At 44.9% G+C, this 57,671-nt stretch carries 51 protein-coding genes (2 of these 51 cut by a window edge); 26 read left to right on the top strand and 25 right to left on the bottom strand.

Annotated elements, in window-relative coordinates:
• Positions 1–66, bottom strand: partial view of a citrate synthase gene (locus L5L91_RS07650; protein WP_263236031.1) — the 5' portion only. Its footprint begins 1,221 nt before the window's first position; 66 of the gene's 1,287 nt are visible here — the first part of the coding sequence; the start codon lies at positions 64–66; its stop codon lies beyond the left edge, outside the window.
• Positions 67–480: 414 nt separating this feature from the next.
• Between L5L91_RS07650 and sdhC the strand changes: the two genes are divergently transcribed.
• From sdhC to L5L91_RS07600, 10 genes are all read left to right on the top strand, one after another.
• Complete coding sequence (gene sdhC / locus L5L91_RS07645) at positions 481–876, top strand: succinate dehydrogenase, cytochrome b556 subunit (protein ID WP_012089416.1); 396 nt, start codon at positions 481–483, stop codon at positions 874–876.
• The gene (gene sdhD / locus L5L91_RS07640; protein ID WP_028759700.1) at positions 870–1,217 is read left to right on the top strand and encodes a succinate dehydrogenase, hydrophobic membrane anchor protein; all 348 of its coding nucleotides are present in this window, start codon (positions 870–872) and stop codon (positions 1,215–1,217) included. Before sdhC ends, sdhD begins: the two co-directional genes overlap by 7 nt.
• Positions 1,218–2,984, top strand: a complete 1,767-nt coding sequence (gene sdhA, locus L5L91_RS07635) for a succinate dehydrogenase flavoprotein subunit (RefSeq protein ID WP_105252695.1) — start codon at positions 1,218–1,220, stop codon at positions 2,982–2,984.
• Between the two features lie 11 nt (positions 2,985–2,995).
• A complete protein-coding gene (locus L5L91_RS07630; protein WP_028759701.1) occupies positions 2,996–3,703 on the top strand; it encodes a succinate dehydrogenase iron-sulfur subunit in 708 nt (235 codons plus the stop codon).
• 214 nt (positions 3,704–3,917) lie between these two features.
• Positions 3,918–6,749, top strand: a complete 2,832-nt coding sequence (sucA, locus tag L5L91_RS07625; protein ID WP_028759702.1) for a 2-oxoglutarate dehydrogenase E1 component — start codon at positions 3,918–3,920, stop codon at positions 6,747–6,749.
• 31 nt (positions 6,750–6,780) lie between these two features.
• Complete coding sequence (odhB, locus tag L5L91_RS07620) at positions 6,781–7,971, top strand: 2-oxoglutarate dehydrogenase complex dihydrolipoyllysine-residue succinyltransferase (protein WP_006081977.1); 1,191 nt, start codon at positions 6,781–6,783, stop codon at positions 7,969–7,971.
• Positions 7,972–8,076: 105 nt separating this feature from the next.
• Entirely contained in the window at positions 8,077–9,243 is a 1,167-nt protein-coding gene (gene sucC, locus L5L91_RS07615) for an ADP-forming succinate--CoA ligase subunit beta (RefSeq protein ID WP_006081976.1), read from the top strand.
• Positions 9,243–10,115 carry a succinate--CoA ligase subunit alpha gene (gene sucD, locus L5L91_RS07610; RefSeq protein ID WP_028759703.1) on the top strand — a complete coding sequence of 291 codons (873 nt, stop codon included), beginning with the start codon at positions 9,243–9,245 and terminating at the stop codon, positions 10,113–10,115. Before sucC ends, sucD begins: the two co-directional genes overlap by 1 nt.
• Positions 10,116–10,515: 400 nt before the next feature.
• Positions 10,516–10,923, top strand: a complete 408-nt coding sequence (gene rnk / locus L5L91_RS07605) for a nucleoside diphosphate kinase regulator (protein WP_028759704.1) — start codon at positions 10,516–10,518, stop codon at positions 10,921–10,923.
• A 95-nt stretch (positions 10,924–11,018) separates the two neighbouring features.
• Positions 11,019–11,516 (top strand): GNAT family N-acetyltransferase, encoded by a 498-nt coding sequence (locus L5L91_RS07600; RefSeq protein WP_263148927.1) that lies wholly within the window; start codon positions 11,019–11,021, stop codon positions 11,514–11,516.
• Between the two features lie 83 nt (positions 11,517–11,599).
• On the opposite strand, the gene fur is transcribed toward L5L91_RS07600, so the two are convergent.
• The gene (gene fur, locus L5L91_RS07595; RefSeq protein ID WP_028759706.1) at positions 11,600–12,031 is read right to left on the bottom strand and encodes a ferric iron uptake transcriptional regulator; all 432 of its coding nucleotides are present in this window, start codon (positions 12,029–12,031) and stop codon (positions 11,600–11,602) included.
• 257 nt (positions 12,032–12,288) lie between these two features.
• On the opposite strand from fur, the gene cobB reads away from it, so the two are divergent.
• From cobB to corA, 4 genes are all read left to right on the top strand, one after another.
• Positions 12,289–13,020 carry a Sir2 family NAD+-dependent deacetylase gene (cobB, locus tag L5L91_RS07590; RefSeq protein WP_028759707.1) on the top strand — a complete coding sequence of 244 codons (732 nt, stop codon included), beginning with the start codon at positions 12,289–12,291 and terminating at the stop codon, positions 13,018–13,020.
• Entirely contained in the window at positions 13,017–13,466 is a 450-nt protein-coding gene (locus L5L91_RS07585) for an ATP-binding protein (protein WP_263199631.1), read from the top strand. Before cobB ends, L5L91_RS07585 begins: the two co-directional genes overlap by 4 nt.
• Before the next feature lie 312 nt (positions 13,467–13,778).
• Entirely contained in the window at positions 13,779–14,150 is a 372-nt protein-coding gene (locus L5L91_RS07580; RefSeq protein WP_263236030.1) for a hypothetical protein, read from the top strand.
• 127 nt (positions 14,151–14,277) lie between these two features.
• Positions 14,278–15,225 carry a magnesium/cobalt transporter CorA gene (corA, locus tag L5L91_RS07575; protein WP_105252689.1) on the top strand — a complete coding sequence of 316 codons (948 nt, stop codon included), beginning with the start codon at positions 14,278–14,280 and terminating at the stop codon, positions 15,223–15,225.
• A gap of 190 nt (positions 15,226–15,415) precedes the next feature.
• Here corA and L5L91_RS07570 read toward each other — a convergent pair whose 3' ends face one another.
• Positions 15,416–16,678, bottom strand: a complete 1,263-nt coding sequence (locus tag L5L91_RS07570) for an HD-GYP domain-containing protein (RefSeq protein WP_028759711.1) — start codon at positions 16,676–16,678, stop codon at positions 15,416–15,418.
• Positions 16,679–16,796: 118 nt separating this feature from the next.
• On the opposite strand from L5L91_RS07570, the gene L5L91_RS07565 reads away from it, so the two are divergent.
• Positions 16,797–17,492 carry a 2OG-Fe(II) oxygenase gene (locus L5L91_RS07565; protein ID WP_168825391.1) on the top strand — a complete coding sequence of 232 codons (696 nt, stop codon included), beginning with the start codon at positions 16,797–16,799 and terminating at the stop codon, positions 17,490–17,492.
• 15 nt (positions 17,493–17,507) lie between these two features.
• Here the strand turns inward: L5L91_RS07565 and L5L91_RS07560 are convergent, their stop codons facing one another.
• From L5L91_RS07560 to L5L91_RS07545, 4 genes are all read right to left on the bottom strand, one after another.
• Positions 17,508–18,857 carry a sensor histidine kinase gene (locus tag L5L91_RS07560; protein ID WP_028759713.1) on the bottom strand — a complete coding sequence of 450 codons (1,350 nt, stop codon included), beginning with the start codon at positions 18,855–18,857 and terminating at the stop codon, positions 17,508–17,510.
• On the bottom strand, positions 18,848–19,522 hold the full coding sequence (locus L5L91_RS07555) for a response regulator (RefSeq protein ID WP_028759714.1): 675 nt from the start codon (positions 19,520–19,522) through the stop codon (positions 18,848–18,850). The genes L5L91_RS07560 and L5L91_RS07555 overlap by 10 nt, the downstream gene beginning before the upstream one ends.
• Positions 19,523–19,705: 183 nt before the next feature.
• Positions 19,706–20,065, bottom strand: coding sequence for a hypothetical protein (locus L5L91_RS07550; RefSeq protein WP_028759715.1), 360 nt, complete (start codon positions 20,063–20,065; stop codon positions 19,706–19,708).
• 171 nt (positions 20,066–20,236) lie between these two features.
• The gene (locus L5L91_RS07545) at positions 20,237–21,559 is read right to left on the bottom strand and encodes a dicarboxylate/amino acid:cation symporter (RefSeq protein WP_028759716.1); all 1,323 of its coding nucleotides are present in this window, start codon (positions 21,557–21,559) and stop codon (positions 20,237–20,239) included.
• Between the two features lie 222 nt (positions 21,560–21,781).
• Here L5L91_RS07545 and L5L91_RS07540 point away from each other — a divergent pair, with 222 nt between their 5' ends.
• Positions 21,782–24,223, top strand: a complete 2,442-nt coding sequence (locus L5L91_RS07540; protein ID WP_173244480.1) for a hypothetical protein — start codon at positions 21,782–21,784, stop codon at positions 24,221–24,223.
• 103 nt (positions 24,224–24,326) lie between these two features.
• Here L5L91_RS07540 and astB read toward each other — a convergent pair whose 3' ends face one another.
• The gene (astB, locus tag L5L91_RS07535) at positions 24,327–25,661 is read right to left on the bottom strand and encodes an N-succinylarginine dihydrolase (protein WP_173244483.1); all 1,335 of its coding nucleotides are present in this window, start codon (positions 25,659–25,661) and stop codon (positions 24,327–24,329) included.
• A 330-nt stretch (positions 25,662–25,991) separates the two neighbouring features.
• Here astB and topA point away from each other — a divergent pair, with 330 nt between their 5' ends.
• The gene (topA, locus tag L5L91_RS07530; protein WP_173244486.1) at positions 25,992–28,634 is read left to right on the top strand and encodes a type I DNA topoisomerase; all 2,643 of its coding nucleotides are present in this window, start codon (positions 25,992–25,994) and stop codon (positions 28,632–28,634) included.
• 242 nt (positions 28,635–28,876) lie between these two features.
• Here topA and zomB read toward each other — a convergent pair whose 3' ends face one another.
• The gene (zomB, locus tag L5L91_RS07525; protein WP_028759720.1) at positions 28,877–29,656 is read right to left on the bottom strand and encodes a flagellar motor control protein ZomB; all 780 of its coding nucleotides are present in this window, start codon (positions 29,654–29,656) and stop codon (positions 28,877–28,879) included.
• A 228-nt stretch (positions 29,657–29,884) separates the two neighbouring features.
• Here zomB and cysB point away from each other — a divergent pair, with 228 nt between their 5' ends.
• Positions 29,885–30,868 carry an HTH-type transcriptional regulator CysB gene (gene cysB / locus L5L91_RS07520; RefSeq protein ID WP_028759721.1) on the top strand — a complete coding sequence of 328 codons (984 nt, stop codon included), beginning with the start codon at positions 29,885–29,887 and terminating at the stop codon, positions 30,866–30,868.
• A gap of 64 nt (positions 30,869–30,932) precedes the next feature.
• Here cysB and L5L91_RS07515 read toward each other — a convergent pair whose 3' ends face one another.
• The 4 genes from L5L91_RS07515 to L5L91_RS07500 form a co-directional block, all read right to left on the bottom strand.
• A complete protein-coding gene (locus L5L91_RS07515; RefSeq protein WP_263195972.1) occupies positions 30,933–31,595 on the bottom strand; it encodes a response regulator transcription factor in 663 nt (220 codons plus the stop codon).
• A 220-nt stretch (positions 31,596–31,815) separates the two neighbouring features.
• Complete coding sequence (locus L5L91_RS07510; protein WP_173244489.1) at positions 31,816–32,280, bottom strand: acyl-CoA thioesterase; 465 nt, start codon at positions 32,278–32,280, stop codon at positions 31,816–31,818.
• A 179-nt stretch (positions 32,281–32,459) separates the two neighbouring features.
• Positions 32,460–33,524: a 3-deoxy-7-phosphoheptulonate synthase gene (locus tag L5L91_RS07505; protein ID WP_028759724.1), complete on the bottom strand. Its 1,065-nt coding sequence runs from the start codon at positions 33,522–33,524 to the stop codon at positions 32,460–32,462.
• A 182-nt stretch (positions 33,525–33,706) separates the two neighbouring features.
• A complete protein-coding gene (locus L5L91_RS07500; protein WP_028759725.1) occupies positions 33,707–34,519 on the bottom strand; it encodes a pyruvate, water dikinase regulatory protein in 813 nt (270 codons plus the stop codon).
• Between the two features lie 124 nt (positions 34,520–34,643).
• Between L5L91_RS07500 and ppsA the strand changes: the two genes are divergently transcribed.
• The 4 genes from ppsA to L5L91_RS07480 all read left to right on the top strand — a co-directional run bounded on the left by ppsA (position 34,644) and on the right by L5L91_RS07480 (position 41,313).
• Positions 34,644–37,013 (top strand): phosphoenolpyruvate synthase, encoded by a 2,370-nt coding sequence (gene ppsA, locus L5L91_RS07495; RefSeq protein WP_028759726.1) that lies wholly within the window; start codon positions 34,644–34,646, stop codon positions 37,011–37,013.
• 98 nt (positions 37,014–37,111) lie between these two features.
• The gene (locus L5L91_RS07490; protein WP_263236028.1) at positions 37,112–40,153 is read left to right on the top strand and encodes an FAD-binding and (Fe-S)-binding domain-containing protein; all 3,042 of its coding nucleotides are present in this window, start codon (positions 37,112–37,114) and stop codon (positions 40,151–40,153) included.
• Positions 40,154–40,278: 125 nt separating this feature from the next.
• Positions 40,279–40,752 carry a DUF1285 domain-containing protein gene (locus tag L5L91_RS07485; protein ID WP_168825406.1) on the top strand — a complete coding sequence of 158 codons (474 nt, stop codon included), beginning with the start codon at positions 40,279–40,281 and terminating at the stop codon, positions 40,750–40,752.
• A gap of 144 nt (positions 40,753–40,896) precedes the next feature.
• Positions 40,897–41,313, top strand: a complete 417-nt coding sequence (locus L5L91_RS07480) for a MarR family winged helix-turn-helix transcriptional regulator (RefSeq protein WP_219235232.1) — start codon at positions 40,897–40,899, stop codon at positions 41,311–41,313.
• A 137-nt stretch (positions 41,314–41,450) separates the two neighbouring features.
• On the opposite strand, the gene L5L91_RS07475 is transcribed toward L5L91_RS07480, so the two are convergent.
• Both L5L91_RS07475 and L5L91_RS07470 read right to left on the bottom strand, forming a co-directional pair.
• Positions 41,451–41,795 carry a hypothetical protein gene (locus L5L91_RS07475; protein WP_011789104.1) on the bottom strand — a complete coding sequence of 115 codons (345 nt, stop codon included), beginning with the start codon at positions 41,793–41,795 and terminating at the stop codon, positions 41,451–41,453.
• Positions 41,796–42,007: 212 nt separating this feature from the next.
• Positions 42,008–43,042 carry a Glu/Leu/Phe/Val dehydrogenase dimerization domain-containing protein gene (locus tag L5L91_RS07470; RefSeq protein ID WP_263236026.1) on the bottom strand — a complete coding sequence of 345 codons (1,035 nt, stop codon included), beginning with the start codon at positions 43,040–43,042 and terminating at the stop codon, positions 42,008–42,010.
• Between the two features lie 280 nt (positions 43,043–43,322).
• Between L5L91_RS07470 and L5L91_RS07465 the strand changes: the two genes are divergently transcribed.
• Complete coding sequence (locus tag L5L91_RS07465; RefSeq protein ID WP_011789106.1) at positions 43,323–43,772, top strand: DUF4826 family protein; 450 nt, start codon at positions 43,323–43,325, stop codon at positions 43,770–43,772.
• Between the two features lie 176 nt (positions 43,773–43,948).
• On the opposite strand, the gene L5L91_RS07460 is transcribed toward L5L91_RS07465, so the two are convergent.
• From L5L91_RS07460 to rluE, 6 genes are all read right to left on the bottom strand, one after another.
• Entirely contained in the window at positions 43,949–45,088 is a 1,140-nt protein-coding gene (locus tag L5L91_RS07460) for a cupin domain-containing protein (protein ID WP_263236025.1), read from the bottom strand.
• Positions 45,089–45,240: 152 nt separating this feature from the next.
• Positions 45,241–46,611, bottom strand: coding sequence for an adenylosuccinate lyase (gene purB, locus L5L91_RS07455; RefSeq protein ID WP_113940534.1), 1,371 nt, complete (start codon positions 46,609–46,611; stop codon positions 45,241–45,243).
• A gap of 29 nt (positions 46,612–46,640) precedes the next feature.
• Positions 46,641–47,258 carry a high frequency lysogenization protein HflD gene (hflD, locus tag L5L91_RS07450; protein WP_131523325.1) on the bottom strand — a complete coding sequence of 206 codons (618 nt, stop codon included), beginning with the start codon at positions 47,256–47,258 and terminating at the stop codon, positions 46,641–46,643.
• Between the two features lie 3 nt (positions 47,259–47,261).
• The gene (gene mnmA, locus L5L91_RS07445; protein ID WP_263138563.1) at positions 47,262–48,380 is read right to left on the bottom strand and encodes a tRNA 2-thiouridine(34) synthase MnmA; all 1,119 of its coding nucleotides are present in this window, start codon (positions 48,378–48,380) and stop codon (positions 47,262–47,264) included.
• 326 nt (positions 48,381–48,706) lie between these two features.
• Positions 48,707–49,201: an NUDIX hydrolase gene (locus L5L91_RS07440; RefSeq protein WP_212600198.1), complete on the bottom strand. Its 495-nt coding sequence runs from the start codon at positions 49,199–49,201 to the stop codon at positions 48,707–48,709.
• Positions 49,202–49,246: 45 nt separating this feature from the next.
• Positions 49,247–50,023, bottom strand: coding sequence for a 23S rRNA pseudouridine(2457) synthase RluE (gene rluE, locus L5L91_RS07435; RefSeq protein WP_263236024.1), 777 nt, complete (start codon positions 50,021–50,023; stop codon positions 49,247–49,249).
• Between the two features lie 343 nt (positions 50,024–50,366).
• On the opposite strand from rluE, the gene L5L91_RS07430 reads away from it, so the two are divergent.
• Complete coding sequence (locus L5L91_RS07430) at positions 50,367–52,592, top strand: NADP-dependent isocitrate dehydrogenase (RefSeq protein ID WP_263236023.1); 2,226 nt, start codon at positions 50,367–50,369, stop codon at positions 52,590–52,592.
• Positions 52,593–52,913: 321 nt separating this feature from the next.
• On the opposite strand, the gene cspD is transcribed toward L5L91_RS07430, so the two are convergent.
• On the bottom strand, positions 52,914–53,120 hold the full coding sequence (gene cspD / locus L5L91_RS07425; protein ID WP_006081937.1) for a cold shock domain-containing protein CspD: 207 nt from the start codon (positions 53,118–53,120) through the stop codon (positions 52,914–52,916).
• A 194-nt stretch (positions 53,121–53,314) separates the two neighbouring features.
• Here cspD and clpS point away from each other — a divergent pair, with 194 nt between their 5' ends.
• Together clpS and clpA are read left to right on the top strand one after the other, a co-directional pair.
• Positions 53,315–53,623 carry an ATP-dependent Clp protease adapter ClpS gene (gene clpS / locus L5L91_RS07420; protein WP_006081936.1) on the top strand — a complete coding sequence of 103 codons (309 nt, stop codon included), beginning with the start codon at positions 53,315–53,317 and terminating at the stop codon, positions 53,621–53,623.
• Positions 53,624–53,666: 43 nt separating this feature from the next.
• The gene (clpA, locus tag L5L91_RS07415) at positions 53,667–55,934 is read left to right on the top strand and encodes an ATP-dependent Clp protease ATP-binding subunit ClpA (protein WP_131523328.1); all 2,268 of its coding nucleotides are present in this window, start codon (positions 53,667–53,669) and stop codon (positions 55,932–55,934) included.
• Positions 55,935–56,050: 116 nt separating this feature from the next.
• Here the strand turns inward: clpA and infA are convergent, their stop codons facing one another.
• From infA to aat, 3 genes are all read right to left on the bottom strand, one after another.
• Entirely contained in the window at positions 56,051–56,269 is a 219-nt protein-coding gene (gene infA / locus L5L91_RS07410; RefSeq protein WP_006081934.1) for a translation initiation factor IF-1, read from the bottom strand.
• A gap of 82 nt (positions 56,270–56,351) precedes the next feature.
• Positions 56,352–57,062, bottom strand: a complete 711-nt coding sequence (locus L5L91_RS07405; protein ID WP_028759740.1) for an arginyltransferase — start codon at positions 57,060–57,062, stop codon at positions 56,352–56,354.
• On the bottom strand, positions 57,049–57,671 hold the 3' portion of the coding sequence (gene aat / locus L5L91_RS07400) for a leucyl/phenylalanyl-tRNA--protein transferase (RefSeq protein ID WP_113940541.1). 91 nt of this gene lie beyond the right edge of the window; 623 of the gene's 714 nt are visible here — the last part of the coding sequence; its start codon lies beyond the right edge, outside the window — the gene reads right to left on this strand; its stop codon occupies positions 57,049–57,051. The genes L5L91_RS07405 and aat overlap by 14 nt, the downstream gene beginning before the upstream one ends.

The raw sequence follows: 57,671 nt of genomic DNA, 5'->3' as shown, positions 1-57,671 counted from the left end.
CTGCTTTACTGGCAATTCTATCGAGTCGTTCCCTGGTAATTCTAATTTGGCTTTTAAATCAGCCATACCCCGTTCTCCTTACTTAGTTCTTATCTGTGAGTGCGGCATGTCAAACCGCCATTACTTTACAGCCATTCTAGATCACATTTCAATTTAAATAAGCGTTTAAATTTGTTAGACCATGGTATAAAAGCCTTTACTTTTCTATTTGTAACTGGCACTTACAGTAAAAAATAGTCAAAAAAACATAATTTGCATTCTGTGATGTTTGTATTTGACATTTGCCGCGAGTATACTTGCCTCGCCCAATAAGGGCCGCAAACAACGATTATAAAGCACCCTTTGTTTACATGTTAAATGAGTGCGTGCTCAGATAGTTAACTGTTTGTTTAAACTTTGCTTTTGTGTTTACTTTTGCAGTGATCAACCTCCTGTTTAAAGTTTGTACAAAAGCGGTTCACATAACAAAAAAAATGCTCAATGGAGCTGAGTGAGCAGAACGTGAAAAAGCAAAGACCTGTCCATTTAGATCTGCAGACCATTCGCTTTCCTGCAACAGCGATTGTGTCAATTCTTCACCGTGTTTCCGGTGTCATCATGCTGTTCGCAGTTGGCATTCTCATTTGGTTGCTAAATTCATCTTTAGCATCAGCTGAAAGTTTCGCTGGCGTACAGTCTCTATTCGATAACTTTGTGATGAAGTTTATCCTGTGGGGCATTATGACTGCACTGGCCTATCACTTGTTTGGTGGCCTGCGCCACTTAGTAATGGATACCGGTCGTTGGGAAGAATTGTCATCGGGTGCCGCATCAGCGAAAGCTGTATTTGCCTTAACGGTAGCCTTTTCAATCATAGCGGGGATCTGGGTATGGTAACCAATGCAGCAAGTTTTGGACGCAGTGGTGTTCATGACTATATTCTACTACGCGCTAGTGCAGTGATCCTCGCCTGTTACACCATTTTCTTGGTTGGCTTTATTGCATGTAGTTCCCCTCTCACCTACGACGTCTGGCATGGCCTATTTAGTGCTCTGCCAATGAAAGTGTTTACACTTCTGACGCTGGTAGCCTTATTAGTACATGCTTGGATTGGTGTATGGCAAGTGCTGACAGATTACGTTAAGTGCACGTCGTTACGTGGTGTTTTACAGTTCACCTTTGTCGTTACCGTATTTTGTTATTTAGCGGCCGGCATTGTTATTGTGTGGGGTGTCTAAGTGAGTATTCCAGTACGCGAATTTGATGCTGTAGTGATCGGTGCCGGTGGCGCTGGTATGCGTGCAGCGCTGCAGATTTCCAAAGAAGGTAAAAGCTGTGCGCTTTTATCAAAAGTATTCCCAACCCGTTCTCATACCGTATCTGCGCAGGGTGGTATCACTGTTGCGTTAGGTAACGCCCATGAAGATCATTGGGAACAACACATGTACGATACCGTGAAAGGTTCCGATTTTATCGGTGACCAAGAAGCGATCGAGTTCATGTGTAAAACCGGTCCTGAAGCCGTGATTGAACTTGAGCAAATGGGTTTGCCTTTCTCTCGTTTCGAAAATGGTACGATTTACCAACGTCCATTTGGTGGTCAATCTAAGAACTTTGGTGGCGAGCAGGCTGCGCGTACTGCGGCAGCTGCCGACCGTACTGGTCATGCTTTGCTTCACTGTTTATACCAACAAAACGTTAAGCATAAGACGCAAGTCTTCTCAGAATGGTATGCATTAGATCTCGTTAAAAACGATGATGGCGCCGTTGTGGGTTGTACTGCGATTGAAATTGAAACGGGCGATATCGTTTATTTCAAAGCTAAGGCAACGATTCTAGCGACCGGTGGTGCAGGGCGTATTTATGCTTCGACCACTAACGCACATATCAACACCGGTGACGGCGTCGGTATGGCAATGCGTGCTGGCGTGCAAATGCAAGACATGGAAATGTGGCAATTCCACCCAACTGGCATCGCCGGCGCGGGTGTACTTGTGACTGAAGGTTGTCGTGGTGAAGGCGGTTATCTGCTGAACAAAGACGGCGAGCGTTTCATGGAGCGTTATGCCCCTAACGCGAAAGATTTGGCATCACGCGACGTGGTAGCACGTTCTATGATGACTGAAATCCGCGAAGGTCGTGGTTTAGACGGTCCATTAGGCCCACACTGTTTGCTCAAGCTTGATCACTTAGGTAAAGAAACATTAGAGGCACGTTTACCAGGCGTGTGTGAATTGTCTCGTACTTTTGCCCATATCGATCCAGCCGATGGTCCAATTCCAGTGTTGCCAACCTGTCACTATATGATGGGTGGCCTACCAACTAAGGTCAGTGGTCAAGTTATTCGTAAGAATGAAGACGGCACTGAACAAGATGTTATTGGTCTGTTCGCTGTGGGTGAGATTGCCTGTGTATCTGTACATGGTGCAAACCGTTTAGGTGGTAACTCATTGCTTGATTTAGTGGTCTTTGGTCGCGCAGCGGGTCAGCATTTAGGTAAAGCTTTGGATGAGACTGACGATCCAAAAGATGCTAGCGATGCGGATATTGCTGCCTCTCTGGCGCGTCTGAATCGTTGGGAAAGCAACAAAGATGGCGAAGATCCAGCGCAAATCCGTAAGGATCTGCAACTGTGTATGCAATTAAACTTCTCTGTATTCCGTCGTGGCGATGCTATGGCTGAAGGGTTAGAGCAGTTGAAAGTGATTCGTGAACGTCTTGCAAATGCTAAATTGTCTGATAACTCTCGTGAATTCAATACTCAACGTATTGAATGTTTAGAGTTAGATAACTTGATGGCAACGGCAATCGCCACGGCTTATGCGGCTAACTTCCGTACTGAAAGCCGCGGTGCTCACTCACGTGAAGATTATTTAGAGCGTGATGATGAGAACTGGTTATGCCACAGCTTATTTGACCCAATCACTGAAACGATGGATCGTCGTGCAGTGAACATGGCACCTAAGTTACGTGAAGCATTCCCGCCGAAGAAACGTACCTACTAGGAGTTGCAAAGATGAAATTGACATTTGCAGTTTATCGCTACAATCCTGACGTAGATACTAAACCGTATATGCAGGATTACAGCTTAGAAGTGGCTGAAGGCTCTGACATGATGGTGCTCGATGCACTGATCAAGTTGAAAGAGCAAGATCCGACTTTGTCATTCCGTCGCTCATGCCGTGAAGGCGTGTGTGGTTCAGACGGCGTGAACATGAATGGTAAGAATGGTCTGGCGTGTATTACCCCAATTTCAACCTTTAAAGGTAAGAAATTAGAAATACGTCCATTACCAGGTATGCCAGTTGTTCGTGACTTAGTTGTTGATTTAACTCAGTTCTATAAGCAGTATGAGAAGATCAAGCCTTACCTCATCAATGATGAGAAACAACCTGCTCGTGAACACTTACAATCCCCTGAAGAGCGTGCTCATTTAGATGGTTTGTACGAATGTATCATGTGTGCCTGTTGTTCTACGGCTTGCCCATCATTCTGGTGGAATCCTGATAAGTTTATCGGTCCAAGCGGTCTGCTTCACGCATATCGTTTCTTGATCGACAGTCGCGATACAGCTACAGAAGAACGTTTATCTGAGCTGGACGACGCCTATAGCGTGTTCCGTTGCCATGGCATCATGAACTGCGTTGACGTTTGTCCAAAAGGTCTTAATCCGACTAAAGCAATTGGTCATATTAAGTCCATGCTGTTGAAGCGAGCAGTGTAATGCGAGAACCCGAGCTGAAACCAATAATAATATAGCTCTTGAAGAGTCACTTTCTGGTAGCAGAAGGTGACTCTTTTGCGTATGTAATGGAAGACAACGCGCCGTATATCTGGACATCTAGGGGCGGCAGAAATTATGCGTCGAAGGTAATCTCTACAGACTGCATATTTAATACTATGGCTAAGCACGTGTATAAAGTTTGAAAGGAATAGAAATGCACCAAGGCATCATGAAAGCCTGGCTCGAATCATCTCACTTAAGTGGTGCAAATTCGACCTACGTAGAAGAGATGTATGAAGCCTATCAAGAAGACCCACAGTCAGTCGCTGATGATTGGCGTGCGGTATTTGATAATCTCCCTCCTGTGAACGGTGCCTCTGTTGATGCGCCTGAAGCTGCTCACTCAAAAGTACGTGATTATTTTCGCAGTTTAGCGTTAGAAGGACGCCATAAGAGCTCTGCTCGTGTGACGGATCCTGAAATGGATGCTAAACAAGTTAAAGTCCTGCAATTAATTAACGCCCATCGTTTCCGTGGTCACCAAGGTGCTAATCTTGATCCCCTCGAATTGTGGAAACGTGAACCCGTAGCTGATTTAGATCCTGCCTTCCACGGCTTGACTAAAGAAGACATGGAACGTGAGTTTAATACAGGTTCTTTTGCTCATGGTGGCGAAACCATGAAGCTCGCGGATTTGGTAAAAGCGCTGAAAGCCACCTACTGTGGTTCTATCGGTGCTGAATATATGCACATTACCGATACCGATGAGAAACGCTGGATCCAACAACGTCTCGAACCTTCCTTAGGTAAAGCTAACTACGATAAAAGTGTTAAGACACGCATTCTTGAAGGCCTTAACGCCGCAGAAGGTATTGAAAAATACTTAGGTGCTAAATTCCCTGGTGCGAAACGTTTCTCGTTAGAAGGCGGTGATGCGTTAGTGCCTATGATGCGCGAAATTATTTATCGTGCAGGTGAAGCCGGTACTAAAGAAATCGTCGTCGGTATGGCTCACCGTGGTCGTCTGAACGTATTAGTGAACGTATTAGGTAAGCGTCCAGCTGAACTGTTTGACGAGTTCGCGGGTAAGCATGCTGATACCCACGGTTCTGGTGACGTTAAGTACCACCAAGGTTTCTCCTCTGATTTTGAAACGCCGGGCGGCAATGTGCATTTAGCACTGGCCTTTAACCCATCGCACCTTGAAATCGTTAACCCTGTGGTGATTGGCTCTGTACGTGCCCGTCAAGATCGTCGCGGTTGTAAGGATGGCCTACAAGTCATGCCTATTACTATCCACGGTGACTCTGCAATTGCAGGTCAAGGGATAGTACAAGAGACATTCAACATGTCTCAAACCCGTGGCTTTAAAGTCGGCGGCAGTATTCGCATCGTAGTGAACAACCAAGTGGGTTTCACGACGTCTAACCATGCGGACACTCGTTCGACGGAATACTGTACTGACATCGCTAAGATGGTTCAGGCACCGATTTTCCACGTTAACTCTGATGATCCCGAAGCCGTTGCTTTTGTGTCGCAGTTAGCCGTTGATTATCGTAACGAGTTCAAACGTGATGTGGTGGTTGAATTAGTGTGTTATCGCCGTCATGGTCATAACGAAGCCGATGAGCCAAGTGCGACTCAGCCGTTGATGTATGCCAAGATCAAGAAACACCCAACGCCACGTAAGATTTATGCAGACAAGCTAATCGCTGAAAACGTGATGGCTGCTGATGATGTGACTGGTCTTATCAATAATTACCGTGATGCATTAGATCAAGGTGATTGTGTGGTTAAAGAATGGCGCCCAATGACGCTGCATTCTGTTGATTGGACACCGTATATCGGTCGTGAGTGGGACGAAGCGTATCAAGCCTCTATGTCGGCTGAGCGTTTACAAAGTCTGGCTGACAAACTGAGCTATGTACCTGAAAGTCATCCGTTGCAATCACGTGTTGCTAAGATTTATAGCGACCGTTTAGCGATGGCAAAAGGCGAGAAGCCACTCGATTGGGGTTTTGCAGAAACGCTGGCTTATGCCTCAATTCTGGAAGACAACAAGCGTGTACGTATTACAGGTCAGGATTCTGGCCGCGGTACTTTCTTCCATCGTCATGCTGTATTGCACAATCAAAACGATGGCACGACTTACATGCCACTGCGCAATATTGCTGATGAACAAGGCCCAATTGATATTACTGACTCAGTATTATCTGAAGCCTCAGTACTGGCGTTTGAGTATGGTTATGCCACAGCAGAACCCGGCGGATTGACTATTTGGGAAGCCCAGTTTGGTGACTTTGCTAACTGTGCCCAAGTGGTAATCGATCAGTTCTTGTCATCGGGTGAGCAGAAGTGGGGCCGTTTATGTGGTCTGACTATGCTGTTACCCCATGGCTATGAAGGTCAAGGCCCTGAGCATTCAAGCGCCCGTTTAGAGCGTTTCTTGCAGATGTGTGCTAACCACAATATGCAAGTGTGTGTGCCTTCAACACCTGCACAGGTCTACCATATGTTGCGCCGCCAAGTGGTGCGTCCTATGCGTCGTCCACTTATCGTTATGTCGCCTAAGTCATTACTACGTCATCCATTAGCGGTTTCAAGCTTGGAAGAATTAGCCAATGGCAGTTTCCAAAATGTGATCGGTGAAATCGATACGTTGGAAGCAAGCAAGGTGGACCGAGTTGTCTTCTGCAGTGGTAAGGTTTACTTCGAACTGCTGGAAAAACGTCGTAAAGAAAATATCACTAACGTAGCGTTAATCCGTGTCGAACAGTTATATCCGTTCCCACATGATGAAATGATCGTTGCTTTGGCTGATTACCAACATGTGAAAGATTTTGTTTGGTGTCAGGAAGAGCCACAGAACCAAGGTGCTTGGTACTCTAGTCAACACCATTTCTGGGCCGCGGTTCCTGCAGGTGCACAGTTAACTTATGCTGGTCGTGAAGCGTCAGCTGCACCAGCGTGTGGTTACCCTGAGTTGCACACGCATCAGCAAGAATCTTTAGTGAACAGTGCCCTGAAACTTACAATCACACTGTAGTAATAGACATTTTATAAAAGGATAGTTTTTCATGAGTATCGAAATCAAGGTACCCGTACTACCAGAATCTGTTGCCGATGCCACGATTGCCACTTGGCATGTGAAAGTGGGCGAGCAAGTTTCTCGTGATCAAAACCTGGTTGATATTGAAACCGATAAAGTGGTTCTTGAAGTGGTTGCGCCAGAAGATGGCCACATTGGCGAGTTCTTATTTGAAGAAGGCGCCACTGTTCTGGGTGAACAAGTGATCGCTAAATTCATCGCCGGTGCTGTATCGGGCAAAGAAGTCACTAAAGCACAAGCTGAAGCGGCAACGCCTGCAGCTGAAACCAGCGATGAAAGCAGTGATGCGTTAAGCCCATCTGTTCGCCGTTTACTGGCAGAGCACAATGTTGATGCCAGCAAAGTAAAAGGCACTGGTGTGGGTGGTCGTATTACTAAAGAAGACGTTGAAGCCTTTGTTAAGTCTGCCCCTAAAGCTGCGGCGCCAGCAGCACCTGCTGTAGCTCCGTTAGCGGCTGGCCGTAGCGAGAAGCGCGTGCCAATGACACGTCTGCGTAAGACAATCGCAAACCGCTTGTTAGAAGCGAAAAACTCTACCGCTATGCTCACGACGTTTAACGAAGTGAACATGAAGCCAATCATGGATATCCGTAAGCAATACCAAGATATCTTTGAAAAGCGCCACGGTATCCGTTTAGGCTTTATGTCTTTCTACATCAAAGCCGTGACTGAAGCGCTGAAACGTTTCCCAGAAGTCAACGCGTCTATTGATGGCGATGATATCGTCTATCACAACTACTTCGACATCAGCATCGCAGTATCAACACCACGTGGTCTGGTAACACCAGTGTTACGTGACACTGATACCATGAACTTAGCTGAAATCGAAAAAGCAGTTCGTGACTTAGCCCTTAAAGGCCGTGACGGTAAGCTGACTGTGGCTGACATGACTGGCGGTAACTTCACTGTGACTAACGGTGGTGTTTTCGGTTCACTGATGTCTACACCGATCCTTAACCTGCCACAAAGTGCGATTTTAGGCATGCATGCCATTAAAGATCGCCCAATGGCAGTCAATGGTCAGGTTGAAATCCTGCCCATGATGTACCTAGCACTCTCATATGACCATCGTATTGTTGATGGCCGTGAGTCTGTTGGTTTCTTGGTTGCGATTAAAGACTTCCTAGAAGACCCAACTCGTCTGCTGCTTGATCTGTAACACAACTCGATAAGAGATTGCGCTTAAAGAAATAGCCAGACATACCCTCGTGACTGGCCCAAACGGGCCAGTTGGATTTGATTAGAAGTATACGGATAGATCATCATGAATTTGCATGAGTATCAGGCAAAATCCTTATTTGCCGAATATGGTTTACCAGTGTCAGAAGGTTTTGCATGTGATACAGCCCAAGAAGCTGTAGAAGCGGCAGGCCATATTGGCGGAAATTTATGGGTTGTTAAGTGTCAAGTACACGCAGGCGGCCGCGGTAAAGCAGGTGGCGTTAAAGTCACTGGCGATAAAGAAGAAATCAGAGCCTTTGCCGAACACTGGTTAGGCAAAAATCTGGTGACTTATCAAACTGATGAGAAAGGCCAGCCAGTTGCTAAAATTTTAGTAGAAAGCTGTACCGACATCGCTAACGAACTGTACTTAGGTGCCGTTGTTGACCGCGCGACTCGTCGTGTTGTGTTCATGGCGTCGACTGAAGGTGGTGTTGAAATTGAGAAAGTGGCAGAAGAAACGCCAGAACTCATCCACACTGCAATCATAGATCCTTTGACTGGCCCACAAGGTTATCAAGCACGTGATCTTGGCTTCAAGTTAGGTTTAAACCCAACTCAAATGAAGCAGTTCACTAAGATTTTCATGGGTCTGGCGACTATGTTCGTTGATCATGATTTCGCATTGCTTGAAATCAACCCACTGGTTATTACCACTGAAGGCAACCTACACTGTCTAGACGGTAAAATCGGTATCGACGGTAACGCACTTTACCGTCAACCAAAAATCAAAGGCATGCACGATCCATCACAGGATGATGCCCGCGAAGCTCACGCTGCTAAGTTCGAGCTGAACTACGTTGCATTAGACGGTAACGTTGGCTGTATGGTGAACGGTGCTGGTCTTGCGATGGGTACTATGGATATCGTTAACTTGCACGGTGGCAAGCCAGCGAACTTCTTAGACGTAGGCGGCGGCGCGACGAAAGAACGTGTAGCTGAAGCATTCAAAATCATTCTGTCTGACAGTAATGTGAAAGCGGTTCTGGTTAACATTTTCGGCGGTATCGTACGTTGTGACATGATCGCAGAAGGTATTATCGGCGCTGTTAAAGAAGTGGGCGTTAAAGTACCTGTTGTGGTTCGTTTAGAAGGTACTAACGCTGAACTTGGCCGTGAAGTATTAGCTAAATCAGGTCTAGATATCATTGCAGCTACCAGTCTAACTGACGCGGCTGAGCAAGTAGTTAAAGCTGCGGAGGGCAAATAATGTCTGTCTTAATCAATAAAGATACCAAGGTAATTTGCCAAGGTTTCACTGGCGGTCAAGGTACATTCCACTCACAACAAGCTATCGATTACGGTACGCAAATGGTGGGCGGTGTGTCTCCTGGTAAAGGTGGTCAAACTCACTTAGGTCTGCCAGTGTTCAACACTGTGAAAGACGCTGTGGCTGCGACTGGTGCGACTGCTTCTGTGATCTATGTTCCGGCTCCGTTCTGTAAGGATGCCATTCTTGAAGCTATCGACGGTGGCATCGAGCTTATCGTTTGTATCACTGAAGGCATTCCTACACTGGACATGCTGCAAGTTAAAGTGAAGCTTGAAGAAACTGGCGTTCGCATGATCGGCCCTAACTGCCCAGGTGTTATCACCCCAGGTGAATGTAAGATCGGTATTATGCCAGGTCACATCCACTTAAAAGGCAAAGTGGGCATCGTTTCTCGTTCAGGTACTCTGACTTATGAAGCGGTTAAGCAAACAACGGATGAAGGTTTCGGCCAATCTACTTGCGTAGGTATTGGTGGTGACCCAATTCCAGGTACTAGCTTCATTGATGTACTGGAAATGTTCCAAAACGATCCACAGACTGAAGCGATCGTTATGATCGGTGAAATCGGTGGTAACGCTGAGGAAGATGCGGCGGCTTTCATTAAAGCACACGTGACTAAGCCTGTTGTGTCTTATATTGCGGGTGTCACTGCACCTGCAGGTAAGCGTATGGGCCATGCTGGCGCGATTATCGCTGGCGGTAAAGGTACTGCAGAAGACAAATTTGCTGCATTAGAAGCAGCGGGCGTGACAACTGTCCGCTCGCTTGCTGATATCGGCAAAGCGCTGCGTATTCGTACAGGTTGGTAAGCTAACCTTTCGAATATAAAAGGCGCCTAAGGCGCCTTTTTTATTGGCTGTAATTTCGGCAGCGAATCGCAGTAAATAACAGGAATGGGATTGAGCTAACACCATGAAGACTAGATATTTTTTCTTCTACGGGTTAGATTAATGCTTCTCTACTCCGCGCTCGTCTGTGTCATTGGCGAGGATAATGTGAGTAGAGCCATTAACCATGAGCTAAGTGCTTATGGCTTCAGTGCTGTTCTGCAAAAAATCTTGAACTCAAATTTATTTAACACGGTTGCAGTCTATCGTTGCGAGCGTATTTGTTTTATGGGGCTTATCGCATTGGGGGAGGGTAAGCAACAGAGTCGATGTTAGCCACAGTAACGGCTTAAACATCACATTTTTTTACGAGGGAAAAACTGTGAAAACACCTAAAATCATTATTTCGGAAATTGACTTAGAAAGACTAGAGCGATTATTGGAGTCACTGCCGGCAAATGCGTTTCCGGGCAAAGCGGCATTGGAGGCTGAATTAGACAGAGCCGATATTGTGCCTGCATCACAGGTGCCCGCGAATGTGGTGACCATGAATTCAGAAGTGAAGTTTAGCGTTTCATCCAGTAATGAGACTTTCTGTTTACGTTTAGTGTATCCAAAAGACGTGAACGGCGCGGGCACGATTTCTATTTTGGCGCCAGTGGGCAGCGCATTATTAGGGCTCTCTCAAGGTGATGAAATTGAATGGCCAGGTCCGGGTGGTTCTATGGTAAAAGTGCGTATTGAAGAAATCCTGTATCAGCCTGAACGCAGTGGTGATTTCCACCGTTAAGCTTGAGGTATTGGCGTAGTGTCGTTGACGTTACGCCAGTGCACTTTAAGCGAACCATTGGTTGATTTTTAAGTGCCATTTTTGAAGGAGCAAAGATGATAACCCAAACTGAACGGTTAATTATTCGACCATTTACTGAGCAAGATTGTGAAGCGCTTTATTTGATGAACAGTAATCCCGCGATGCTGAAATACATTCCCACCGCGGCATTTACAGCTCGCGAGCAGGCGGTTGAGTTGTTTCACAAGGTGATCCAAGTCGATTATCAGCAACATGGTTTTGGTCGTTGGGCGGTAGAGCATAAAGCCGATAAGCGGGTGATTGGTTTTTGTGGTCCGAAATTTATTCCAGAATTCAGCGAAGTCGAACTGGGTTATCGTTATTTCCCTGAGTATTGGGGAACAGGAATTGGTACTGAGGCCGCATTTGCTGCATTAGCCGAATTTAAACGTTTTGGTATTGATCAGACGATTGCACTTATCTTAGCAGGGAATCTCGGTTCTGAAGGCGTGGCTAAGCGTGTGGGCATGCATTGGCGTGAGCAAAATGAGTTTATGGGCCATAAAGTGAATATCTACGCCAAGGTGTTATAGCGGTTTGCCCGTAAACATCATCCAATAAAAAACCAGCCTTAGGCTGGTTTTTTGCTTAATTCTTTATAAACACAATGGCCGACTTAGGCGTCGTTATGCTCACAGGTATCGTTGGTGCAAGTGCCGTACAAATATAAGCTGTGATTAGTCAGCTTAATGTTGTGTTTCATGGCAATTTCATCTTGACGACGTTCGATGACTTCATCTGAAAACTCAATCACTTTGCCACACGATAGGCAAACTAAGTGATCATGATGATGCTGAGTCGATAGTTCGAAAACGGCTTTACCGCTCTCAAAATGATGGCGACTGACAATACCTGCATCATCAAATTGGTTTAACACACGGTAGACGGTGGCTAGACCAATTTCTTCACCGATATCGAGCAGCTTCTTGTACAAATCTTCTGCACTGATATGTTGGTTTTCAGGTCCTTGCATCAGTTCTAGGATCTTGACTCGTGGCAGGGTAATTTTCAAACCCGCTTTTTTTAGCGCTTGATTTCCATCTGTCATTGCTAATCTCTTGATTGCAGAACCAATAGGTTCATCCGTGGATAGTGTTTGCCATTATAGGTGCTCAGGTTGAAAACTTAAACCTTTGTTCTGGCTTTCTAGGGCGATATGCAGATAAATTGTGTCAATAGGCGTTAAATCACAATATTTTGCGGCAATTCAAGCATAGTTTTTGTATGGTTATACCAAGGAATAATATTCACGGCTGCCAAAGTCAGTGAGAATAATTCAAATAAATAAAATAATAAGGAATCGGCATGTACCAGCAAATTGTGGTGTTAACCGGCGCAGGGATCTCAGCTGAGTCGGGTTTACGCACCTTTCGCGATCAAGATGGTCTATGGGAAGAGCATCATATTGAAGACGTTGCTACACCAGAAGGGTATGAACGTGATGCTGAATTGGTAGAGCGATTTTACAATAGTCGTTGGTTGCAACTGCACAGTGGCACGGTTGAACCCAATGCAGCGCATGTGGCCTTGGCAAAGTTGGAAGCGGACTTTAAAGGTCAATTACTTATCATCACGCAAAATATTGATGATCTGCATGAGCGTGCGGGCTCGCGCCGCTTATTGCATATGCACGGTGAATTATCCAAAGGCCGTTGTCCGCGCTCACGTCAGACCTTTATTTTACGTGAGCCCTTTGGTGCCGATAATTGCTGTACTTGTTGTATTCCGGCCCAGCGATTACGCCCCCATGTGGTGTGGTTTGGTGAAATGCCCTTAGGGATGGATCGAATTCACGATGCGCTGGATAACTGCGACTTGTTTATTGCCATTGGCACCTCTGGCACTGTGTATCCTGCCGCGGGCTTTGTGGATACAGCTAACCATCATGGGGCTCAAACAGTCGAAGTGAATATGATGGCACCCGATAGACACAGTCAGTTTCAATATCACCTCACAGGAAAAGCGGGGGAGTTAGTGCCTCAGTTGGTTGATACCATTTTAGCGGGTCGAGTGATTGGCAGTGAGTCGAACACATGAGCGAAAAAGTTGCGATTATAATGCGTGGCTTACCGGGCAGTGGTAAGTCACATTGGGTTGAAACTTACATTCTTTCCCTTCCTTTAGAAAAAGCCATTGGCGTGCGGCAACGTGGCGTATTTTCGACCGATAGTTTTTTCTACCATGAAGATGAATACCGTTTCGATGCCAAGAAATTACCTGAGTTTCATCAATGTAATTTGACGGGGTTTATTCTGGCACTTTCTTCAAGCGAGCCCGTGGTTATTTGTGACAATACCAATCTGTGCCACTGGGAATACATGGCCTATGAAGCGGCGGCAAAAGCCTTAGGTTATCAAGTTAGAATTGTGCTTGTGGGTGAACCAAGCAGTCTGGCTCATCAGCAGGAATGCGCGAAACGCAATCGCCACGGCGTTCCTTTGGCACAAATTCAGCGGATGGCGAAGGGATTTGAAGATTTTTAATGTCAGGTACTTACTTATGTTGAGTATTGTGATCTGTAGCTATCAATTTTAGGCATGGGTCCCGCAGTGTTTTCGCCCTGTCATAAGTCTGTTGTACTCTGTTTCAACATTCTGCTTTGTCTATGCGTATGGCTCTTACATTCGCCTTATCTATTTGACTGTGTACTTTAAGCTTGATCCCAAAGACAGTTTATCCACATAAGTCTGCGTATAATGCGCTAACTTGTGTGGCATTGAAGGGCTAATGCAAGATTGCTGCTGACTTGATCGAGACCATTGAGCACAAGCGGACGTTTATCAGAGGAAAGAGCCATGCTCATTAAAATTTTACTAACAGTCTTAGTCATTGCTGGCGCTTGGTTTTTACTGGTGAAACGCAAGCGTCAGATTGAACCTCAGGCTGTTAATCTCAGTTCAAAGCGTTTTAGTGAACCGCTGTGGCGTCGATACCTGTTGACGAGTGTATTTGTGGTGATTGGATTTAGCCTGCTGAGTTACAGTGTTTGGTATTGGCGCGATCAGCATAGAATTGTCACTGTGAGAATTGTGTCACCGAATGCCGACAATAACGGCGAGTATCGTGTGCGAAAAGGGGATATTTCAGACTCGAAAATGGTCACTATTGATGGCATCCATATTCGCTTTTCGACCCAAGAACGGTTGGCAATTATCGAAACCGACTAAGGCATATTTATTTTACTAAATTACCTTGCACGCCTTTTCATTGCCAACTTATGCGGTAAACTAGCGACAATTTTTTAGCCTGCACTTAAGTGGAATCGTTAACTTAAGTTTTTTTTCAGGAGGACAAATGATTACTGCTTATGTCTATGATAATCGTCACCTTACTGTGACAGAGCTCGGCATACTGGACAGTATTCCCGCGTCGACCATTTGGTTAGATCTGTATAAACCCGATGATGAGGAGCGAGAGTGGTTAAGTCATTTTTCTGTTGAAGAAGTGCCTGACGAAGAAGATATCAATGAAATTGAGGCCTCAGCACGTTTTTATCAAAACAGTGACGGCTTGCATATTAATTCGTTATTCCCACAGCGTGTCGGCCAAGATGTGCGCGGCGTTAACGTTTCCTTCAACCTTCGTAGCAATTTTTTACTGACAATTCGTGAAGAAGACGTAGGTCTTATCCGTTTACTGCGTAACTATTTGCGTTTGGGGCGGTTAGAAGTATCGACACCGCAGGAATTGTTTCTCGAATTATTTAACCTGAAAGTGGATTATCTATCTGACTTAATTGAAGATGTTTACACTGTACTTGAAAATGTCGGTGAGCAAGTATTTGATAACGATGAACTTGACGATGTATTTAAACTCATCACTCTGCAAGAAGACTCTAATGGTAAAATCCGATTAAGTTTGCTCGATACTCAGCGTTCACTGCGTTATATGCAGCGTTATTATCGTGGCCAGTTATCCGATGAACATTTAAAGGACTTGCGGGAAATGTTGTCGGATATCGAGTCGCTGATGCCCCACAGTCAGTTTATCTTCGATAAGTTAAACTTCTTGCTCGATGCGGCCATGGGTTTCAGTGGTCTGCAGCAGAACAAAATCATCAAAATCTTCTCGGTTGCCGCTGTGGTGTTTCTACCACCGACCTTGATTGCCAGTAGTTATGGGATGAACTTTGCCAGCATGCCTGAGCTTGAGTGGCAATACGGTTACCCTATGGCGATTGTGATGATGTTAGCCAGTGCCGCAGGTACTTACTTCTTCTTTAAACGTAAGCATTGGTTATAAGTCAGCCGCTAGCTGTGTTGGTTTTCTCGAATTAAAAATAAGGGGCGAATGTAATATTCGACCCTTATTTTTATCACTGCCATTTAACTACGTTCATTCAATGACTTTTATTCAATGAGTGAGACTCGATGACTTTGCTTAAATGAGTGAAGCTCGTTAGACATAATCGTTAAGCCAGTTTCTTAATCAACTACTTACGACTATCGCCGCCAAAGTAGTAACTCACTCGCTCGCGCGGATTTAGATACTCGTGGACTTTTTCAGGAAGCGCCGCAGGTGGTAAGCAGCGCACTATGCTGATCCCTTCAATCTCTAAATCAACGATAGGCGCTTGGTCTTTAGGAACTAACGCATCGTAAACCAATATCTTAGGGCATAGCAGTTTAGTTAAGTTAACCGACATCACCATGGCATATTGACCGCTGGATAATTCCACCACACTGCCGGGGGGATAAATGCCCAGCATCTTGATCATCTTGCCAATATACTCTTGATTTAGCTTAGTTTTGTATTGCTTATACAAATGCCCCAGTGCGGCGTAGGGCATTCTGGCTTTGCCCTGTTGGCTTGGGTAACACAAGGAGTCATATTCGTTCACTACCGCAATCAGTTGCGATACCTTATCGAGAGCCTCTTCCTTTAGGCCTTTGGGATAACCACTGCCATCGAGAAACTCGTGGTGATTAGTGATTGCAGGTAAGGCTGCTTGGGGAAAATTATCGGCTAATTTGAGCAGTTCAATCCCAAGCAATGGATGCTGCTTGATAAAATTAAGCTCTGGTGCTGACCAAGGTGTCGATTTTTTTAGAATTTGTGGTGGGATTTTTAATTTACCCACGTCGTGGAACAGGGCACTGAGGCCGACCGTTTCGATTTCACTTCTATCCCATTCCATTTCTTTGGCGATCAGCATAGAGAGGATCGCAACATTCAAGGAGTGGTAGTAAATGCTTTCATCCTGCTTAGCATCACTCATCAAATGCAGCACTAAGTTATCTGAGTTGAGCAGCTGTTCGACTATGGTGTGGACCAAATCTTTGGCGTCATCGACCGCATTTAAGGGGCGATTACGTAGCTTAGAGATGAGGCTGCGCATCATGGCTACTGAGCGGGTAAAATTTTGCTCAGTTTTATTAATGTCACGGCGTAATTTTTTTTGTACTTCGATTTGCTCAGCCTTGTATTGATCCATGTCGTTTTTAAGCACATTGATTTCAGCACTTGGCGGCAATTTGATAGGGTTGACCGCATCAGCATGTATCGGGGCGACGTCGCTGCGTTCTAAATCGACGATGACATGTTCGATGCCCAGATTTTTAATCAACTCGATTTGCGCAGCTTGTTTAATATGAAAGCTACTGAATAAAAAGGGATGATCTTTCCAAGCCACGGGCAAACGCACAAAGTTGCCGACTTGAAGTTGATGGACTGAGACTTTACAGCTTTTTTTCATATTCTTGTTATCGTGAAGCGTAATGTGGGTTATTTTATCTCAATGATGCTGCTTTACAATTACTTAACTAACATGTCAGCATAGTAAGCCTAGAAAGTAGCCACTCCATTGAGGAAGTATGGACTTTATTGAAGTATACCCTAATGCGTTGCCGAATGACTTGTGTGACCGTCTCATTCTGGCATTTGAGCAACATGCTGGCGTTGTTGATGGACATACGGGCAATGGCGTCGATTTGGAGAAGAAGATCAGCCGCGATTTGACCTTAGATAGTTTCGTCGACCTGCAGCCCATCAGAAACGAACTCTTAGGTTATACCTTAAAGGGCGCGGTAGATTATTTCACAAAGTATTCAATGGCATTAATGGGGGCGGTGTCAGTGTCAGTGAGTGATGAGCAGGGCCAACCTGTAACGCTAACTCCGACTAATTTTGCGACGCTGGGTGCGCCTAGGGCCGATGGCTTAGTGAAGTATTTGTATCGCAGTGGCAGTATTAATATTCAAAAGTATCAGCAAAATAAAGGCGGTTATCCCCATTGGCATTCGGAGCAATTCCCGCAGAATGGCCACAATGAAGCTCTGCATCGCGTCGTGCTCTATATGTTTTATTTAAATGATGTGGAAGAGGGCGGCGAAACCGAATTTTATTATCAACAGCGTAAAATCTCCCCTAAAAAAGGCACTATGGTGATAGCGCCTGCGGGATTTACTCATTCACATCGGGGAAATAAACCTGTGAGTGGTGACAAATATATTGCCACTTCTTGGATCATGTTTAATCGAGCCGAACAGCTATATGCGGTGATTGCCTGATAGTATCCCAGTTTCTTACACTGGGATACGGATCCTAAAGAGCGCCCCTTCTAAGCGACTTTCTTCAATTTTTAAGCTGCCACCGTAGCTGTGAACGATTTCATCACAGACAGCTAATCCGATCCCTTGCCCTGGGGACTGGGTATCGGCACGCACACCACGTTGGATAATCTTCTGTCTTAAGCTTTCTTCAACACCTGGGCCATCATCTTCAACAATGAGTTCAAACTCACCTTGTGAGTTAATTTTAGCCGATACATGCACTTGGCTGATACACAGGCGGAAAGCATTTTCCATAAGGTTGCCACAAAGCTCCATTAAGTCGCCCTTGTTGCCGGGGAACATCAATGAGGGGGAGATGTTGGCTGAAAACTGCACTTGTTTTTCTCGATAAATTTTAAACAACATTTGTGCTAATTGATCGACTAAGGGCGCAATAACAGTTTGTTCTTGCTTCAGGCCTTGTCGGCCTAACATGGCCCGTTTTAATTGGTATTTGACCAGCTGATCCATTTGGCTGACTTGTTCCATGATCTTTTCGCTCGCCGATTGTTTACTCAAACTGGCGTCATCTGTAATGGCATGCACGGCGGCTAAGCGGGTTTTAAGACTGTGTGCCAAGTCATTCATCGCATTTTGATAGCGCTGTTGTTGGGCACTCGATTGTTGCAACATCTGGTTGAGTGCTTGCGTTACGCCTTCAAGTTCAACAGGATAGCCCTCAGAAAGTGATTTACTCTTACCTTGGTTAATTGATTGCAGTTCATTTTGCATCCGTACCAAGGGACGCATGCCCCAATAGGCGGCGCTGACCAATAGAATTAAGGCTAAGGCCAATACCATGGCTAAACGAATATAAGTACGTTTACTGAACTTACTGTATTCTTGCTCCAGTTTGGCGGCATCTTTCATTACAAGGAGGTTGTAATGCACACTGGCAATTTCTACCGCGAGCAAATAGACGAAATATCCTCTGTCGTCAGCCATGGTGAGGTAGTAGGGCGGGGAGTCGTTACGGATTTCGTTAAAACGCTCACAGGTATCAAATAAGCCACGATCTACTGCGAGGGATGAGGTCCAAACCTGCTTAAATTTGTCATCGCAACTCGCTATCACATAGCGCTCTTGTTTATTATTTTCTTCTAACCAAGCACTGGTATCGGGGATAAGATCGTGCTCCCGTAATTCGGCGGCGACTTGGGGAATTTCGGCAATGAGTTGGGCAGTTTCTTCGTTATAACTATTTTGCGCATGCAGAATATTAACCATCCATGCGAGACCAAAACCCACTAAGGTAATAATTGATAGCGAGGTGAGAAACATCCGTGTCAGCAGACGTTTCTTGAATTTTAATCTTAATTGCATGGCAGGTTAAATTTATATCCTTGGCCGCGGATGGTCACTATGGGGTTATCTATACCATCTCGGGTCAGTTTTTTACGCAGGCGGCTGACCATGACTTCAATCGTATTGGGATCGCCTTCCTTATCACCATAAATCACATCGAGTAAACGTTGCTTGGCGACAACCTCATGACAATGGCGCATCAAATATTCAAGGATTAAATATTCAAAGGCAGTGACCTCCATGACTTCGTCACCCAGAGTGACTTGTTTGGCGGCGAGATCGAGTTTCAATTCTCCACTGCAAATCACGGGTTTAACAAAACCTGCGCTACGGCGCACTAAGGCATCAAGCCTTGCGACAAGCTCTTCTTTTTGAAAGGGTTTCACTAAATAGTCATCGGCTCCGGCGTTAAGGCCTTCAACTTTATCCTGCCAATTAACTCGTGCCGTGAGAATTAATATCGGTGCTTTAAGACCCGCTTCACGGAGCTGTTGAATTAAGCTAATACCATCTTGATCGGGTAGCCCTAAATCGACAATGGCGACATCGATGGGATAATTAGTGGCTTGATAAAAACCTTCTTTGGCAGTCAGTGCCACTTGAACTTGATTGCCGAGATCGCTTAATTGCACTTTTAAGTGGTGGGATAAAATAGGATCGTCTTCAACAACCAAAATTCTCATAATATAATGCCTTAAAGTGTATGAGCTAAAGCTTTAGCAAACTAGTCTACGCAAAATCACACTGATAACCAAATAGAGGATCAGCATATCTTAGTTGAACTTAACCTTTGCTGACCGAGTTGAACTTGTGGTCAAAATAAGTACTAATTAATTGTTGAATAAGAAGGTTTTGCCGTTAAAGTGTTAGCGTATCGGGGAATTTCCCCAAGGCGATTTTTGTTTTCTGATCCGCAAAATGCCGTTGCCACACATAATCGCGCCTAAGGTAAATAACATCACCGCCATCATGATAAAAGACAATCTCAACCAAGGCATTTCTTGCGCTAATCGCAGATGTACCGCTTCAATGGTTGTGACGCCCCATACGGCAAAGACACTTATAAATAATAAAATTTGTAATAAACGAAGTAAGTAAACTGAGTTAAAAAATAAGACCAAAGGCGCAAGTGCAAAAGGAATAGCAAAGTTAATTTGTTCGTAACGTACGAAGTGGGCACTCAATAACCAGCATGCAATCAGGATCCAAAGACTTCTCCACCACATTTATACCCCTCCCATTAAGCGTATTAAAATAGTAAACATAATGTATCTAAAAACAAACTTCCGTACTATTGGTGCGTTCATATTTTGCTAACAATAGACATGTTAACTGTATTGCGTTCAAACAAAAACGCCCAACACTGAAGCTGGGCGTCATTTTGGTCTTTGTGAGGTTTAGTTCGATTTATCTAAATGATGAACTTGCTCATCAAAACTTCTAGCAACTTTACCCGCTTGAGTGTTGTTAAACACTTGCTCGTTAAATTCGCCCTCTGATTTAGCAATAATTACAGTTGCTACGCAATCACCAGTGACGTTTACAGCAGTACGTACCATGTCGAGTAAGCGATCGACACCGATAATCAGGGCAATCCCTTCCACTGGTAAGCCAACTTGATTTAACACCATGGCCAGCATGATAAGTCCGACACCTGGAACACCCGCGGTACCAATTGATGCTAACGTGGCTGTCACAACAACAACGGCATAATCGGTTAGTGAGAGCTCAATGCCAAAAACCTGCGCAATAAACACAGTGGCAACGCCTTGCATGATTGCTGTGCCATCCATATTAATGGTAGCGCCTAACGGTAGCGTAAAAGCGGCAATTTTATTATCGACACCTAATCTATGCTCAGACGCTTCTATGGTAATGGGTAAAGTGGCATTTGAACTGGCGGTTGAAAAAGCAAACAACTGCACATCGCGCATTTTACGAATGAATATTAAGGGGTTGAGGCCTGAGAAAAGTTTTAAAAGGATTGGATAAACGATAAACGCATGGACCAGTAATACACCTAAGACCACGAAGAAATATTGAACCACACTACCAAAGGTCTCTAAACCGAGTGTTAATGCAAGTTTTGCCATCAGCGCAAACACACCATAGGGCGCGAGTTGCATGATCAGTGTCACGACACGCATGATGACTTCATTTAAATCTTCAAACAACGCCGCAATACGTTTGCCGCGCTCACCAATATGGGCAATAGCAAAGCCAAAAATGACCGCAAAAATAATAATTTGCAGCATATTACCTTCGCTCAATGCCTGCATCGGATTAGTAGGCACTATGTTTATCAGCACATCAGCAAGACTTGGGGCTTCTTTTGCGACGTACTCCATTTTTTCTGACGCCAGTGAGGCGTTTCCTGGATGTATTAGGGCTGCGCTGACAATCGCAATCACTAAAGCAATGGCGGTCGTGAATAAATAGAAGGCGAGGGTTTTCCCCCCTAAGCGGCCTAATTTTGAAGGTTCACTCAGTGAGCAAGTTCCGCAAACTAATGAAATAAAGACTAAAGGAACGACTAACATTTTTAAGCTGGAGATGAAGATAGTACCGATAACATGCAAGAAACCTTCGGTAATATAATCTTTTACTATATCGCTTTCTGGAAAGGCATTGCGGAGAAAGAGGCCTAAAGCAATACCTGTTCCCATACCGATCAGAATTTTACTTGTAAGGCCGAGTTTATTTTTTATAGAAATTGCCATAGAGAGTCCTGTGTGTTTTTTATACATTCTATTTTTTGGCGCTCACAAGACTAGCAAGAAAATCGTGAAGATGAAATGACAATTAATGTTAAAGTATTTATCAGATTTGCGAAATAAAATAAGATAGTTATGGGAAAGTTGCGTGAAAATTGTGTAATGTTAGCCTATAAGTAATAAGCGTCTCGCTTAGGTATTATCATCAGAGTAACAGGGAGCCTGACAATGAAGTCAGCGTATAAGGTTTTTCTCGCAGGATTGTGTTCGCTTTTATTATCAGCATGTGGTGGTGGGGGCAGTATCTCTGATGATGGTTCCGGTACTCCGCCGACGCCAAGTGTCGTCACTGTCACTCTGAGTATTACTAATACGGATATTTCTGCTTTAGCACCTGCCACAGTATCAGCTAAAGTTGTTGATTCGAAACTCGGTTCCTTGGCTGGTGAATTAGTTACTTTTACTCTGAGTAATTCTAATATTGGGTCTTTTGATCCTAGTACGGCAACGGCATTAACGAATACCGAAGGTGTTGCTACTATTATTTTAAATACAGCAACTATTGCGGGTGCAGGTACTGTCACTGGCAAAGTTGATACTGGGGAGTCTGGGAAAATTGGTTTTGTGATGAAAGGTGATGGCGGTGAAGCGGGTGGAGGTGCACAAGTTAATTTAGCCTTAACTGATATTACAGGCTTACCTATTCAAACTATTACATCCTTAAATCCAGGTAAGTTAACTGCTACTATCACCGGCATTAATAAACCCACGATAGTGACCTTTGACAATGATATTGGGGACCTTCCTATCAAAACTGCTGTAACAAATAGTCAGGGAAAGGCTAGTGTTGATATTTATGCTGGTAATACGTTAGGTGCAGGAACTATCGTTGCCTCTTTAGCTAGTGGTGAAAAAGGTAATACAGTAGTGGTGGTTGGTGCTACAAATGTAGTCATGGGTAGTGGAAGTCCTTTTGTTGCTGGTAAAGCAAGTGTTAGTTCAAGTGATTTAACTGCAGGTGGCACCGCGACTATTTCTGTCGTTATCCAGGACGATCAAGGTAAGCCTTTTACCCAACCTGTGGATGTTAAGTTTTCATCGGCCTGTTCAACTAAATCATCACCAGAAGCCATAATAAGTTCACCCGTACCCTCTGTGAATGGCGTAGCTACAACGACTTACCTTGCAAAGGGCTGCGTTGGAGATGATCCTATTAATGTTACTGCTAACGCAGGTGGATTAAATCTTTCAGCTACGGGCACTATTAAAGTACTTCCTGCTAACGTGGGAAGCATTATATTTATGTCTGCGACACCGCAAAATATCGCCATTTTAGGTACAGGTGGCTCAGAATCTTCTGAAGTTAAATTTAAGGTACTTGACACAAATAGTAATCCGGTAAGTAACCAGTTAGTTAACTTTAGTTTGAACACTACGACGGGAGGCATAGTGCTTGACCCATCAAGTGCAACGACTAACAATCAAGGCATTGTTCAGACAGTTGTAAGAACAGGGACTGTTGCTACTTCGGTAAGAGTAACAGGCACTATTGCTGGCTCTTCGCCAGTTATTTCAAGTCAATCAAGTCAGCTCATCATCTCGACAGGGATACCCGATCAAGACAGTTTTTCACTTTCTGCAACAGTACTCAATGCTGAAGGTTGGAACGTTGATGGCACCAAAGTGACCGTTACTGCACGCCTAGCCGATGCATTCAATAACCCTGTTCCAGATGGCACAACAGTATCTTTTACCACTGAAGGTGGCTCTATTGAAGATGCTTGTCAGACTGTTAAAGGTACATGTAGTGTTGTTTGGACGAGTCAGTTAACTAGGCCTGAAGGGCAGTCTCTTATTGACGCAACAGGCGCATTAATTCGCAATCCTATTGCGACACTTGCGCCTAATTTAGGTAATTATTATGGCCAGAAATATGGTGGTCGAGCAACTATTACTGCTACTGCGATTGGCGAAGAATCCTTCCCAGATCTTAATGGCAATGGTCGCTTTGATTCTTCTGAAGCAACAGCATTTTTAACTCAAAAAGATGTAAGTGGTAAGCCATTTGATTTGGATGATGCTTTCAATGATTATAATGAAGATGGCATTTTTAATCCTCAGCAAGCGGGTGGACAAATTGGTGGGGAATTAGAAGAGTTAATTGATTTTAATTCTAATGGTGTTTTTGATATAAAAGATAGTAAATATAACGGTGTACTCTGCTCTGAGCCTGCACATGCTGCTTGTGCTGATGGTATTACAGATTCAAAATCACTATATGTGAGAGGCAGTTTAGTGATTGTCATGTCAGGAAGTACTGCTTATGCGACTCCGATTGCTGATGTGCTTATCGACGATAGTTACAGCATCAGCAAAGACCAACGTATTGACTTAATAGGTAAAGATGCCGCTACTGTTTATTTCACTATATCTGACTTACATAACCAACAAATGCCTGCTGGTAGTATTGTTAGATTTAAAGCAAGCGCAGGTTCTGTTGCTAGCAGTGCTCAATATATTTGGCCAAGTAGTAACTATAACGCGGGACGTGAGTTTAGTGTGACACTGAAAGGTGAAGAGCAACCTAATGCAGGTACTCTTATTGTTGAGGTTGAAACCCCTAATGGGTCAGTGACTCAGGTTCTATCTATTCCGATTAGAATCAGCTAGTTTTAAGGACCTTATCCAAATAAAAAGAGCATCTAAGGTGCTCTTTTCTATTGTAGGTCTGTCGAATTTTATAATGATGTAGTTCCAGCGTTAGGAATAATTCCTAACGCTGGAACTGATACACGCTGCCTAGTTTCATAATCTGTGTCAGTTCATCCAGAGCTGTTCGAGATTCGATGATTAGCTGAGGGTCTGCAAGATCTTGGGTGGTTAATCTGTCTCGATAATGTTTGTCTACCCAAAGGTTTAAACGAGTAAATAAAGCATCATTCATCAGAGTGTGTTGATTTACCGCTGCGACTTCCACTTCATTCATGGCGACACGTAAACGAAGACAAGCAGGACCGCCACCGTTTTGCATGCTTTGTTTTACGTCGAAATAAAGCACTTGCTTAATCGGCGTGTTTAACGTGAGTAATTCGTTCAAATAGGCAAATACCGCGGGATTTTCTTGGCAATCTGTTGGGGCAATAATCGCCATTTCACCGGATGGCAACGTAATAATTTGAGTATTGAATAAATAGCTTTTGACTGCGTCGTTAATTGCTACTTTCGCGGTTGGCACTTCAATGAAATACAGCTCAGTGTCGAGTTTACGTTTAATTTCATCGATCTTATTCTGGGTATTTAAGAAGGCTTGTTCGTGGTAGAACAGGACATTTTGATTACCTACTGCGATAACATCGTTATGGAATACACCTTGATCAATCACATCAGGATTCTGTTGGATGAAGACGCAATTATCGTCTTCCAGCTGATGTAAGCGTGCGACTGCCATCGACGCTTCTAAGGTTTGTCTTGCTGGATATTTTTGCGGTTTAGGTGCATTGGGATTAGTGGCTTCTTGTCCATAAACAAACAGCTCAACACCAGCATGGCCGTATTCATTGCAGAGACGAGTGTGGTTTGCGGCACCTTCATCACCGAAGCTATTATGCTCAGGTAAGTGACTATGGTGATGAAAATAGTGGGGATCACTGAAAGTTGCTGTTAATATGCGCCCCGTTGTCAAAGGCTCGATGCTGCGATGCAGTTTGTCGACTAAATTTGCTGGGGTGAAATGCAGTTTGCCGTCACGTGTATCTGCACTTGGTGAGACGGTAGCGGCATTGGCTGTCCACATACTGGAAGCACTGCAACAGGCATTAAGTAACATAGGCGCTTCTTTTGCCGCTTGTTTTAATACATTAGCATCAGAGCCGGAAAATCCAATTCGGCGCAATGTATAGAGATCTGGGCGCTCTTGAGGAGCTAATATTCCTTGAACCATGCCCATATCGGCTAGTGCTTTGGCTTTTTGGAGTCCTTGTTTTGCTGCAGCTTTGGGGTTGGAAACTAAGGCGGCATTGCTAAGTGAGGCTACATTGCCAAAAGACAACCCTGCGTAATTGTGTGTTGGTCCAACGAGTCCATCAAAATTCGCTTCAAAGTGCTTCATTGCTTATCCTTGTGATAGGGAAAGTTATTATTTGTTCATATGGTCCCTGAGGGAACCCAGTATACTGAAGCTTTTCGAGTGCACAAGCGGACGGTTTTGTGCTCAAAGCGACTTTTTCACGATAAATGCATAACTATTTCTTGCTTGCTGGCAAATAATGAAATATTAGTTTTTAATTACGCATATTATATTTTTACATTTTTTCAACTTTGATTAAAAAGTGACTCGCTGGTACATATAAAAGAGGGATTAACTTGAAACTATCAGTACAACCCTCTATATATGGTGCCAATTTCCACCTTCTTGAGATTTTTTGGCGCAAATTAAACTATGGGTAAATCGCTAGTTATTGTCGAATCACCGGCCAAAGCTAAGACTATTAATAAATATCTTGGCAAAGAATTCATCGTTAAATCGAGCGTAGGTCACATCCGTGATCTGCCGACATCATCGACTTCAGAAGGCAATGAAAAGGTTAAATCCGCTGCCGAAGTTAAGAAGATGTCGCCAGAAGAAAAAGCTCAATATAAAAAGGTGAAAGATCAGCAAGCGCTAGTGTCTCGTATGGGCGTAAACCCTGAAAAGGGCTGGGCGGCTAAGTACCAAATTTTGCCGGGTAAAGAAAAAGTCGTTAAAGAGTTACAGGCACTTGCCGATTCTGCTGACCAAATCTATCTCGCAACCGACTTAGACCGTGAGGGAGAAGCTATCGCCTGGCATTTGCAAGAGGTGATTGGTGGTGATCCTTCACGGTATCAACGTGTTGTTTTCAACGAAATTACTAAGTCTGCGATTCAAGATGCTTTTAGTAAACCGTCGACACTCGACACTAACATGGTTAATGCCCAACAAGCGCGCCGCTTCTTAGACAGAGTTGTCGGTTTTATGGTGTCGCCTCTGCTGTGGAAAAAAGTCGCTCGTGGTTTATCCGCTGGGCGAGTGCAGTCGGTTGCCGTGCGTTTAGTGGTCGAACGCGAAAGCGAAATCAAAGCCTTTGTGCCTGAAGAATTTTGGGATGTACACGCAGAGCTCAATACGCCCGCTCAAGAAGCTTTGCGGATGGAAGTGGTTAAGCATCTAGATGCTGCCTTTAATCCTATCAATGAACAGCAAGCGATGGCTGCGGTTCAAGCGTTATCTGCGGCAAGTTTTACTGTGCTGGCCCGCGAAGATAAAGCGACTCAAAGTAAACCATCGGCTCCTTTTATTACGTCGACACTGCAACAGGCCGCGAGTACACGTTTAGGTTTTGGTGTAAAGAAGACCATGATGATGGCGCAGCGACTTTACGAAGCTGGTCATATCACTTATATGCGTACCGACTCGACCAATTTGAGTCAAGAAGCCGTTGAAAACTTGCGCGATATGATTGCCAAAGAATTTGGTGATAAGTATCTACCCGCCGAACCGATTCGATACGGATCAAAAGAAGGCGCACAAGAAGCTCACGAAGCGATTCGCCCATCAAACGTTCAAGTGCAAGCAGCGACCTTATCTGACATGGAGCGTGATGCTCAGCGCTTATATGAGCTTATTTGGCGCCAGTTTGTCTCATGTCAAATGACACCTGCACAATATGATGCCACTAAGTTGACCGTAAAAGCGGGTGATTATGAGCTCAAAGCCACGGGACGTACCTTACGTTTTGATGGTTGGACTCGCGTACAAACAGCGCTTAAGAAGAAAAACGAAGAAGACAATACTTTACCATTCGTGGCACAGGGCGATGTATTAGCATTAAAAGAATTGCTGCCTAAACAACATTTTACTAAGCCGCCAGCACGATACAGCGAAGCTTCTTTAGTAAAAGAATTAGAAAAACGCGGCATTGGCCGCCCATCAACTTACGCAACCATCATTTCAACGATTCAAGATCGTGGTTATGTAAAAGTTGAGAATCGTCGTTTCTATGCCGAAAAAATGGGTGAAATTGTCAGCGAACGATTGGTGAGCAGTTTTGCTGATTTGATGAGCTATGACTTTACTGCCAGCATGGAGCAAACATTAGATGATGTGGCTCGGGGCGAGTTAGACTGGAAAAAAGTACTCGATGGTTTCTATGCTGACTTTACTAAGCAATTAGAAAAAGCGGAGCTGGATCCTGAAGAAGGTGGCATGCGTCTTAACCAAATGGTGATGACGGATATCAAGTGCCCAACCTGTGGTCGTCCTATGGGTATCCGCACGGGAACGACTGGCGTTTTCCTTGGTTGCTCTGGTTATGAATTGCCCCCTAAAGAACGCTGTAAGACGACGATGAACCTCACGCCTGGCGTTGAGGCGATTAGCGAAAACAGTGAAGATGCCGAAACAGATGCACTGCGTGCGAAGCACCGTTGTAGTATTTGCGGCACGGCAATGGACAGTTACCTGATCGATGAGAAGCGTAAGTTACACGTCTGCGGTAACAATCCAATCTGTGAAGGTTATGAAGTCGAAGAAGGCCAATTCAAGATCAAAGGCTATGAAGGTCCACTGATTGAGTGTGATCGCTGTGGTCACGATATGGAACTGAAAAATGGTCGTTTTGGTAAGTATTTTGGCTGTACCAATGAGGAGTGTAAGAATACCCGTAAATTACTGAAAAATGGTGAGGCGGCGCCGCCAAAAGAAGATCCTATTTATTTACCTGAACTGAAATGCAGTAAATCGGATGCCCATTTCGTATTACGTGATGGTGCGGCGGGTATCTTCTTAGCGGCTAGTACTTTTCCTAAATCACGTGAAACCCGTGCGCCTTTGGTTGAGGAACTGGTTCAATACCGTGAGCTGCTATGGCCTAAGTATCAGTATTTAGCGGATGCGCCAGTCACTGATGATGAAGGCAATAAGGCTGCGGTGAAGTTTAGCCGTAAGACGAAAGAGCAATACGTTGCGACTGAAGTCGATGGCAAAGCCACGGGTTGGTCTGCGCATTACGTCAATGGGAAGTGGGTGAGTGAATCTACCAAGAAGGCCAAGAAAGGCGCATAGCGACGGATTAAGCTAGCTTAACGCTAAGAGAACAACAAAAAAGCCAAGTCAGATATGACTTGGCTTTTTGTTTGCATTTTCGATATCAATTTGTTGCTATAGATAATAATTCAAACATGTTGAGTACTTTACACTTACTGAGTACTTTACACTTACAGATACAAACTGACTCACAATGACGCGGTAGCATGAGTGGCAAATGTGTCGCTAATTCAACTTAACGGTAAGCAAATAGAGACTGATCACCATTTCTTTTTAGGTTGAAACAGCATATCGATATCATCTTCTTCATTTTTAGGTCTAGGCGCACTGGGCTCAGATTGTTTCTGTGCCCCCATAATTTCATCAAGTAATTGTTTAGCCTCATCGACTTTACGCCCAATGAAGGGATCATTAGGCGTTTGTGCCTTAATGGCGTGTAATGTTGATAGGGCTTTGGTTACCATTTGTTTTGATGAGCCATATTGCTTCATAAAACTGGCCGCGCGGGCACGAGAAAGCATAGAATCGACATTAATTCTGAGCTGTAAACTGTCGATGCGGCTTTCTTCTTGAGCAAAAATGCTCGGATCGACTTTACCTTTATTATGCTCGGCTCTGAGTATCGCCTTTAATTTTTTTAAGGTTTGAACAAGCGCTAAAATTTGTTTGTCATTATCGGGTAGTCTGAAATTCTCAATTGGAGGAGTTTGAGGTTGTCCAGACTGTAAGCTTGTTATTTGATTATTAATATCGGCTAAGCGACGTTGGTAGTCAGACTGTTGTTGGCCATTACTGATCGCTGTTGCAGACTGCAAGGCATCTTGTACACGCCGGTACAAAACCAATACTATATTCGTGCTACAAGGCATCATTCCTGTGTTTGATAACACAGTTTCAGTTTCATCGATAATTGCTCTTTGACGGGCAAATTCAATGCGACGCTCAGCCTCTACACGTTCTTTTTGTTGCTGTAATACGTTAATTCCGATAACAAGCAGTAAAAGCGCACCGATGAGGATCAGAACCAAGGTGAATGACATAGATGTTCCATTATTTATCCAATTGAGCTAATGCTACAATAAATCAATAAACTAGCATAGTTATCTTAGCCTAGGTTATCATTTCTGTCGTATGAATCTGTAGACTTGTGCTCTATATTCCTATTTGCTTTAATTTTTACTATATACTATAACGATTGATTATAGCTGAGAGTGCTTTGAGGGCTCAGTTGTTAATGGCATTTTGCGTGTTTGAGACAAGGAAATAAGATGAAACTGCAACAACTCAGGTATATTGCTGAGGTCGTAAAACATAACCTCAATGTATCGGCGACAGCTGAAAACTTGTATACCTCTCAACCTGGGATCAGTAAACAAGTTCGTATGCTTGAAGATGAGTTGGGGATCCAAATATTTGGTCGTAGCGGTAAGCATTTAACCCATGTCACACCTGCGGGTTTGCAAGTGATCAGCATTGCCAATGATATTTTAGGTAAAGTTGAAAGTATCAAAAAAGTGTCTGAAGAATATACTAAGCCAGATCAAGGTGAGTTAAATATTTCCACAACAGATACTCAGGCACGCTATGCATTACCGACGATAATTCGTCAGTTTATTGATCGCTATCCTAAAGTGAACTTGCATATGCACCAAGGGACACCGTCGCAGATCAGCGAACAGGCGGCTCGCGGTGATGCAGATTTTGCCATTGCGACCGAAGCAATGCATTTATATTCAGATCTGATCATGTTGCCTTGTTACCACTGGAACCGCTCTATCGTTGTGCCCAAAGACCATCCTCTTGCGACCCGCAATCAAGGCAGCTTGATTAGTATCGAAGATTTAGCCCGTTTCCCCTTAGTGACCTATGTCTTTGGTTTTGACCGTGCTTCTGAAATTGAGAAAGCGTTCAATCGGGCCAATTTAGAGCCGCGTGTTGTCTTTAGTGCGACCAGTGCCGACGTGCTTAAAACCTATGTTCGTTTAGGATTAGGCGTGGGGGTCATCGCGTCTATGGCCATTGATCCAAATGTTGATAAAGATTTAGTCGCTATTGATGCTGGTCATTTGTTTGCCCACAGTACGACTAAAATTGGTTTTAGGAAGGGCAGTTTCTTGCGCAGTTATATGTATGATTTTATTCAGCACTTTGCGCCGCATTTAACCCGTGATGTGGTGGAGAAAGCCGTAGCATTACGGGATCAACAGCTCATAGATGAAATGTTTGCCGATAAAAATCTGCCAATGCGTTAACTTGGATGATTTACAAACATAAAAATGCCGCTAATAAAAGCGGCATTTTTTATGGGTTTAGCGATTAAGATAAATCGACTTTATCCATCTCGAGTTGCGCAAGGGCAATAACTGCTTGAGTGCGGTTGCGAACGCCAAGTTTTCTAAATATGGCAGTCGCGTGCGCCTTGATGGTCGCCTCAGACACGCCAAGATCGTAGGCTATTTGTTTATTTAATAAACCTTCGGCAAACATCTGCAACACTTTATATTGTTGCGGCGTGAGATCGGATAACTTGTTGGCCATTTTATCAATGGCATCGTCATTGATAGCAATAATCTCAGTGCCTTTAGGCAACCAAATATCACCGAATAACACCGCACTTAGCGCCTCTTTTAGGGTTTCCATTGAAGCTGATTTAGGGATAAAACCACTGCTGCCATAATGAATCGCACGGCTAATGGTATTGATATCCTCGTGGGCTGAAATCACCACAACGGGTAACTCAGGATAATGTGAGCGTAGGTGGATAAGCGTGGAGTAGCCGTGGGACCCGGGCATCTGCAGATCTAACAGTACAAGATCGTAATCGACGCTTCGAACATCCAATACAGATTGCAGTGCGTCAGCACTGTCGGCTTCAAACCACTGTGCATGCTCGAAAGCGCTGGTCAGTGCTTGACGTAGTGCATTTCTGAACAATGGATGATCGTCTGCGATAATAATATTTAAGTTTTCTAGCTTCATGGCTTTTATGATTATGTTCGGTGCGCGTGAAGATTGAACTCAATGTAACAGAAAAGTAATCAAGGATCCTATTGCTTTATTCAGGAATAAGGACAAAATTTTGATATGTTTCTGGTTGTTAGACTTTGGTCGGTGTTTTACGGGGAAAAAGATGGACCGTATGGTTTCAATTGAAAGCCCGAAAGTACGGGCTAACCTATACTTTAAAATCGTCTAAAAACTACCCATATGTCCACACTTTTGTAGGATTTCGTTGTTCGTCAACCGCAACAAAGGTGAAGACACCACGTATGGCATGCTCTCGATGGTCTTGATACATGTCTTCGACATAGATGTTGACTTCAACTTTTAATGACGTATTACCTACATGGATTACACGAGCGATGAGTTCGGCTAGTGTGCCTGCTGGGATAGGCTTTTTAAAATCAATTCTATCGGAACTCACTGTGACTAAGGTTTTACGGCAGAAACGAGTTGCCGCAATAAAGGCTGTTTCATCCATCCACGCTAAAGCTTCGCCACCAAATAACGTATTGTGATGGTTGGTGATAGAGGGGAATACTGCTTTAATCACACGCGCTTCTGAGGAATCAATTCGAGTTTGAATTGCGTCAGAAAAGGGTGTTTCAGCGGCTTCGATTCGTGAGGTATTTTCGGTGTTTGGAGAAATGGGCGTAAGCGACATACAGCAACCTAAGGTAATGCAGCAAAATAAGCTCGAATTATAAAGATTTATGGTGGTTAAAGATAGAAAACTACAGGCTTTAAGGCGCAGTAGGCATATGACTGAGGATAATGTCATGCTTCCAATAAAAAACCGAAATGAGATCGGTTTTTTATTGGACGATTTATTTTACTTCAGATTTATTTGGTTAACAGTGCTTTTCTTTCGCGGGAAGCCGCTGCGAGCTTACGTAGCAGAATTTCAGAGTCGTCCCAATGTAAGCAGGCGTCTGTGATACTTTGGCCATAACATAGTGGCTGGCCTTCAACGACTTTTTGATTACCTTCTTGTAAGAAGCTTTCAGCCATAATACCTGCGATGGCAGTGCTGCCAGCACGCATTTGAGTCATAATTTCATCGGCGACCATCAGCTGTTTGAGATGGTTCTTCTCACTGTTTCCGTGGCTGAAATCGATAACCATACGTTGAGTTACCCCAACAGATGCAAGCTGTTGACGCGCTTCTTCGATATCTTGTGCGTGATAATTAGGTTTTTTGCCACCACGTAGGATGATATGGCCAAACGGGTTGCCGTGGGTGCGATAGACCGCCATAGCGCCATCTTTATCCGGTGAATAGAAAACATGTGGCACTTGTGCGGCACGCACTGCATCAACGGCAATATTGATGTTCCCATCAGTACCATTTTTAAAACCAACGGGGCAAGACAGTGCCGAAGCCATTTCACGGTGGACTTGGCTTTCCGTAGTACGCGCACCAATAGCACCCCAAGTGATGAGATCCGCTATGTACTGACCGTTCACCATATCTAAAAATTCGGTGGCGATAGGCAATTTTAATTCAGTGATTTGTTGCAGCAATTCGCGGGCAATGCGTAAACCTTTGTTTGGTTCGAAACTGCCATCGAGATCGGGATCAGAAATTAATCCTTTCCAACCGACAATTGTGCGGGGTTTTTCAAAATAGACGCGCATTAAGATACACAAGTCATCTTTCAATTCTTGGTGTAACGCGGCTAAGCGTTGAGCATAATCTAATGCCGCTTTAGTATCGTGGATTGAACATGGGCCTATGATCACTAATAGACGTTGGTCTTCACCCATAATGATGGCTTCGACTTCACGACGTTGCTGAACCAGATAATCGGCTGCATCTTGAGTTAATGGGAACTCAGATGCCAGTTGCGCAGGTGAGATGACTTTTGCTAATAAGGAAGTGCGTAGTTCGTCTGTTTTTATGGTCATTCAAAATACCGAGCTTGCGTGCGGCGCTTTTCGCCAGATTGCCTCGGATTATAACGAATCGAACCGAGTTGCACAGTGCCAATTGCGTTAATTGTCGGCAACTGTGCAATGAATTTGATTTAAGTTAGTTTCTTTTAGACTAAATTCACTCGGTTTCTTTTGCTGATTTTGGCTTATTAGGCTTAGAACATATGCCGTTCTAGGCCCGTGACATCTAATATTTTAGTGGCAATTTCTTCCACGGAATGATTAGTGGTGTCTATGTAAGGAATGCGTTCGCGTTTAAACAGCATTTCCACTTCTTTGACTTCTAAGCGGCACTGTTTGAGCGATGAATAGCGGCTATTCTCCATTCGACTCTGACGGATTTCATGTAAACGCACGGGATCAATCGTTAAACCAAACAGTTTTTTCTTATTGCGTTTCAGCGCTTCAGGTAACTTAAGGTTATCCATATCATCTTCGGTGAAAGGGTAGTTTGCCGCTTTTATACCGAACTGCATTGATAAATACAGGCTCGATGGCGTTTTGCCACAGCGAGAGACCCCAAGTAAAACCAGATCGGCTTGATCCATATGTTTCATGGTCTGGCCATCATCGTTATCCATGGCGAAATTAATGGCATCAATACGCGCTTCATAGCCGTGATTCGCTTTTCCATGGGTTCTATGTACAACTGGAGAGGCAGAAACACCTAAATGTTGTTCGAGTGGGGCCACAAAAGTATTCAAAAAATCATAATCAACCCCTTCACTCGAGTAGATGATGTCGCGGATCTCGGCTTTTACGATGGAATGGAATACTAACGGCCGCTCACCTGTTGTAATAAAACAATCATTAATTTGTCGCTTAACTTGCTCCGCTTTCGTCAGAGTTTCGACAAATGGAATCGTAAGTGACTCAAATTCTAATGGAAATTGCGAGAGAACCGCATGACCAAAAACTTCAGCTGTGATCGCTGTCCCGTCGGAGATATAGAATACTTTTGGTGCCATACTGACCTCTTGTAGTAATAAAATTACAAATAAAATTATAGATTTACGCGTGTTCGACAGGAGTGTAAAATGCCGCTGCCCTCGTGTGAAGGGGCCACTGAAATAAACTTGCGGAGATAGAACTGTGCAGCAATACGTACTCTGGTATCAAGAATTAGGCATGGGTGACGTCAACTTGGTTGGCGGTAAAAATGCTTCTCTAGGCGAGATGATCAGCAATCTGGCCAATGCCGGTGTTCAAGTACCTGGCGGATTTGCGACAACTTCCCATGCGTTCAACGAGTTCCTTGAACAAAGCGGAGTTAACCAGAAGATTTATGACATTCTAGCCACACTGGATGTAGATGATGTCAATGCGCTGGCTAAAGTAGGTGCACAGATCAGACAGTGGGTTATCGACACTCCATTTCAACCAGCATTAGAGCAAGCGATTCGTGAAGCTTACGATAAACTTGCCGCTGAAACTAGCGAAGCGTCATTCGCGGTACGTTCTTCTGCAACAGCTGAAGATATGCCAGATGCCTCTTTTGCGGGTCAGCAAGAAACTTTCTTAAACGTAAAAGGATTTGAATCCGTACTGACAGCGATCAAGCATGTGTACGCTTCACTCTTTAACGATCGCGCTATTTCCTACCGTGTGCATCAAGGTTATGAGCACCACGGTGTTGCCTTGTCTGCTGGCGTACAACGCATGGTTCGTTCAGATAAAGCGGCTTCAGGTGTGATGTTCACTATGGACACTGAATCTGGCAATAACGATGTGGTGTTTATCACTTCATCTTTTGGTCTGGGTGAAATGGTTGTTCAAGGCGCGGTAAACCCAGATGAATTTTATGTTCATAAACCTATTTTAGCCTTAGGTCACAAGGCTGTTGTGCGCCGTAATATCGGTAGCAAGCTCATCCAAATGGTGTATTCAGATGATGCTGCTCACGGCAAACAAGTCAAAATTGAAGACGTGACTGCTGACAAACGTCGTCAATTCTCTATCAATGACGCTGAAGTTGAAGAATTAGCCAAACAAGCCATGGTGATCGAAAAACATTACGGCCGTCCAATGGACATCGAATGGGCAAAAGACGGCAATGATGGCAAATTGTATATCGTTCAAGCGCGTCCAGAAACGGTTCGTAGCCGTGAAGATGTGCAATTGATTGAACGTTATCACTTAAAGAGCCGTGGCGCTGTGATCTGTGAAGGTCGCGCTATCGGTCATAAAGTGGGTACTGGTGTAGCCAAAGTATTAACCTCAATCGCCGATATGGATCAAATCCAACCTGGTGATGTGTTAGTGACAGACATGACAGATCCTGATTGGGAACCTATCATGAAGCGCGCAAGTGCTATCGTCACAAACCGTGGCGGTCGTACCTGTCATGCGGCAATTATCGCCCGCGAATTAGGTGTGCCAGCGGTGGTGGGTTGTGGTGACGTGACTGACCGTATCAAGAATGGTCAAATCGTGACTGTTTCTTGCGCCGAAGGTGACACTGGCTTTATCTACGAAGGTAAACAAGAGTTTGAAGTGATTTCAAACCGTGTTGACTCTCTGCCTGCATTGCCAATGAAAATCATGATGAACGTGGGGAACCCTGATCGTGCATTTGATTTTGCTCGTTTGCCAAACGAAGGTGTGGGTCTAGCGCGTTTAGAATTCATCATCAACCGTATGATCGGCATCCATCCAAAGGCACTGCTCGAATTCAATCAACAGGATGCAGCGTTGCAAACTGAAATCAACGAAATGATTGCTGGTTATGAATCACCTGTTGAGTTCTATATTGCCCGTCTGGTTGAAGGTATTGCGACTATCGGTTCAGCTTTCTATCCAAAGAAAGTGATCGTACGTATGTCAGACTTTAAGTCTAACGAATACGCAAACTTGGTTGGTGGTGACAGATACGAGCCGGAAGAAGAGAACCCAATGCTGGGCTTCCGCGGTGCGAGCCGTTATATCTCTGAATCCTTCCGTGACTGTTTTGCCCTTGAGTGTGAAGCGATCAAACGCGTTCGTAATGACATGGGTCTGAAAAACGTTGAAGTCATGATCCCATTCGTTCGCACAGTGAAAGAAGCTGAGCAAGTGGTCGGCCTGCTCAAAGAGCAAGGTTTAGAGCGCGGTAAAGACGGTTTACGTGTCATCATGATGTGTGAAGTGCCTTCAAACGCCCTGTTAGCAGACCAATTCCTTGAGCATTTCGATGGCTTCTCTATCGGCTCAAACGATTTAACTCAGCTGACACTCGGCCTTGACCGTGACTCAGGTATCATTAGCCATTTATTCGATGAGCGTGATGAAGCCGTTAAAATGCTACTTTCATTAGCCATTAAAGCGGCTAAAGCGAAGGGCGCTTACATAGGTATTTGTGGTCAAGGTCCTTCAGATCACGCTGATTTTGCCGCTTGGTTGGTAGAACAAGGCATAGATACAGTGTCATTAAACCCTGATACTGTGATTGATACTTGGTTGTATTTAGCCGAAGCGCACGGTTGATCTAGATAGTAATTTTATAAACTTGTTAAAAAAGCCGCTTTTTAGCGGCTTTTTTTTGTTTATAATGGCGCCATAACGATAATTGACAGAAGCCATCTATGCTACCCCTGCTATCACATCAACAAACATTAGAGCCAGTGTATTTGGCATACCTTGATGCACTGGAGCAAAGTGAGTATTCCGGTGATATAGACAAACGTTACAGCGCACGTTTAGTGCAAGCCACCGACAACTCTGTATATCAATTTTTGCCTCAAGCCGTGCTTTATCCTAAAAATCAGCAGGATATTCAAATTGCATTGACGCTGGCTGCTACTGACGCATTTCGCAGCGTGACCTTCAGTGCGCGGGGCGGTGGTACGGGCACCAACGGACAATCACTGACCCATGGTTTGATTTTGGATGTGTCGCGTTACATGAACCGTGTGCTCGAAGTGAATGCTGAGCAAGGTTGGGTTCGAGTCGAAGCTGGCGTGATTAAAGATGCGCTTAACGATGCATTGCGTCCCCATGGATTTTTTTTTAGTCCCGATTTATCCACTTCAAACCGCGCCACTATTGGTGGCATGATCAATACCGATGCCTCGGGTGCGGGCTCACTGGTCTATGGTAAGACGTCAGATCACGTGCTGGCGCTGCGCAGTGTGCTGATCGATGGCAGTGTGCTGGATACGCATCCCCTAGATGCGGGACTACTGTGTAACCCCGATAATGTCAGTGATAATTCGCTGGGGCAGAAACTGATTTCTGCTGTGGCGGCGGTATGCCGTGAAAAGCGTACTCAGATTGAAAACCAATTTCCTAAGCTCAATCGTTTTCTCACTGGCTATGACTTAAAACACGTGTGGAACGACAAGCTGACGCAATTCGATTTATCACGAATTCTGACGGGCTCAGAGGGCACGCTTGCGGTGATAACCGAAGCCAAACTTAATATCACCCCGCTGCCGACTGAGCGCGCTATGGTGAACATTAAGTACGATTCGTTCCAATCGGCATTGCGTCATGCGCCATCCTTAGTTGCCGCGCGGGCGACTGTGGTCGAAACCGTCGATTCAAAAGTGCTTAATTTAGCCCGTGAAGATATTGTCTGGCATTCAGTGGCTGATCTTATCCAAGAAGTGCCAGGTAAAGTTATTGATGGCCTCAATATGGTCGAATTTGCAGGTGACACGGTCGAAGTTGAGCAAAAGCTCGCGAGTTTGGAAGCTGTGTTAACTGAGCAGATCAGCAAAGGCGAGTGCGGTGTATTGGGTTACCAAGTGACGCAAGATAAGCCGAGTATCGAAAAAATTTACGGCATGCGTAAAAAAGCCGTTGGCTTACTCGGCGCCACTAAAGGTCGCCGTAAGCCCATCGCCTTTGCTGAAGATACTGCGGTACCGCCCGAAAAACTCGCCGATTACATTATGGAGTTTCGCGCGTTACTCGACGGGCATAATCTGCAATACGGTATGTTCGGCCATGTGGATGCGGGCGTGTTGCATGTGCGACCCGCGCTCGATATGTGCGATGTTGAAGATGAAAAATTACTACGAGTCATTTCTGATCAAGTCGCGGCACTGACGCTTAAATACGGCGGCCTAATGTGGGGTGAACACGGTAAAGGCGTGCGCGGTGAATACGGTCCAGCTGTCTTTGGTGATGAACTTTTCGGAGTGTTGCAAGATATTAAAGGTTTGTTTGACCCCGATAACCGACTCAATCCCGGCAAGCTGGTGGCGCCTAAAGATACAGGTGCCCTCTATTACGATGTCGACAGTGCTAAGCGCGGTCAGTTTGATCGACAAATCCCCGTTGATGTGCGTGATGCGTTCCCCGATGTGATGAATTGTAACGGTAATGGCCTGTGTTTTAATTACAGTAGCTATTCGCCTATGTGCCCATCGTTTAAGGTGACGGGTGACAGAGTGCAGTCACCTAAGGGGCGTGCAGGGCTCATGAGAGAGTGGCTAAGACTGCTTGAGGCTGAAGGGGTTGATGTTAATGCCCTCGCAAAAGCGAAACCTTTTGGTATATTGCAGCGCATACAAAATACCATCAATGCCAAACGTGATTATGATTACTCCCACGAGGTGATGGAATCGCTCAAGGGCTGTTTAGCCTGTAAAGCCTGCTCTGGACAATGTCCGGTTAAAGTGGATGTGCCTAAGTTTAGGGCGCAGTTCTTCAATATTTACTATCAACGCTATTTAAGACCCGCGAAAGACTATCTCGTTGCCGGGATTGAAGATAGCTTGCCATTGATGGCTGCGGCACCGCGTCTCACTAACTTTGTTGCACAAAATCCATTGAGCCAATGGGTGATTAAACAGGCGATTGGTTATGTGGATGCGCCTGCGTTATCTGTGCCGACTTTGAAGCAAAGACTCGATGGTCATGCAAGCCGTGGTTACGACTTAGCTGCGTTGCAAGCGATTCCTGAAGAGAAGCGCTCGCAGTTTGTGTTGGTGGTACAAGATCCTTTTAACAGTTTCTATGACTCAGGTCTTGTGCTGCGCTTTATCCAATTGATAGAAAAACTCGGCTTAAAGCCGGTGTTATTGCCCTACAAACCCAATGGTAAGCCAACACATATCAAGGGATTTTTAGATAAGTTTGCTAAAACGGCGCAGTCGAGTGCAGACTTTTTGAACCAAGTCCATAAACTGGGCATGCCCATGGTCGGCATCGATCCTGCCTTAGTCTTGTGTTATCGTGATGAATACCGTGAAGTCTTAGGGGCTAATCGCGGTAATTTTGAGGTCAAGTTAGCCAACGAATGGCTACTGAATGTCATCAAAGATTTACCTGCAAAAGCTGCGCAAGATAAGCAATATACTTGGTTTAGTCATTGTACCGAATCGACGGCCAAGCCAAATACCGCCAATGAGTGGACTAAAATCTTTGCCCATTTTGGCGCTAAGTTAACCGCAGTCAATTTAGGTTGTTGTGGTATGGCGGGAACCTATGGTCATGAGGCAGAAAACCTCGAGCGCTCTAAAGCCTTGTTTGATATGTCTTGGCAGCAAACGCTAGCGAAAATTGAGCAGCCGCAAGTGTTAGTGTCTGGTTATTCGTGCCGTAGTCAGGTAAAACGTTTTGCCGGATACAAGCCAAAGCATCCACTTGAGGCCTTACTCGAGTTAGCAAATATCTAATGGTGTTTATATCGTTTTGATTGCGTTAGTCAGACCGTAATTATCCTCACTGGTATATCCCAGTGTTGAATGTCACACTAAAGCCAGCCGCAAGGCTGGTTTTTTTATGGATGATGGAGGCCTAGATGGAAAAGATGACTTACAGTATTCAACACACGCTCAAACAATTCGCCGCTGATAGTAGGCTAACCTCGGTTGCGCCATTGTGCAGTGAAGTCCCATTGTTTGACATTAACGCCTTGGGTGATTGGACCTATCTAGGCACATCGCTGCCAGCCAAGTTTGCTAAGTTGTTCGCCAGTATTTTGCATTGCATTGATGATGAGTATTTCTTAATTACCCCAGTGGAGAAGGTGCGAGTGCGGGTTGAAGATGCCCCCTTACTGATTGTCGATTTCGAGCGAGCGCAACCCCATTCGCTGCTCAATGTAAGAACCAGCATTGAAACACAGCACCACAAAGTCGATATAAAACAGATGAAGCTCACCGATGACAGTGTTTATTTGCCGCTTGAGCGCGGTTTATGGGGCAAATTAGGTCGGGCCTGTTACTATAATTTTGTGAATGAATTCAATTTATCTGATCTAGATGAGGAATGAGCTCGTAGGTTAATCACATAATTTGCTGTGGTCTAAGCTAGTTTATTATGGGTTAAGTGGTAGTATTAAAACTAACTCTGGGTTCCTATGATGGCGTGCAGAGTAAGTGAAAACGCGTTAAACCTTTGCTGTAGGAGGTGCTGTTTGAATCGTCATGAAAGCTTAGGCTATCTTGTATCCCACTTAAATATCGAGCTGCAAAATGAGCTTGATCTGCAACTTAAGCGATATCAACTCGATATAAAACTGTGGCCTGTGCTGTTTGCTTTGTGGCAAGAAGAGGGCATAAGCCAAACTGAATTGTCTAAGCGTTGCGATGTGGCAAATTACACTATGACGCGCTTACTCGATCAGTTGCAGGTGCAAGGTCTTATTACTCGTCATCAAGAAGTCGATAATCGGCGTGCTTTCCAAATCTTTTTGACCGATGAAGCCAAAGCATTAGAGCAAGATCTTATCTGCGAAGCTGAGCGGGTCAATGAAAAATTCCTGTCAAATCTAAGTGAAGATGAACAACAGACATTCATTTTACTATTAAATAAAATCAACCGTTTGGCTTGAAATTTTGAATCTAATGGGTATGGCAGAAAACTGTGGTTTAGCCGTTTTTACTTCTATCTGTATGTGGTTATCTCAATTTATTTTCCCAGTTTAATCCCACCCACTATGCCTCACTTTGCGGGATTAAACTGGTTTGATTAATTCAAGTAAAGTGCAAAGACGCAAAGCAGACTTACGGCTATCACTGAGTGCTGTAAATAACGCCGGCTAGCTAATAAATTTTCTTTACCTTGTTTTAGGCTAGCGACGAGTCTATGTTGCTTATAAATTCGGCACATGAGTTCATCGGTTTGGGGATCGATAAGCAGTTCAAACTTGCAAGGTGCGCCGTCTTTAAGCTGAATGGTATGCTCGCTTTGAGGCTTAAAGTTAAGCTTGTGCGACACCATCTGTCCATTAACGAAGACCCGCTCTAAACCACTCCAATTGCTGGCTTGCAGTTCTACGACATCTTGGTTGAGATCATATTTGAAACGGATCATAGCGCTATCCTGTGCTGGGACCTGATAGACTAATTCAAGCAGACAAATATGACGTTTTCCAGCGTGATTAAATGAATATTCTGTGTCGAAATTAAAAGCGCGGCTAAACCATGAGCTTAGTGATAGATTAAATTTTAGATAACAAAAAAGCGACCAGAGGTCGCTTTTTTCAATATTTGACGGGCATAAAAAATAATAAACGCGTAGAAAAATTACTGCTTAGCGGCTTCGATAATGGCTTTCGCCATTTCATCAGCCACGGCGCCGGTTGTACGGTTCTGCGCATCGGCTTGGCTGAATATTTTCAGTAGCGTGTTGTAAATTTCCTCTACTTTAGCCGTCGATTTTGCTGCGTCGTAATCTTTTTCGAACGACACGTTGATAATGCCGCCTGCGTTGATCACATAGTCTGGCGCGTAAAGTATGCCCATTTCTTTCAGTTGTTCACCGTGGCGTACTTCGGCTAATTGGTTATTGGCACAGCCAGCAACAATTTTGGCTTTCAGTTGCGGTAAGGTCGCATCGTTTAAGGTTGCGCCAAGGGCACAAGGGGCATACACATCCACATCTTGTGCGTAGATTTCTTGAGGTGCGACAACAATGGCACCAAAGTCGGTAGCGACTTTGTCTAATGAGGCTTGATGAATGTCAGTAACAATCAGCTTAGCGCCTTCGTTATGCAAGTGTTTGCACAGGTAATAGCCAACGTGACCGACGCCTTGAACGGCGATTTTAAGGCCTTTAAGGCTGTCTAAACCAAGTCTATGTTTAACCGCAGCTTTGATGCCTAAATAAGTGCCAAGGGCTGTGAACGGTGATGGATCGCCACTTTTACCTTCAAGACCCGCCATATAAGGGGTTTCTTCATGGGCGATCATAATATCAGCCGTAGTAGTGCCAACATCTTCCGCTGAATAGTAGCGGCCGCCTAGGCTGTTAATCAAACGGCCAAAGGCGCGGAACAGCGCTTCGCGATCTTGTCTTTTCGGATCGGCAATGATCACGGATTTACCACCGCCCATGGTTAAACCTGCTAGGGCATTTTTATAAGTCATGCCACGAGAAAGGCGTAATACGTCAGTCAGGGCTTCATCATCCGATTGGTAGTTCCACATCCTACATCCACCCACGGCAGGACCAAGGTTAGTGTTATGGATGGCGACAATGGCCTTTAAGCCACTTTCTTTATCATGACAGAATACAACCTGTTCATGTTCGTCAAAGGATACATGATTAAATACAGCCACGTGAATTTCTCCGCTATACACAATGAAAAAGCCGACGAGGTGAGCCTCTATCGACTGCTTGTTATATTTATTGCAGAACCATAGCATTTAGCGATACTCTCAACCATGCATAATGACCGAATAAATACATTATTTGTGGCAATTTAGCTTTCCACTTTACGTAAACGTAAGCTTTGCGATTAAGAATGGATTGTACTGAATTTAACGTAACGAATAGAATGAATCGCGCACTGATCCCAAGAATTAGGCTCGCGTTATAACAATAAGATAGGACGGAAGTATGACTGAACAAGCTGTCGACCAAACTCAACAAAATTTATCAGCTGAAGAAATAGAAAAGCTGCGTCAAGAGTGGGTCAGAACTCAATTTCAAAAAGCCAATCGTTTTCTCGCTGAAAAAGGCGTGATACCAAGCAAAGTCCTAGCCGATGAAAGCCGTTATCTTGCGCCTTATATGGCGATTTGGAAGATGGAATCAAAGCGTCCAAGCAACAAAACCTATTGGGTGATGTCAGGTGATTTACCGTCGGATTTTGTCGATGTCAAAGTGGCGGCGACGGCCCGTGATGCCGTGCGTCATTTCTCTATGATGTGGCAAATGCAGGCGGAAAACTTAGTGCGTTCGGGTGCAACTCGTGATGCTACTCAGGCTAAATTTGCTCAACTATTAGTATCGCGTGCCGAGAGTTTATATCGTATGCACAACGACGATAAACTGTGGAATGCTTAAACTCAAATGAGTTGAGGATTGTATTTAGATAGTATTGAGTTAATACAGTCACTTGTGTCGATTGATACTGATAATTGAAATAACAAAAAGGCACTCAGTTGAGTGCCTTTTTTATACTGACTTTTATGTTGATTTCCTATGTTAAGTATAAGGTTATCGAACAAAGTCGATAGGGCTTATTCTTCGCTGTCGCTCAAGTAGTAGAAACCTTGATTGATGAGTTTCAACAGTAAGGCTTGGACTTCTTCATGCTGACATATTTCAGTCGCTTCATCGGCGCTTAAGCTGACGTTATCGCTCAACTGTGCGATCACGTCTGCCGGTGTATTGGGCAGTTCATGCACGTCACCATTGATGAATAATCGCGGTGTGGCGTCATTTTCGAGGCGCAATACTTTCAAACCACCGATACGGCTGACGCCAGCACCTTGGGCGAAGGCATCTTGCAAATCTTCAATGCTGTAAGCTTCTTCGCCTTCACACAAATCAAGCTCGAAACGGTTTTGACTGAGCAACTTACCTAACACGATTTGGTAGCTATTGGGATCTTGGCTCAGCTGGCTCAAGAGTGACATGATGCCCACTTGATGATCTTGGCTGACGATACCGGCTGAACTCGGTTCAGTTTGCGAGGTGAAACGCTGCTGACCTAAGTTATTGTCGAGCAAATAATCGGCGACTTCACTGACTAATTCTTGCTGGCTAGGAGCGCGGAAACCAATCGAGTAACTCATTGCCACAGTTAGGGTTTCGCCGCAGTGTGGGAAACCAGGTGGAATATAAAGCATGTCGCCTTTTTCTAACACTACATCGATAATGGGCGTAAAGTCCTCAACCAGCGGCGAGTTTGGATTGCCACCGCGACGTTGTTGCGGGGTATTGTCACCCACAGTCCAGCGACGCTCACCTTCGCCTTGAATGATAAATACATCGTAGTTATCAACGTGCGGGCCGACACCGCCACTTGGGGTTGCAAATGATGCCATCAAGTCATCGAAACGCCAGTCAGGTAAAAAACGCAGCGCTTCAACTAATGGCTGCGAATCTGGATACCAATGGTTGACTGCTTGCACTAATAACTGCCAATGGGTTTCGCCATAGCTGTCGTAATCTTCAAACGGACCTTGCACCACTTCCCAATCATTGTCTTTGGTGACGACGATGCGTGAAGAGATTTCTTCTTCACAGGCAAGGCCTGCTAATTCATCGGCGCTGATAGGATCTTCAAATTGCGGAAATGCTTTTTTGATCAACAGGGGTTTCTTTTGCCAGTATTCACTAAGAAACTGGGCGATATCGAGATTGAGTGTATACATAGTGTTAAAAAAGGCGACCACATCGCGGTGATGTGGGTCGCCTTAATCCTTATTTCTGTTTAAGAAAGAGTATTGTCCGTCGCCAACTTCAGTTAATAACTAATTTCAGTCAATAGCTTAATATTAGTTAATCGCCAATTTTAATTAATAACTTACTTCAGTTCGTCGACAAACGTTTCGGCGCGACCAATGTAATTGGCTGGCGTCATTTTCTTCAGTTCAGCCTTCACTGAGTCTGGTAATTCAAGTCCGTCAATAAACACTGACAGTTGCTGCGCGTCGATACGTTTACCGCGCGTCAGTTCTTTTAATTTTTCGTATGGCTTTTCAATACCATAACGACGCATTACCGTTTGTACGGGTTCTGCTAACACTTCCCAGTTGTGATCTAACTCATCACGCAGATGCGCTTCGTTAACTTCTAACTTGCTGATGCCTTTTAAGGTCGCTTGATACGCGATCAACGCATGGGCAATACCCACACCTAAGTTACGCAGTACAGTCGAGTCAGTTAAATCACGTTGCCATCTTGATAACGGTAGTTTAGACGCTAAATGTTGCATCAGGGCGTTAGCGATACCTAAGTTACCTTCAGAGTTTTCAAAATCGATGGGGTTAACTTTGTGCGGCATAGTCGATGAACCGATTTCACCGGCGATAGTGCGTTGTTTGAAGTGACCTAGGGCGATGTAACCCCAAATATCACGGTCAAAGTCAATCAGCACAGTGTTGAAACGGGCAACCGCATCAAATAATTCGGCAATGTAATCGTGTGGCTCGATTTGCGTCGTGTAGGCATTCCAGTGCAAGCCAAGGCTAGTCACAAAACGCTCAGACAGCTCATGCCAGTTAACTTCAGGGTAGGCTGACAGGTGAGCATTGTAGTTACCTACGGCACCGTTCAGTTTGCCCATGATTTCAACATTGGCGATTTGTTTGATTTGACGTTCAAGGCGCACTGCGACGTTCGCCATTTCTTTACCGAGCGTCGAAGGTGACGCGGGTTGGCCATGGGTACGTGACATTAATGGCACAGAGCGATATTCAATCGCCAGCTTTTTAATTGCCGTCAGCAACTCGTTGCAGTAAGGCAGTAATACATGCTCACGGGCTTCAGTCAGCATTAAACCGTGGCTTAAGTTGTTGATATCTTCAGAAGTACAAGCAAAGTGAACAAACTCACCCACAGCGGCTAATTCGCTATTGCCCGCGATTTTTTCTTTAATGAAGTATTCAACCGCTTTTACATCGTGGTTAGTGGTGCTTTCGATAGCCTTAACACGCAGCGCATCTTGTTCGTTGAAATTGTCTTTAATGCCATCGAGTACGGCGATAGCTGACGCGCTCAATGTTGGCACTTCGCTAATGTCTGGACAGTCGGCTAACAGTTTTAGCCAATTGATTTCAACCTGAACACGGTACTTGGTAAGACCGAACTCGCTGAAAATCCCTCTCAATGACGCGGTTTTACTACCATAACGACCGTCTACCGGAGAGATAGCAGTTAGTGCGGAAAGATCCATGTGTAGCTCCTTGATGAACGCTAATTTTATTATAGGGTAAGACTTTTCTTGGCTGTATCGACGATGGCTTTGCGGGCGAAGACTAAGTGTCGACGTTTACCGCCCAACTGACGCCACAGTACTGCGCTGCGTATAGCGGCAAGCAGCAGAGCACGAATTTTATGTTGTACAATAGGGCGCTGCAAACACACAGGATTACCCGATATTTGGATTTTTGGCCCTAAATTACTGATGATGTCACTGTAAATGCTGGCAAGATTGGCAACGACTTGCTCATCTGTGATGGCAAAATGATGTAGCTGGCGATTCACTTGATTAATACGTTCAGCCAACATGCCTAAGCCGCTGTTAGAGCGAACTAATTTTCGCTCTAACGCCAACACGCCCACTAAATAGCGGGTGATTTCAACATCTTTTTGGCTGCTATCACCGAGCTGGTTCAGGATCAGCTTATAGCCTTTTTGCAATACGATTTTATCTTGGTAGACATCGGCCGTATTGTCAGGATTGGTGACGAGAATGGTGTTTAAGCTCGCAGCGAGCTCGGCATTATCCAATTCGCCATGGCGCGCTAAATGTTGAACTTGGGCAATGGCTTGCAGTATGCCTGCAAACGCCATAGTCCGATTAATGAGTTGCTCGTTCACGCTTTACCCTCGGATTAATTGATCTATGATGCCGCCACCTAGGCAGACTTCACCATCATAAAATACCGCAGACTGTCCAGGCGTCACCGCCGCTACAGGTTCATCGAAGACCACGCGCAAGGTGTGTTCATCTGTGTAGGTTAATGTACAAGGCACATCTTGTTGGCGATAACGGGTTTTCACTGCGATATGACAACCATCGACAGGCCCAGTTCTATCCACCCAATGCAGTTGGTTAACTGTCATGCCAGTCGACATCAAACGGGGATGGTGTCCGCCTTGACCCACGATCAATACGTTACGCTCAAGATCTTTATCGACCACATACCAAGGATCGTCATTGCTGTTTTTCATGCCGCCAATGCCTAAGCCTTTACGTTGGCCTAAGGTGTGGTACATGAGTCCTTGGTGCGTGCCTATGACTTCGCCTTCTGGGGTTTCGATATTGCCAGGCTGCGCCGGTAAATAAGTCCCTAGAAATTCAGTGAACTTGCGCTCACCGATAAAGCAGATGCCAGTACTGTCTTTTTTGTCATGGGTGATTAAGCCCATTTCTTTCGCAATTTCACGAACTTGATATTTTTCGAGCTCACCGACAGGGAACAGGCTTCGGGCAACTTGCTCATGGCTAAGGGTGTAGAGGAAATAACTTTGATCTTTATTGCCATCAACGCCACGGAGCATTTGCGTACTGCCATCGCTGTTATCGCGACGGCGAACATAGTGGCCCATTGCGATGTAATCGGCGTCGAGGATTTCATCGGCAAATTCTAAAAATGCTTTAAATTTGATTTCTTTGTTGCACATGATATCGGGATTTGGCGTGCGGCCCGCTTTGTATTCGGCGAGGAAATACTCAAATACATTGTCCCAATATTCGGCAGCAAAGTTGACTGTATGTAGCTTGATCCCGAGCTTGTCGCACACGGCTTGGGCATCTTTTAAATCTTCTGCGGCAGCGCAGTACTCGTTGTTGTCATCTTCTTCCCAGTTCTTCATGAAAAGGCCTTCAACCTGATAGCCTTGCTGCATAAGCAAATAGGCTGAAACAGATGAATCTACACCGCCGGACATGCCGACAATGACTTTTTTTCCTGTATGAGTGGGTTCGATTGATGTCATAAATCCTAAAAACCATTGAGTATGTGTATTGGCTAGGTGGATGAATTTAAGCCGCGACATTGAGCGCGTAACAAAAATACCTAACCTAACTAAAAATATGGGCTAACTAAAAATCCAAGCTCACTTTAAATCCAAGCTCGCTTTACATCTAGGTGCCGTGTGCTGCTGATTGCTAAATCAAACTTTGCCAGCGCTATCAAATAAAATGAGTCCGCAAACTGTCAGTAAACCTCGCATTTACGGCCAACTATTTATTTGCTGTACAAGGCCTCTGCAGTAGCACACGCATTAAGCTTAGCCAGCCGTTTATGCGGGGCGGTATTCTATCACGCCTTGCTCGCTTGGGCTATCGTGAGGCGGTCACTATTGAGTAAGCTAAGGGGATAAGTTTGGCCATTTTGTGCCTGATTGAGATAGTCTTTTAAGCAATCGAGTACTAAGGGACTGCGCAGTAAAGATGGCATGGCTTCTATCTGCGCAAGACTTAACCAATGCGCACTATGGATCGCTTTATCCTGCGGCGCAGGTGAGGGCATATCATCTAACTGCACGAAAAAAGTAAAGCGCACAAAGGCTAAGTCTTCACTGGCGCTAAGTTGATAAATGCCGACGAGTCCTTGGGCTTTGAGTGATAACCCCGTTTCTTCAAACACTTCGCGCTCACAGGCTTGGATCAAGCTTTCATTCGCTTCTAAGTGACCCGCTGGTTGATTAAAGCGTTGCTCGCCTTCAATCCACTCTTCTACCATCAGATATTTGTCCTGTGAAGTTGCATGAACAATACAAGCGACGGTCACATTGGGTTTATATCTTTGACTCATTGAGCCTCCTTTGAGTGGATTTGAATGCAGAAATTAGGCTGAAATTTAGACTTCATCACCGAGACGGATGCATTTGTGCTCACCCGATGGCAAATTATCTAGACTCCATTGGCCTATTTTATAACGGATTAATCTTAAGGTCGGAAAACCGATATGCGCTGTCATGCGTCTGACTTGGCGGTTGCGGCCTTCATGAATTTGGATTTCTAGCCAAGTTGTTGGGATATTTTTGCGCTCTCTCACCGGTGGATTACGTGGCCAAACGTCGGGTGAATCCATAATTTTGACTTTAGCTGGCAGCGTTATACCATCATTTAATTCAACACCTTGGCGTAGTTTTGTCAGTACATCCTCCGTCGGAACGCCTTCTACTTGCACCCAATAGGTTTTAAAGGTTTTCTTTTTCGGTTCTGTCAGTCTTGCCTGTAATTGACCGTCATTGGTCAGCAACAACAAGCCCTCACTGTCTCTGTCTAAGCGGCCTGCGGCATACACGTCAGCAATCGGGATATAGTCTTTTAGGGTCTTACGACCTTGTTCATCGGTAAACTGGCAAAGTACATCAAAAGGCTTATTAAACAGCACAATAATCGGCGCAATCGTTTGGCTCTGCACCGGTTTTGCCGCCGCAATTGCGCGTCGATTAGGATTTTTAAAGGGTTCTTTCTTTAAACTGCCATTGGCATTTCGTGCTGGCGCCACTTTGCTATCTACGGCGGTAGCGCGGTTGGCAGGGCCTCTGCTGGCGGGCTTAATCGGGCTCTTGGCTGGGGAACTTGCGCTGGCATTGGCACCTTTAGGTTGAAACTTGTTTTTGTTCATACTTTTGCTAACAGGAGGTTGAGACACGCTTACCTGACTTGATTGAGTCGTTAATGTGGTCATAGTGTACTTGGCATTCGCCGTTAGTGGAATTTGAATATTATTGCGAATGCTCTATGATGTCGGCCAGAAAATGTGATCTGTGCCTAAATGTTTATTAGGTTTTAATGAGTCGTTGTAACAAATTTTAGCTTGCGCGCAAAGACAGAAGGGCATTGAGAATTTGAAAGGTGAGGGCGTGGTCGATTGCCTTGATTGATATTTTCCCTGTGCTCAGATTTGTTCGCCATGCTATAAAATTATTATAAAAAATATTAAATTTTACAATAATGTAGGATGTAACATGAAAGATAACTCATCAACAATTATTTACACTGAAACAGACGAAGCGCCAGCACTGGCCACCCTCTCACTCTTACCTATTATCAGAACGTTTACCGACGCCGCGGGCGTTGCGGTTGAAACCCGTGATATCTCGTTATCGGGCCGTATTATTGCCAGTTTCCCTGAGCAACTGACCGAAGCACAAAAGATTGGCGACCATCTGACTGAGCTTGGCGAGTTAGCGAATCAGCCAGAAGCGAACATCATCAAGTTACCGAATATCAGTGCTTCGATCCCACAATTAAAAGCCTGTATCCTTGAACTGCAGCAAAAAGGTTACGACATCCCTAATTATCCGGATGAGCCAAAAACCGACGCTGAAAAGTCAATTAAAACACGTTACGACAAGATTAAAGGCAGTGCGGTAAACCCAGTACTGCGTGAAGGTAACTCAGATCGCCGTGCCCCATTATCGGTGAAAAACTTCGCCAAGAAAAACCCGCATTCCATGGGAAAATGGGCCAAAGATTCCAAGTCACACGTTGCCCACATGACTGACGGTGATTTCTACGGCAGCGAACAGTCTGTTACTTTATCTGATGCGGGCAGTGTGAATATCGTGCTGACCCCAAAAGATGGTCAAGAAGTAGTACTCAAGTCCAGTCTTAAGTTGCTGGCTGGCGAAATCATCGATGCTGCGGTGTTGAGTAAAAAAGCCTTAGTGAGCTTCTATGAGCGTGAAATCGAAAACGCCAAAGCAGAAGATGTGCTGTTATCGCTGCATCTGAAAGCCACTATGATGAAAGTGTCTGATCCTATTATGTTTGGTCACGCTGTGAAGGTATTCTTCAAGCCAGTATTTGACAAACATGCGGCGCTTTTCGCTGAATTAGGCGTAGATGTTAACAACGGTTTTGGTGATGTTTATGCCAAAATAGCGACATTACCTGCTGATAGCCGCGCCGAAGTCGAAGCCGATATCGCCGCCGTTTACGCTGCGCGTCCCGCATTGGCTATGGTTGATTCTGACAAAGGTATCACCAACTTACACGTGCCAAGCGACATCATTATCGATGCGTCTATGCCTGCTGCGATTCGTTCATCTGGCCAAATGTGGGGACCAGACGGTCAACTGCATGACACTAAAGCCATGATCCCAGATCGTTGTTATGCCGGTATCTACCAAGAAACGATTGCTTTCTGTAAAGAGCACGGCGCTTTTGATCCTAAAACCATGGGCAGCGTGCCAAACGTGGGCTTGATGGCGCAAAAAGCCGAAGAGTACGGCAGCCACGATAAGACCTTTGAAATTCCTGCTGACGGTGTGGTCAACGTTGTCGATGCCAGCGGTAAGGTATTGATGAGCCATAACGTCGAAGCGGGCGATATCTGGAGAATGTGTCAAGTTAAAGACGCACCAATACGTGATTGGGTTAAACTGGCCGTGCGCCGTGCCCGTTTAAGCAATACTCCAGCGGTATTCTGGTTAGATAGCAAACGTGCCCACGATGCGCAAATCATTGCAAAAGTGCAGCAGTATCTGCCAGAGCATGATACTGATGGCTTAGACATCAGCATTATGTCTCCAGAAGACGCGACGCGTTTGTCTTTGGCTCGCATCAAAGAAGGCAAAGATACCATTTCAGTTACGGGTAACGTTCTACGTGACTACCTGACTGACTTGTTCCCCATCCTCGAGCTAGGCACCAGTGCCAAAATGCTGTCAATCGTTCCATTAATGAACGGCGGCGGTCTATTTGAAACAGGTGCTGGCGGTAGTGCACCTAAACACGTGCAACAGCTTGAGAAAGAAGGTCACTTACGTTGGGATTCGCTCGGTGAATTCTTGGCTCTGGCAGCGTCTCTTGAGCATTTAAGCCAAACCGTGGGCAATCCAAAAGCCCAAGTGTTAGCCGATACGTTAGATCAAGCCATTGGCCAATTCTTAGATAGCAATAAATCGCCATCAAGAAGAGTCGGTGAGCTGGATAACCGTGGCAGTCATTTCTACTTAGCCATGTACTGGGCACAAGCCTTAGCAGCGCAAACGGGCGATGAGCAGTTACAAGCACACTTTATTCCGTTAGCGCATGCGCTCGCGGCGAATGAGCAAGTGATTGTGGCTGAATTAGCGATGGTACAAGGTGCACCAGTCGATTTAGGTGGTTACTACCGTTTAGATGCGGCTAAGGCTGAAAAAGCCATGCGCCCAAGCGAGACGTTGAACAAGCTGTTGATTGCTTAATCCCGCTCGTTATCACTTTTAGATGGCGTGCGCGTCAGTGTTGGCCATCTAAGTTGATGTAAAGTTGTAAGTCATTAGACTGATTTTAAAAAAGGGTCTGCATTGCAGATCCTTTTTTATACCCTAAATTTGCTGTCGAGACCGATGATAAAAACTTTTTTCTGGGATGCAATGGATGATGTGTGGCGATTGAACTTGAATTAAATTCATGCGAAATGATGATGAGCGATGCAGCATTAAGTGGTGAGAATTGATGAAACACGCAGCAATAAAAAGGCAGGGACAAGTCCCTGCCTTTTAGATCATTGGCCTCACCAAACGTTATTTTGTTGGTGAAATGGCTGAAGCGTGCATCCCTTTTGGACCGGCTTCTACTTCAAATTGAACGGGTTGGCCTGCTTTTAGAGTTCGATAGCCTTCCATTTCAATGGTAGAATAGTGTGCAAAAACGTCCTCACCACCTTGATCAGGGCAAATAAACCCGAATCCTTTGGCGTTGTTGAACCATTTAACAGTTCCGCTTGCCATACTTCCACTTCCTTCTGTTGTCTACTTACCAGTAAGATAGTAAAACCTGTATAGACGGGTATTCGTTCACCGTCTGCACAACAGAATGTAAGGAGTAAATGCGGAAGTCAAGCTAAAATTAACAAAGGGGTAACAACTGATTAATTTGAACGGATCAATTGGAAGAGGCCAACACGAGAGGCTAGTATTAAAAAATGGCAAAGATAGGAAATATTGAACACGTTGAAGAACGTGTCGAATCAGAGTTAATGCCGCCTTCGATGTATAAGGTGGTACTCAATAATGATGATTACACCCCAATGGATTTTGTGATTGAAGTTTTGCAGGTTTTCTTTCGCAAGAACGAGCAGGAAGCGACCGATATCATGTTGACGATCCATCACCAAGGAAAAGGGATTTGCGGTATTTTCCCGTTTGGGATTGCAGAAACTAAGGTGATACAAGTAAATCAATTTGCAAGACAAAACCAACATCCGTTACTGTGTTCGTTAGAGAAAGCATAAAACCGCTTTACTCTGTAGTCTGTTGTTAATTTTGGGGGTGCTTATGCTGAACAAAGATCTGGAAGTCACCTTAAATCTGGCGTTTCAGCAAGCCAGAGACGCGCGTCACGAGTATATGACAGTGGAACATCTGTTATTAGCTCTGATCGACAATCCTGCGGCTCAAGAAGCGTTAATCGCCTGTGGAGCGAATCTAGATAAACTCAGAGATGAAGTGGCAAGCTTTATCCAACAAACAACCCCAATCATTGCCGATATTGATGATGACAAAGAAACTCAGCCGACGCTTGGGTTCCAGCGAGTGCTGCAACGGGCAGTATTCCATGTGCAGTCATCGGGTCGCAATGAAGTGAACGGCGCTAACGTGTTAGTTGCCATTTTCAGTGAGCAAGAATCCCAAGCCGTGTATTTACTGCGCCGCTGCGACATTAGTCGCCTCGATGTAGTGAATTTTATTTCCCATGGTTTCGCCAAAAATGATGATGCTGAGTCACATCAAGATCAAGAACGTGTCGAAGAGCAGGGCGAAGGCAGCGAAGAGCGTAGTATGTTGTCGCAATTTGCGTCCAACTTAAATCAACTTGCAAAGCAAGGGATCATCGACCCTTTGATTGGTCGCGACCAAGAAATTGAGCGCGCGATTCAAACCCTGTGCCGTCGCCGTAAAAATAATCCACTGTTAGTGGGTGAGGCGGGTGTAGGTAAAACAGCGATTGCTGAAGGGTTAGCGTATCGCATTGTCAATAAACAAGTACCCGATGTAATGCTTGAAGCGACAGTGTATTCCTTAGATTTAGGTTCACTGCTGGCGGGAACTAAGTATCGCGGCGACTTTGAAAAACGCTTTAAGAACCTGCTAAAAGAACTTGCGGCGGATAAGCATGCCATCCTATTCATCGATGAGATCCACACCATTATCGGTGCGGGCGCGGCCTCCGGCGGCGTAATGGATGCCTCTAATCTGTTGAAACCTTTGCTATCTAGCGGTAATTTGCGCTGCATGGGCTCGACGACTTTCCAAGAATATCAAAGTATTTTTGAGAAAGACCGTGCGCTGGCACGTCGTTTCCAAAAGGTAGATATCAATGAGCCTTCAGTGGAAGAAACCACTAAGATTTTGATGGGGCTTAAGTCTAAATACGAAGAATATCATGGTGTTCGTTATACTCAGGCCGCGATCAGCAGCGCTGCAGTATTATCGGCCAAGCACATTAATGACAGGCATTTACCCGATAAAGCTATCGATGTTATCGATGAAGCGGGGGCTCGTATGGTGATGTTGCCTATGAGCAAACGTAAAAAGACCATAGGCCAGGCCGAGATTGAGTCGATTGTGGCGAAAATGGCACGTATCCCTGAGAAGTCGGTATCCGCTACTGATAAGGACTTACTGCGTAACCTTGAGCGTAACCTTAAGATGGTGGTCTTTGGCCAAGATAAGGCCATTGAGAGTCTGAGTTCGGCCATTCGCTTATCGCGCAGTGGCTTAGGTGCTGACAGAAAACCTGTGGGGAGCTTCTTATTCGCCGGTCCAACCGGTGTGGGTAAAACCGAAGTCACTAACCAACTGGCCAACTGCTTGGGGATGAAACTGGTGCGCTTTGACATGTCTGAGTACATGGAAAGCCATACAGTGTCACGCCTGATTGGTGCGCCTCCTGGTTATGTGGGTTATGACCAAGGTGGCTTGCTCACGGATGCTGTGATTAAAAATCCGCACTGTGTCGTGCTATTGGATGAAATAGAGAAGGCTCACCGTGATGTCTATAACCTGCTGTTGCAGGTGATGGATCATGGTACTTTGACCGATAATAATGGTCGTAAGGCTGACTTCAGACATGTGACTTTGGTGATGACCACTAACGCGGGTGTACAGGAGACTATTCGTAAGTCTATTGGCTTTACCCAGCAAGATCACACCCAAGATGCATTATCTGAAATTAATCGAGTATTTTCGCCAGAATTTCGAAATCGTCTCGATTCCATCATTTGGTTCAATCATTTGGACATGACGATTATCGCCAAAGTGGTCGATAAATTCTTGGTGGAATTGCAGGCTCAGTTGGATGCAAAACACGTTACTTTGGAAGTCAGCGACGAAGCCAGAACCTTATTGGCCGAGAAAGGCTACGATAAGAACATGGGTGCACGTCCAATGGCTCGGGTCGTGACCGAATTGATCAAACGTCCATTGGCAGACGAGATCTTATTTGGTGTCTTAGAGTCAGGCGGTGTTGCGTATGTGGATGTGAAGGAGGGCGAGATTGTCATTCGTACCGAACGTCACGAAAAAGCCACAACAAAAGCTTAATGCTTGATTATCCGTTAGTTTTAGACATAAAAATGGCTGCAATTGCAGCCATTTTTTTCATCTTTCGCAAACAAAAAAACCCGGCCTTGCCGGGTTTTTAAATCTAAGAGGCTATATCAGCGTGCGCGGAAGACAATGCGACCTTTGGTCAGATCATAAGGAGTCAGCTGGACGGTAACTTTATCGCCAGTGAGGATCCGGATGTAGTTTTTACGCATTTTGCCTGAAATGTGGGCTATCACCACATGACCATTTTCAAGCTCTACACGAAACATTGTGTTTGGCAAGGTTTCAAGGATAGTGCCTTGCATTTCAATGTTGTCTTCTTTCGCCATTAATTAATTATCCCATTAGCCTTCGAATATAAAAAACGGGCGTATCATGCCCCAAATTCCCCCCGCTGTAAAGGGGAAGTACTTAGCAAACTTGGGAATACTCCCAGCCCGTCGGTGTCAGAATTTGATAAGGGCGATACAAACGCTTGTAAGACATCTTACGGTTTTCATCTATTTGATATCCGAGATAAACAAATTCTTTATTCATGAGTTTCGCCAGTCGACACTGAATTAAAATTAACAGTGCGCCGAGGGAGCGATGTTCTTCGTCGGGGTCAAAATAGCTGTAAATTGCCGAAAGACTATTGGGCAAACTATCAGTGACCGCAACTGCCAATAATTTATTTCCATCATAGACTTCGATAAATGTTGGCGGTAACCAATGGCAAAAAAGAAAGTGATTATATTGATCTTCACTCGGGGGAAACATGGGGCCGTCAAAATGTCGCCCACGAATGTAATGTTCATATAGCGTATATTGCTCGGCGGTTTGCTCCGATGTTATTCGCCAGGTCAGATCTTGGTTTTTTGCTAAAGTGCGTTTTTGGCGTTTCGATGGGACAAATTCATGCGTTGGTACACGGATTGGTTGGCATGCACTGCATCTAGGGCAACGTGGTTTGTAGATAGAGCTACCACTGCGGCGAAAACCCACTGCGAGCAAACGCTCAAATAAAATGGGATCGAGCGTATCTTCTTGGATGACGAGTAGCTGCTCCTGCTGGCCATCAAGGTAGCTGCAGGGAAATATTTGACTGATACCGATAGCGATCGATGCTTTACTCGAGTTCAAGGATGACCTCTTTAGTGGCCCAAGTATTTGGGTCCACGGGATTGTTTCTCAGTTCGCTCAGTAACGTTATAAAATCAATGCGTTTAATAGCTTTAGCTCCCAAACTTTCTAGGTGGGGATTCATCACTTGTGCGTCGATGAGTTTGAATCCCATCTTGAGTAAATGTTGTTGCAGTGCTGCAACGGCGGCCTTGGACGCATTGGTTTTACGGTGAAACATGGATTCGCCGCAAAATACTTGGCCGATCGCTAAGCCGTAAAGCCCACCGATTAAACGTTCACCTTCCCACACTTCAATGGAGTGGGCATGACCTGTGTGATGCAATTCGCGATAGGCCATTTGAATTTCTTGGGTGATCCAAGTGCCGCTCTGTTTTTCTCTTGGCTGCGCGCATCCAGCCATCACATCGGTGAAAGCGTGATTGATTGTGATCCGCCAAGGTTGTTTTTTTAAGTATTTACGCAGGCTGGTGCTGATGTGAATTTCACCTGGAATAAACACGGCGCGGGGATCCGGTGACCACCATAGGATGGGATCGTCAGAATTAAACCAAGGAAAAATACCGTTGTAGTAAGCAGAGAGTAAACGTTCAGGACGTAAGTCGCCGC

Origin of the sequence: Shewanella sp. SM55 (assembly GCF_025654025.1) — a bacterium.
Classification (GTDB): domain Bacteria; phylum Pseudomonadota; class Gammaproteobacteria; order Enterobacterales; family Shewanellaceae; genus Shewanella; species Shewanella oncorhynchi.
Note: the sequence above shows the minus strand (reverse complement) of the source record. Positions and strands in the feature narration are given on the sequence as shown.

Coding starts and splice junctions, on each gene's coding strand:
- sdhC (WP_012089416.1), top strand. CDS start 481: ATGGAGCTGAGTGAGCAGAACGTGAAAAAGCAAAGACCTGTCCATTTA.
- sdhD (WP_028759700.1), top strand. CDS start 870: ATGGTAACCAATGCAGCAAGTTTTGGACGCAGTGGTGTTCATGACTAT.
- L5L91_RS07630 (WP_028759701.1), top strand. CDS start 2,996: ATGAAATTGACATTTGCAGTTTATCGCTACAATCCTGACGTAGATACT.
- sucA (WP_028759702.1), top strand. CDS start 3,918: ATGCACCAAGGCATCATGAAAGCCTGGCTCGAATCATCTCACTTAAGT.
- odhB (WP_006081977.1), top strand. CDS start 6,781: ATGAGTATCGAAATCAAGGTACCCGTACTACCAGAATCTGTTGCCGAT.
- sucC (WP_006081976.1), top strand. CDS start 8,077: ATGAATTTGCATGAGTATCAGGCAAAATCCTTATTTGCCGAATATGGT.
- sucD (WP_028759703.1), top strand. CDS start 9,243: ATGTCTGTCTTAATCAATAAAGATACCAAGGTAATTTGCCAAGGTTTC.
- L5L91_RS07600 (WP_263148927.1), top strand. CDS start 11,019: ATGATAACCCAAACTGAACGGTTAATTATTCGACCATTTACTGAGCAA.
- fur (WP_028759706.1), bottom strand. CDS start 12,031: ATGACAGATGGAAATCAAGCGCTAAAAAAAGCGGGTTTGAAAATTACC.
- cobB (WP_028759707.1), top strand. CDS start 12,289: ATGTACCAGCAAATTGTGGTGTTAACCGGCGCAGGGATCTCAGCTGAG.
- L5L91_RS07585 (WP_263199631.1), top strand. CDS start 13,017: ATGAGCGAAAAAGTTGCGATTATAATGCGTGGCTTACCGGGCAGTGGT.
- L5L91_RS07580 (WP_263236030.1), top strand. CDS start 13,779: ATGCTCATTAAAATTTTACTAACAGTCTTAGTCATTGCTGGCGCTTGG.
- corA (WP_105252689.1), top strand. CDS start 14,278: ATGATTACTGCTTATGTCTATGATAATCGTCACCTTACTGTGACAGAG.
- L5L91_RS07570 (WP_028759711.1), bottom strand. CDS start 16,678: ATGAAAAAAAGCTGTAAAGTCTCAGTCCATCAACTTCAAGTCGGCAAC.
- L5L91_RS07565 (WP_168825391.1), top strand. CDS start 16,797: ATGGACTTTATTGAAGTATACCCTAATGCGTTGCCGAATGACTTGTGT.
- L5L91_RS07560 (WP_028759713.1), bottom strand. CDS start 18,857: ATGCAATTAAGATTAAAATTCAAGAAACGTCTGCTGACACGGATGTTT.
- L5L91_RS07555 (WP_028759714.1), bottom strand. CDS start 19,522: ATGAGAATTTTGGTTGTTGAAGACGATCCTATTTTATCCCACCACTTA.
- L5L91_RS07550 (WP_028759715.1), bottom strand. CDS start 20,065: ATGTGGTGGAGAAGTCTTTGGATCCTGATTGCATGCTGGTTATTGAGT.
- L5L91_RS07545 (WP_028759716.1), bottom strand. CDS start 21,559: ATGGCAATTTCTATAAAAAATAAACTCGGCCTTACAAGTAAAATTCTG.
- L5L91_RS07540 (WP_173244480.1), top strand. CDS start 21,782: ATGAAGTCAGCGTATAAGGTTTTTCTCGCAGGATTGTGTTCGCTTTTA.
- astB (WP_173244483.1), bottom strand. CDS start 25,661: ATGAAGCACTTTGAAGCGAATTTTGATGGACTCGTTGGACCAACACAC.
- topA (WP_173244486.1), top strand. CDS start 25,992: ATGGGTAAATCGCTAGTTATTGTCGAATCACCGGCCAAAGCTAAGACT.
- zomB (WP_028759720.1), bottom strand. CDS start 29,656: ATGTCATTCACCTTGGTTCTGATCCTCATCGGTGCGCTTTTACTGCTT.
- cysB (WP_028759721.1), top strand. CDS start 29,885: ATGAAACTGCAACAACTCAGGTATATTGCTGAGGTCGTAAAACATAAC.
- L5L91_RS07515 (WP_263195972.1), bottom strand. CDS start 31,595: ATGAAGCTAGAAAACTTAAATATTATTATCGCAGACGATCATCCATTG.
- L5L91_RS07510 (WP_173244489.1), bottom strand. CDS start 32,280: ATGTCGCTTACGCCCATTTCTCCAAACACCGAAAATACCTCACGAATC.
- L5L91_RS07505 (WP_028759724.1), bottom strand. CDS start 33,524: ATGACCATAAAAACAGACGAACTACGCACTTCCTTATTAGCAAAAGTC.
- L5L91_RS07500 (WP_028759725.1), bottom strand. CDS start 34,519: ATGGCACCAAAAGTATTCTATATCTCCGACGGGACAGCGATCACAGCT.
- L5L91_RS07490 (WP_263236028.1), top strand. CDS start 37,112: ATGCTACCCCTGCTATCACATCAACAAACATTAGAGCCAGTGTATTTG.
- L5L91_RS07485 (WP_168825406.1), top strand. CDS start 40,279: ATGGAAAAGATGACTTACAGTATTCAACACACGCTCAAACAATTCGCC.
- L5L91_RS07475 (WP_011789104.1), bottom strand. CDS start 41,795: ATGATCCGTTTCAAATATGATCTCAACCAAGATGTCGTAGAACTGCAA.
- L5L91_RS07465 (WP_011789106.1), top strand. CDS start 43,323: ATGACTGAACAAGCTGTCGACCAAACTCAACAAAATTTATCAGCTGAA.
- L5L91_RS07460 (WP_263236025.1), bottom strand. CDS start 45,088: ATGTATACACTCAATCTCGATATCGCCCAGTTTCTTAGTGAATACTGG.
- purB (WP_113940534.1), bottom strand. CDS start 46,611: ATGGATCTTTCCGCACTAACTGCTATCTCTCCGGTAGACGGTCGTTAT.
- mnmA (WP_263138563.1), bottom strand. CDS start 48,380: ATGACATCAATCGAACCCACTCATACAGGAAAAAAAGTCATTGTCGGC.
- L5L91_RS07440 (WP_212600198.1), bottom strand. CDS start 49,201: ATGAGTCAAAGATATAAACCCAATGTGACCGTCGCTTGTATTGTTCAT.
- rluE (WP_263236024.1), bottom strand. CDS start 50,023: ATGAACAAAAACAAGTTTCAACCTAAAGGTGCCAATGCCAGCGCAAGT.
- L5L91_RS07430 (WP_263236023.1), top strand. CDS start 50,367: ATGAAAGATAACTCATCAACAATTATTTACACTGAAACAGACGAAGCG.
- cspD (WP_006081937.1), bottom strand. CDS start 53,120: ATGGCAAGCGGAACTGTTAAATGGTTCAACAACGCCAAAGGATTCGGG.
- clpS (WP_006081936.1), top strand. CDS start 53,315: ATGGCAAAGATAGGAAATATTGAACACGTTGAAGAACGTGTCGAATCA.
- clpA (WP_131523328.1), top strand. CDS start 53,667: ATGCTGAACAAAGATCTGGAAGTCACCTTAAATCTGGCGTTTCAGCAA.
- infA (WP_006081934.1), bottom strand. CDS start 56,269: ATGGCGAAAGAAGACAACATTGAAATGCAAGGCACTATCCTTGAAACC.